Source organism: Streptomyces sp. N35, assembly GCF_016464295.1.
Lineage (GTDB): Bacteria > Actinomycetota > Actinomycetes > Streptomycetales > Streptomycetaceae > Streptomyces.
This window is the reverse complement of the sequence record NZ_JAEIMH010000007.1, coordinates 32,299-88,971: the sequence shown is the minus strand read 5'-3', so window position 1 is coordinate 88,971 and position 56,673 is coordinate 32,299. Positions and strand designations below refer to the sequence as shown.

Annotated in this window: 51 protein-coding genes and 3 pseudogenes (1 of these 54 only partly in view); 36 read left to right on the top strand and 18 right to left on the bottom strand. The window is 69.6% G+C overall.

What is annotated here, in order from left to right:
• Positions 1-1,405, top strand: the 3' portion of a protein-coding gene (locus JAO81_RS06170; RefSeq protein WP_199546736.1) for an alpha/beta-hydrolase family protein. Its footprint begins 338 nt before the window's first position; the window shows 1,405 of its 1,743 coding nt (coding positions 339-1,743); the start codon falls outside the window, past its left edge; its stop codon occupies positions 1,403-1,405.
• Between the two features lie 32 nt (positions 1,406-1,437).
• On the opposite strand, the gene JAO81_RS06165 is transcribed toward JAO81_RS06170, so the two are convergent.
• Both JAO81_RS06165 and JAO81_RS06160 read right to left on the bottom strand, forming a co-directional pair.
• On the bottom strand, positions 1,438-1,866 hold the full coding sequence (locus tag JAO81_RS06165) for a Rieske (2Fe-2S) protein (protein WP_165336149.1): 429 nt from the start codon (positions 1,864-1,866) through the stop codon (positions 1,438-1,440).
• 153 nt (positions 1,867-2,019) lie between these two features.
• Entirely contained in the window at positions 2,020-2,376 is a 357-nt protein-coding gene (locus tag JAO81_RS06160) for a LytTR family DNA-binding domain-containing protein (RefSeq protein WP_199546735.1), read from the bottom strand.
• A 291-nt stretch (positions 2,377-2,667) separates the two neighbouring features.
• Here JAO81_RS06160 and JAO81_RS06155 point away from each other — a divergent pair, with 291 nt between their 5' ends.
• The 15 genes and pseudogenes from JAO81_RS06155 (at position 2,668) to JAO81_RS43625 (ending at position 22,689) form a co-directional block, all read left to right on the top strand.
• Complete coding sequence (locus JAO81_RS06155) at positions 2,668-5,427, top strand: PAS domain S-box protein (RefSeq protein WP_307813173.1); 2,760 nt, start codon at positions 2,668-2,670, stop codon at positions 5,425-5,427.
• Positions 5,428-5,853: 426 nt separating this feature from the next.
• The gene (locus JAO81_RS06150; RefSeq protein WP_233414968.1) at positions 5,854-6,537 is read left to right on the top strand and encodes a response regulator transcription factor; all 684 of its coding nucleotides are present in this window, start codon (positions 5,854-5,856) and stop codon (positions 6,535-6,537) included.
• 123 nt (positions 6,538-6,660) lie between these two features.
• On the top strand, positions 6,661-8,613 hold the full coding sequence (uvrC, locus tag JAO81_RS06145) for an excinuclease ABC subunit UvrC (protein ID WP_199546733.1): 1,953 nt from the start codon (positions 6,661-6,663) through the stop codon (positions 8,611-8,613).
• A 30-nt stretch (positions 8,614-8,643) separates the two neighbouring features.
• Positions 8,644-9,585 carry an RNase adapter RapZ gene (gene rapZ / locus JAO81_RS06140; RefSeq protein ID WP_199546732.1) on the top strand — a complete coding sequence of 314 codons (942 nt, stop codon included), beginning with the start codon at positions 8,644-8,646 and terminating at the stop codon, positions 9,583-9,585.
• Entirely contained in the window at positions 9,582-10,607 is a 1,026-nt protein-coding gene (gene yvcK / locus JAO81_RS06135; RefSeq protein ID WP_199546731.1) for a uridine diphosphate-N-acetylglucosamine-binding protein YvcK, read from the top strand. Before rapZ ends, yvcK begins: the two co-directional genes overlap by 4 nt.
• Positions 10,598-11,587, top strand: a complete 990-nt coding sequence (whiA, locus tag JAO81_RS06130; protein WP_165333565.1) for a DNA-binding protein WhiA — start codon at positions 10,598-10,600, stop codon at positions 11,585-11,587. The genes yvcK and whiA overlap by 10 nt, the downstream gene beginning before the upstream one ends.
• 134 nt (positions 11,588-11,721) lie before the next feature.
• Positions 11,722-14,667: pseudogene (locus JAO81_RS06125) on the top strand (M14 family zinc carboxypeptidase); the annotation flags it as partial.
• A 234-nt stretch (positions 14,668-14,901) separates the two neighbouring features.
• Positions 14,902-15,912, top strand: coding sequence for a type I glyceraldehyde-3-phosphate dehydrogenase (gene gap, locus JAO81_RS06120; protein ID WP_165333563.1), 1,011 nt, complete (start codon positions 14,902-14,904; stop codon positions 15,910-15,912).
• Between the two features lie 126 nt (positions 15,913-16,038).
• Positions 16,039-17,250: a phosphoglycerate kinase gene (pgk, locus tag JAO81_RS06115; protein WP_199546730.1), complete on the top strand. Its 1,212-nt coding sequence runs from the start codon at positions 16,039-16,041 to the stop codon at positions 17,248-17,250.
• 2 nt (positions 17,251-17,252) lie between these two features.
• Complete coding sequence (gene tpiA / locus JAO81_RS06110) at positions 17,253-18,029, top strand: triose-phosphate isomerase (protein ID WP_199546801.1); 777 nt, start codon at positions 17,253-17,255, stop codon at positions 18,027-18,029.
• A 91-nt stretch (positions 18,030-18,120) separates the two neighbouring features.
• The gene (gene secG / locus JAO81_RS06105) at positions 18,121-18,351 is read left to right on the top strand and encodes a preprotein translocase subunit SecG (protein WP_147990402.1); all 231 of its coding nucleotides are present in this window, start codon (positions 18,121-18,123) and stop codon (positions 18,349-18,351) included.
• 332 nt (positions 18,352-18,683) lie between these two features.
• Positions 18,684-18,971 carry an RNA polymerase-binding protein RbpA gene (locus JAO81_RS06100; protein WP_206343991.1) on the top strand — a complete coding sequence of 96 codons (288 nt, stop codon included), beginning with the start codon at positions 18,684-18,686 and terminating at the stop codon, positions 18,969-18,971.
• A gap of 131 nt (positions 18,972-19,102) precedes the next feature.
• A complete protein-coding gene (locus tag JAO81_RS06095) occupies positions 19,103-20,338 on the top strand; it encodes an MFS transporter (protein ID WP_307813169.1) in 1,236 nt (411 codons plus the stop codon).
• Positions 20,339-20,413: 75 nt separating this feature from the next.
• A complete protein-coding gene (gene pgi / locus JAO81_RS06090) occupies positions 20,414-22,066 on the top strand; it encodes a glucose-6-phosphate isomerase (RefSeq protein ID WP_199546729.1) in 1,653 nt (550 codons plus the stop codon).
• Positions 22,067-22,203: 137 nt separating this feature from the next.
• Positions 22,204-22,689, top strand: a complete 486-nt coding sequence (locus JAO81_RS43625; protein ID WP_307813166.1) for a DUF2087 domain-containing protein — start codon at positions 22,204-22,206, stop codon at positions 22,687-22,689.
• Here JAO81_RS43625 and JAO81_RS06080 read toward each other — a convergent pair.
• Entirely contained in the window at positions 22,677-24,677 is a 2,001-nt protein-coding gene (locus JAO81_RS06080; protein WP_199546728.1) for an FHA domain-containing protein, read from the bottom strand. The two genes, JAO81_RS43625 and JAO81_RS06080, sit on opposite strands and share 13 nt — an antisense overlap.
• Before the next feature lie 215 nt (positions 24,678-24,892).
• Here JAO81_RS06080 and JAO81_RS06075 point away from each other — a divergent pair, with 215 nt between their 5' ends.
• Complete coding sequence (locus tag JAO81_RS06075) at positions 24,893-25,798, top strand: hypothetical protein (protein WP_199546727.1); 906 nt, start codon at positions 24,893-24,895, stop codon at positions 25,796-25,798.
• A gap of 167 nt (positions 25,799-25,965) precedes the next feature.
• Here the strand turns inward: JAO81_RS06075 and JAO81_RS06070 are convergent, their stop codons facing one another.
• From JAO81_RS06070 to tkt, 6 genes are read right to left on the bottom strand one after another with little or no spacing between them, the layout of a single operon-like run.
• Complete coding sequence (locus tag JAO81_RS06070; RefSeq protein ID WP_199546726.1) at positions 25,966-26,319, bottom strand: DUF1801 domain-containing protein; 354 nt, start codon at positions 26,317-26,319, stop codon at positions 25,966-25,968.
• Entirely contained in the window at positions 26,316-27,110 is a 795-nt protein-coding gene (gene pgl / locus JAO81_RS06065) for a 6-phosphogluconolactonase (protein ID WP_199546725.1), read from the bottom strand. Before pgl ends, JAO81_RS06070 begins: the two co-directional genes overlap by 4 nt.
• The gene (opcA, locus tag JAO81_RS06060) at positions 27,107-28,180 is read right to left on the bottom strand and encodes a glucose-6-phosphate dehydrogenase assembly protein OpcA (RefSeq protein ID WP_199546724.1); all 1,074 of its coding nucleotides are present in this window, start codon (positions 28,178-28,180) and stop codon (positions 27,107-27,109) included. The genes pgl and opcA overlap by 4 nt, the downstream gene beginning before the upstream one ends.
• A complete protein-coding gene (gene zwf, locus JAO81_RS06055) occupies positions 28,177-29,706 on the bottom strand; it encodes a glucose-6-phosphate dehydrogenase (RefSeq protein WP_199546723.1) in 1,530 nt (509 codons plus the stop codon). The genes opcA and zwf overlap by 4 nt, the downstream gene beginning before the upstream one ends.
• 4 nt (positions 29,707-29,710) lie before the next feature.
• A complete protein-coding gene (gene tal, locus JAO81_RS06050) occupies positions 29,711-30,829 on the bottom strand; it encodes a transaldolase (RefSeq protein WP_199546722.1) in 1,119 nt (372 codons plus the stop codon).
• A 43-nt stretch (positions 30,830-30,872) separates the two neighbouring features.
• Positions 30,873-32,960 (bottom strand): transketolase, encoded by a 2,088-nt coding sequence (gene tkt, locus JAO81_RS06045; RefSeq protein WP_199546721.1) that lies wholly within the window; start codon positions 32,958-32,960, stop codon positions 30,873-30,875.
• A 340-nt stretch (positions 32,961-33,300) separates the two neighbouring features.
• On the opposite strand from tkt, the gene JAO81_RS06040 reads away from it, so the two are divergent.
• Complete coding sequence (locus tag JAO81_RS06040; RefSeq protein WP_199546798.1) at positions 33,301-34,251, top strand: heme o synthase; 951 nt, start codon at positions 33,301-33,303, stop codon at positions 34,249-34,251.
• Positions 34,252-34,314: 63 nt separating this feature from the next.
• Here the strand turns inward: JAO81_RS06040 and JAO81_RS06035 are convergent, their stop codons facing one another.
• Positions 34,315-34,632: a hypothetical protein gene (locus tag JAO81_RS06035; RefSeq protein WP_199546720.1), complete on the bottom strand. Its 318-nt coding sequence runs from the start codon at positions 34,630-34,632 to the stop codon at positions 34,315-34,317.
• A gap of 17 nt (positions 34,633-34,649) precedes the next feature.
• Entirely contained in the window at positions 34,650-35,705 is a 1,056-nt protein-coding gene (locus JAO81_RS06030) for a D-2-hydroxyacid dehydrogenase (RefSeq protein WP_199546719.1), read from the bottom strand.
• A gap of 112 nt (positions 35,706-35,817) precedes the next feature.
• Between JAO81_RS06030 and JAO81_RS06025 the strand changes: the two genes are divergently transcribed.
• Both JAO81_RS06025 and JAO81_RS06020 read left to right on the top strand, forming a co-directional pair.
• A complete protein-coding gene (locus tag JAO81_RS06025; protein WP_199546718.1) occupies positions 35,818-36,195 on the top strand; it encodes a hypothetical protein in 378 nt (125 codons plus the stop codon).
• A 77-nt stretch (positions 36,196-36,272) separates the two neighbouring features.
• The gene (locus tag JAO81_RS06020) at positions 36,273-37,361 is read left to right on the top strand and encodes an amidohydrolase family protein (RefSeq protein ID WP_199546717.1); all 1,089 of its coding nucleotides are present in this window, start codon (positions 36,273-36,275) and stop codon (positions 37,359-37,361) included.
• Between the two features lie 34 nt (positions 37,362-37,395).
• On the opposite strand, the gene JAO81_RS06015 is transcribed toward JAO81_RS06020, so the two are convergent.
• Positions 37,396-37,884 (bottom strand): hypothetical protein, encoded by a 489-nt coding sequence (locus tag JAO81_RS06015; protein WP_199546716.1) that lies wholly within the window; start codon positions 37,882-37,884, stop codon positions 37,396-37,398.
• Positions 37,885-37,971: 87 nt separating this feature from the next.
• The gene (locus JAO81_RS06010; protein WP_307813163.1) at positions 37,972-38,970 is read right to left on the bottom strand and encodes a COX15/CtaA family protein; all 999 of its coding nucleotides are present in this window, start codon (positions 38,968-38,970) and stop codon (positions 37,972-37,974) included.
• A 172-nt stretch (positions 38,971-39,142) separates the two neighbouring features.
• Here JAO81_RS06010 and JAO81_RS06005 point away from each other — a divergent pair, with 172 nt between their 5' ends.
• The 3 genes from JAO81_RS06005 to JAO81_RS05995 are packed head-to-tail and all read left to right on the top strand — an operon-like array spanning position 39,143 to position 41,435.
• Positions 39,143-39,532, top strand: coding sequence for a GntR family transcriptional regulator (locus JAO81_RS06005; RefSeq protein ID WP_165335124.1), 390 nt, complete (start codon positions 39,143-39,145; stop codon positions 39,530-39,532).
• A complete protein-coding gene (locus tag JAO81_RS06000) occupies positions 39,529-40,419 on the top strand; it encodes an ABC transporter ATP-binding protein (RefSeq protein ID WP_199546715.1) in 891 nt (296 codons plus the stop codon). The genes JAO81_RS06005 and JAO81_RS06000 overlap by 4 nt, the downstream gene beginning before the upstream one ends.
• Positions 40,416-41,435 (top strand): ABC transporter permease subunit, encoded by a 1,020-nt coding sequence (locus JAO81_RS05995; RefSeq protein ID WP_199546714.1) that lies wholly within the window; start codon positions 40,416-40,418, stop codon positions 41,433-41,435. Before JAO81_RS06000 ends, JAO81_RS05995 begins: the two co-directional genes overlap by 4 nt.
• Before the next feature lie 65 nt (positions 41,436-41,500).
• On the opposite strand, the gene JAO81_RS05990 is transcribed toward JAO81_RS05995, so the two are convergent.
• A complete protein-coding gene (locus JAO81_RS05990) occupies positions 41,501-42,268 on the bottom strand; it encodes an ABC transporter permease (protein WP_199546713.1) in 768 nt (255 codons plus the stop codon).
• The gene (locus tag JAO81_RS05985; protein WP_199546712.1) at positions 42,265-43,188 is read right to left on the bottom strand and encodes an ABC transporter ATP-binding protein; all 924 of its coding nucleotides are present in this window, start codon (positions 43,186-43,188) and stop codon (positions 42,265-42,267) included. The genes JAO81_RS05990 and JAO81_RS05985 overlap by 4 nt, the downstream gene beginning before the upstream one ends.
• A gap of 133 nt (positions 43,189-43,321) precedes the next feature.
• On the opposite strand from JAO81_RS05985, the gene JAO81_RS05980 reads away from it, so the two are divergent.
• The 9 genes and pseudogenes from JAO81_RS05980 to JAO81_RS05940 form a co-directional block, all read left to right on the top strand.
• The gene (locus tag JAO81_RS05980; RefSeq protein ID WP_307813162.1) at positions 43,322-44,083 is read left to right on the top strand and encodes a formate/nitrite transporter family protein; all 762 of its coding nucleotides are present in this window, start codon (positions 43,322-43,324) and stop codon (positions 44,081-44,083) included.
• Between the two features lie 144 nt (positions 44,084-44,227).
• A complete protein-coding gene (locus tag JAO81_RS05975) occupies positions 44,228-44,992 on the top strand; it encodes a metalloregulator ArsR/SmtB family transcription factor (protein WP_165335118.1) in 765 nt (254 codons plus the stop codon).
• On the top strand, positions 44,989-46,413 hold the full coding sequence (gene sufB / locus JAO81_RS05970; protein ID WP_199546710.1) for a Fe-S cluster assembly protein SufB: 1,425 nt from the start codon (positions 44,989-44,991) through the stop codon (positions 46,411-46,413). The genes JAO81_RS05975 and sufB overlap by 4 nt, the downstream gene beginning before the upstream one ends.
• Before the next feature lie 86 nt (positions 46,414-46,499).
• On the top strand, positions 46,500-47,678 hold the full coding sequence (gene sufD / locus JAO81_RS05965; protein ID WP_199546709.1) for a Fe-S cluster assembly protein SufD: 1,179 nt from the start codon (positions 46,500-46,502) through the stop codon (positions 47,676-47,678).
• Positions 47,678-47,998, top strand: a complete 321-nt coding sequence (locus tag JAO81_RS05960) for a non-heme iron oxygenase ferredoxin subunit (protein ID WP_199546708.1) — start codon at positions 47,678-47,680, stop codon at positions 47,996-47,998. The genes sufD and JAO81_RS05960 overlap by 1 nt, the downstream gene beginning before the upstream one ends.
• A 6-nt stretch (positions 47,999-48,004) precedes the next feature.
• A complete protein-coding gene (sufC, locus tag JAO81_RS05955) occupies positions 48,005-48,769 on the top strand; it encodes a Fe-S cluster assembly ATPase SufC (protein ID WP_199546707.1) in 765 nt (254 codons plus the stop codon).
• Entirely contained in the window at positions 48,766-50,022 is a 1,257-nt protein-coding gene (locus tag JAO81_RS05950; RefSeq protein WP_199546706.1) for a cysteine desulfurase, read from the top strand. Before sufC ends, JAO81_RS05950 begins: the two co-directional genes overlap by 4 nt.
• A 13-nt stretch (positions 50,023-50,035) precedes the next feature.
• The gene (gene sufU / locus JAO81_RS05945; RefSeq protein WP_199546705.1) at positions 50,036-50,506 is read left to right on the top strand and encodes a Fe-S cluster assembly sulfur transfer protein SufU; all 471 of its coding nucleotides are present in this window, start codon (positions 50,036-50,038) and stop codon (positions 50,504-50,506) included.
• Positions 50,503-50,838: pseudogene (locus JAO81_RS05940) on the top strand (metal-sulfur cluster assembly factor); the annotation flags it as partial. The gene sufU and the pseudogene JAO81_RS05940, both read left to right, overlap by 4 nt.
• A gap of 146 nt (positions 50,839-50,984) precedes the next feature.
• On the opposite strand, the gene JAO81_RS05935 reads toward JAO81_RS05940, so the two are convergent.
• Together JAO81_RS05935 and JAO81_RS05930 are read right to left on the bottom strand one after the other, a co-directional pair.
• Positions 50,985-52,109 (bottom strand): collagen-like protein, encoded by a 1,125-nt coding sequence (locus tag JAO81_RS05935; RefSeq protein WP_199546704.1) that lies wholly within the window; start codon positions 52,107-52,109, stop codon positions 50,985-50,987.
• Between the two features lie 35 nt (positions 52,110-52,144).
• Entirely contained in the window at positions 52,145-53,107 is a 963-nt protein-coding gene (locus tag JAO81_RS05930) for a hypothetical protein (protein WP_199546703.1), read from the bottom strand.
• Between the two features lie 154 nt (positions 53,108-53,261).
• Between JAO81_RS05930 and JAO81_RS05925 the strand changes: the two genes are divergently transcribed.
• Both JAO81_RS05925 and JAO81_RS05920 read left to right on the top strand, forming a co-directional pair.
• Positions 53,262-53,582, top strand: coding sequence for a multidrug efflux SMR transporter (locus JAO81_RS05925; RefSeq protein ID WP_199546702.1), 321 nt, complete (start codon positions 53,262-53,264; stop codon positions 53,580-53,582).
• A gap of 76 nt (positions 53,583-53,658) precedes the next feature.
• Positions 53,659-54,195 (top strand): TetR/AcrR family transcriptional regulator, encoded by a 537-nt coding sequence (locus JAO81_RS05920; protein WP_199546701.1) that lies wholly within the window; start codon positions 53,659-53,661, stop codon positions 54,193-54,195.
• A gap of 24 nt (positions 54,196-54,219) precedes the next feature.
• Here the strand turns inward: JAO81_RS05920 and JAO81_RS05915 are convergent, their stop codons facing one another.
• Entirely contained in the window at positions 54,220-55,170 is a 951-nt protein-coding gene (locus tag JAO81_RS05915; RefSeq protein ID WP_199546700.1) for a winged helix-turn-helix transcriptional regulator, read from the bottom strand.
• A gap of 134 nt (positions 55,171-55,304) precedes the next feature.
• On the opposite strand from JAO81_RS05915, the gene JAO81_RS05910 reads away from it, so the two are divergent.
• Positions 55,305-56,540 carry an MFS transporter gene (locus JAO81_RS05910; protein ID WP_374194262.1) on the top strand — a complete coding sequence of 412 codons (1,236 nt, stop codon included), beginning with the start codon at positions 55,305-55,307 and terminating at the stop codon, positions 56,538-56,540.
• A pseudogene (locus JAO81_RS42250) lies at positions 56,537-56,673 on the top strand (RNA polymerase subunit sigma-70); the annotation flags it as partial. The gene JAO81_RS05910 and the pseudogene JAO81_RS42250, both read left to right, overlap by 4 nt.

Genomic DNA, 56,673 nt, shown 5'->3' with positions numbered 1-56,673 from the left:
ATTGCTGATCTCCGAAAGCGCCCAGATGCAGCGGCAGTTGAGGCAGCTGCAGGGCCTGCCGCCGTCGCTCACCTGGCATACCCCGATGATCGGCCTGATCGCGGTCGTCCTCTGGCTGCTCCTCCTCCTGCTCGCGCGCACCGTGCGGCTCGGCTCCAGCAAGTTCATCCACTGGCTCGGCCGAGCGCTGCCCCGGCCGGTCGCCATCGGTACCGGGCTGCTCGTGAGCGGTGTCGTGGTGTCCACGGCCCTGCAGGACGTCGTGTTCGAGCGAGGCGTCATCGACGTAGCCGACCGCATCGCCAAGGCCACCAACAACGGGACCAAGGAAGGGATCCACCAGCCCACGTCGCGCTTCGTCTCCGGTGGGCCCGGTTCGGCCATGGAATGGGACGACCTCGGGTTCCAAGGGCGGAACTTCACCGGCTCGGTGCTCAGCGGCCGGCAGATCTCACAGTTCACCAAGGAGCCGGCGCAGGAGCCGGTGCGGGTCTACATCAGTTCCTCGGCGCCCGAAGCGTTCGACGACGAAGAGCCCTTCCGGGCGCAGGCCGAGCTCGCCGTCCGTGAGCTCAGGCGCACCGGGGGCTTCGAGCGGGAGATCCTGACGATCGCGGGCACCACCGGCTCCGGGTGGATCGACGCCAACACCGTCGAGAGCCTGGAGTACATGTACGGCGGGAACACCGCGACCGTCGCCGTGCAGTACTCGTACCTGCCGAGCTGGGTGTCGTTCCTCGTCGACAAGGAGAAGGCGGGCAAGGCCACCCGTGCCCTGGTCGACGCGGTCCGCACCGAGCTGGACAAGCTGCCCCCCGAGCGCCGCCCCAAGCTCGCCGTGACCGGCGAGAGCCTTGGCGCGTACGCCATCGAGGACTCGTACGCAACGGTCGACAAGCTCCTCGGCGAGACCGACGGCGCCTTGCTGCTCGGGGTCCCCAACTTCTCGCCGATCGCCCACGAGCTGCGGGAACGCAGGGACGAGGGCAGCCCCGTATGGCGTCCGGAGTTCGAGGACGGTCGCAATGTGCGCTTCGCCCAGTTCCCGGTCGAGGATCTGAAGCGGCCAGGGGCGCAGTGGGGGAACCCGCGCGCCGTCGTTCTGCAGAACGCGTCCGACGCGATCGTCTGGTGGTCACCGGACCTGCTGCTCGAACGCCCGCAGTGGCTGGACCAGCCGCTGGGCCCGGACATCACGCCGGAGATCAACTGGTTCCCGTTCGTGAACTTCTGGCAGACCACGGTCGACATGGCCGTCTCGTACGGAGTGCAGGCGCCGCACGGCCACCGCTACGGCACCGGATCCGTCGACGGCTGGGCCTCCGTTCTGCCGCCCGAGGGCTGGACCCCGAAGGACACCGACCGGCTGCGCGCCCACCTGGACGCCCGCCCGACACCGTACTGACGTTGCCGACGGCGCCGACGCCGCAGGGAGGGTTACGCCTTCGGGCCGGCGATCAGCTTGCCGTTCTCGACCCGGACCGGGACCTTCGGCAGCGGCACGGAGGCCGGGCCCTCGATCGCGGCACCGTTGACGACGTTGAAGCGGCTGCCGTGGCAGGGGCAGTTGGCCTCGTCGCCCTCGATCTTGTCGAGGACGCAGCCGGCGTGGGTGCACTGGGCGCTCAGCGCGGAGTACTTCCCGTCCTGGGAGCAGGCCACGAGCAGCCGCTGCTCACGGAAGAGCTTCGCGCTGCCCGCCGGTACGGCGGAGGCGTCACCCAGGTCGACCGGAGCGGTCGGCGTGGGATTCTCGGCGTGGCCGAGGTCCGACTCCGTGGAGCAGGCCGCGGCGCCGAGCCCGGCCGTTCCTGCGAGGGCGGCGCCCTTGAGGACGGTACGACGGGCGGCGGCCTTGCCGGGCATGGAGTCTCCACAGCTCAGGGGGTACGGCTGACCTGGTCGACGATACCGCCACAGATCACCCGGCCCCGCGCCGCCCACCGCCTGCCTGCCCACCACCCGCCCGGGGCCGCACCGCCACGGCCGCCCACGGACGCGTCGTCTGCCGTGCGGCCCTCAAGCGCCCGCGCTCACCAGCGCCCCGACGGCCTCCGCCGAAAGCCGCGACTTCGACAGGAATCCGAGTACGGGACTCTCCGCGACGAGCTCCTCGAAGTCCTCCTGGTCATGGGTCGAGATCATGATCAGATGGGGCACGATCCCGGAGAGCCGCTCGGCCACCTCGAACCCGCTCTCACCGGCGAGATCGATATCGAGCAGCGCGACGTCGGGCCGCAACTCCCTGGCGTATACGAGCGCATCGTTGCTCGATCCGGCGAGTGCGACCACGCTCGCCCCGCCCCGCTCGAGCAGCACCTTCGCGGCCTCGAGGAAGCGGGCGTTGTCGTCCACGAGGAGACAGCGCATCGCCATACGTCCAGCCTGCCAATGCCGTGGCCCGGACGCTTTCCTGCTAGCCGGAAACCTTGTCGGCGCCGCGCCAACTACCTTGATCGTACGCAGGGTTGGTGTCGGTCCCCGGCGCTAGCATGAGACCTGCCGGAAGCGCCCGCCATCGGCCGGCGGCGCGCGGAAGGCCGAGTGGCCCGGGGGTGCGCCATGGGAGTGCGCAAGCGGTGGGTGCGGACGGGAAGACCCCGGAAGCCCGCGCCGAGCGGCGGCACAGGGGCGACACGGCCCACCTCGCTCCTGGCCCGCCTCCGCGTGGGGACCAAGCTGCTCCTCCTCGCTCTCCTCCCCGTGGGCGTCCTGCTCACCCTCACCGTCGTCTCCGCCGCCGGTCAGTGGCGGGAGGCCGCCCAGCTGCGGGACTTCGACCGGTCGACCCGGGTGTCGTTCGCCGCGGGAGCGCTCGCCGACGCCCTCGCCCAGGAGCGCCTGGCCACCATGCTCGACGCGCTCCGCCCAGGTCCGCAGGTCGAAGCGCGGCTCGCCGACGCCCGCCGTACCGCTTCCGCCGCACTCGCGGAGGCCGGACGCAGAGCGGACGAGGAAGGCCGCTTCGAGGAGCGGGTGGCGGCGATCGAGACGGGCCTGGCCGAGGTGCGCCGAGGCCACGACACCAGGGCCGTCACCGTCGACCATGTGGCGGGCGGCTTCGGCGCCGTGATCCTCGATGTGGTGGAGCTGGTGGCGGCCGTCGAGTCCCATGAGCCGAGCGCGTTCTCCCGTTCGGTGGCCGATGCCCATCTGTCGATGATCCAGGCCACCGAGGCCGCCGGCGCCGAGCGCTCCGAGCTGGTCATCCTGTTCGCCGCGCCGCCGGGCACCCCTTCGCCCACGGCGAGCCGCTGGCCGGCCCTGGAGGAAGCACGCCTCGACACCTTCCGGCGGACGGCCTCCGGGCTCCTCAAGTCCCGTCTGGAAGAGGTCCTTTCGCGCCCCGAGTCGGCTTTCGTACGGGAAGTGCGCGATCAGCTCGCCGCAGGAGGTTCCTGGCGGTACCCCACCGTGGATCGCTGGGTCGAAGCCTCCTCGACCAGGATGGACGCCTTGCGTTCGGTCACCCGCGCCGCGGAGGAGGAGCTGCGGGCCTCCGCCGCCGACGGGGTGAGCGCCGCCGAGATCAGGGCATGGCGCGACCTCGCCCTGTTCCTCCTCCTGCTCGCCGTGGTCACGGCCTTCGCCCTGGCGCTGCGCCGCTCGATCGGCCGCCCGCTCGCCGAAGTGGCCGACGGAGCCCAGGCGTTGGCGGCGGGCGACTTCTCGTACGGCATCCGCCACCACGGCCACGACGAGATCGGCACCGTCGCGGAGAGCTTCCGCGAGCTGCGCGGCACCGTCGAGCGGCTGACCGCCGAGGTGCGGGCCATGACGCAGGCCGTCGACGGCGACCGGCTCGACCACCGCGCCGAACCGGCCCAGTTCGAAGGGGCGTGGGCGCAGCTCCTCGAGGGTCTGAACGGCACGATGGCCTCCATCGCCCAACTGCACGGCCGCCGCAAGGAGGCCGAGCGCGAGGTGGAGAACCTGTTCACGCTCTCCGCTGACCTGCTGTGCATCGCCGACCTCAAAGGCTACTTCCGCCGGATCAACCCCGCGTTCGAGGAGGTGCTCGGCCATCCTCCCGAGGTGCTGCTCGGCCGGCCGTTCATGGAGCTCGTGCACGAGGAGGACCGTGCGCGCACGCGCGCGGCGCTGGCCCGGCTGGGGGACGGAGAGGAGGTCTTCCGGTTCGAGAACCGCTATCTGCGCGCCGACGGCACCTTCTGCTGGCTGCAGTGGAACGCGCGGTCCATCCCCGAGAAGGGCCTGATCCACGCCGCGGCCCGCGATGTCACCGAGCGGCGCCGGGTGCAGAGCGAGCAGAACGCGCTGCGCCGTGTCGCCACCCTGGTCGCCCAAGGGGTACCGCCGGAGCGGCTGTTCGGCGAGGTCGCGCGGGAGGTCGGCCGGCTTCTGGAGACGCCGTCCGCCGCGGTCGTACGGTACGGAGCCGACGGCCGGGTCACCACCGTCGGCGACGCGGGCGCCGCCCCCCGCGCCCCGCACGAGGAGCCCGCCGTGACACAGGTGGCCGACACGGGCAAGCCGGTCCGCACGGGCGACGCGGCCGGTGTGCCGATCGTGGTGGACGGCCGCCTGTGGGGCGCCGTCATCGCGGCCGCCCCCGGCGGACAGGAGCTGCCGCCGGGCTCCGAGAAACGCCTTGCCGCGTTCACCGAGCTGATCGTCAGCGCCATCGCCAACGCCGACAGCCGTGCCCAGCTCGCCGCATCGCGCGCCCGTGTGGTCGCCGCGTCCGACGCCTCACGGCGGCGTATCGAACGCGATCTGCACGACGGCGTACAGCAGCGCCTCGTCTCGCTCCAGCTGGAACTGCGCACCGCGGAGGCCCTGGCGCCCGCAGGATCCGACGAACTCCTGGACCGCCTGGCCCACATGGGCCGGGGACTGCAGGACGCCTTCGACGAGCTGCAGCGCCTCTCGCGCGGTATCCACCCGGCCATCCTGTCCAAGGGAGGCCTCGGTCCGGCCCTGCGCGCACTGGCCCGCCGTTCGTCCGTGCCCGTCGAACTCGATCTGCGGGTCCCGCGTGCCCGGCTGCCCGAGCCGGTGGAGGTCGCCGCGTACTACGTGGTCTCCGAGGCCCTCGCCAACACCGCCAAACACGCCGACGCCAACGTCGTGACCGTCCAGGTGACCCGCGAGGGCGGGGCCGTGGAGCTGGTCATCGCCGACGACGGGGTGGGCGGCGCCGAACCGGCCCGCGGCTCCGGACTCATCGGCCTCGCGGACCGCGTGGAGGCGATCGGCGGCACGCTGCATGTCAACAGCCGTCTGGGGAACGGGACATCCCTGCTCGTACGGCTGCCGGCGCCCGCGGACGAGCCTGGATGCCGACCGCCGGGCGAAGGGCGCGAGGACGCGGGGTGCCGACCGCCCGGCGAAGGGCGCGGGGACGCGGGGTGCCGACCGCCCGGCGAACGCGAAGGGGAGCCAAGTGGGGGGCCTTGGACTTGAATACCGCGTTCGCCGTGGGGCGGTCAGCCGGACGGACCGGGACTCCGTCCAGTAGGGGAGCGCGCCGCCGCGCGCTGGATCCGCTTGGCGCGGACCACGTCGGGGTCTCTCGGATCGAGACGGTCGCCATGCGCGGTGTGGCAGTCACGGGTCGACCACCGCCGACAGCGCTCGACCCGTGACTGCCGCATGGCTTCCGCCCTCTCGACCCGTACGTACCGGGTTTCTCCCGAGGCCTTCAGCATCGCCCCGCAGGGGTCCGCTGTCGTCATGGCCAGCCCCCAACTCCCCTTCGGGGACGCCCCCATGGACCCTTACCGCCAGCACCTCCCGGCTCTTCCCGCTAGCAGGAAGAGCCCTGGTCGGGCAGCATGTGCACGGACGGCCCGGCACGGTCTCGTACGCCGCCGACGGAGGGGACTGGGCATGGGAATGTCACAGGGGTTGCAGCAGGGAATGCCGAAGGGACGTGTCGTCCTCGCCGACGACGACGTCCTGCTGCGCGAGGGGCTCGCGAGCCTGTGCGAACGCGTCGGATACGCCGTGGTCGGCCAGGCAGGAGAAGCCGAGACGCTCCTGGCCCTGGTCGCCGAGCACCGTCCCGAGCTCGCGGTCGTCGACATCCGGATGCCGCCGGAGCACTCCACTGAAGGCCTCAGAGCGGCCGCGACCATCCGCGAGAAGTTCCCCGCCACCGGCATCCTCGTCCTCTCGGCGTACGTGGAGGTCGAGGACGCACTCGCCCTGCTCGCCGGCGGCCATCGCATCGGCTATCTCCTCAAGAGCCGGATCACGGATGTGGACGAGTTCCTGGAGACCCTCGACCGGATCTCCAAGGGCGGCTCGGTCGTCGACCCGTCGCTCGTGCAGGAGCTGGTCGCCGCCCAGCGCCGCGACGATCCGCTGTCCCTGCTGAGCGGCCGCGAGCGCGAGGTGCTCGAGCTGATGGCCGAGGGCCGCTCCAACGCCGGTATCGGACGGCGCCTTTGGGTCACCGAGGGCACTGTCGAGAAGCACGTCCGCTCGATCATGAGCAAGCTGCGCCTGCCCGAGGACACCGACGACCACCGCCGCGTCCTCGCGGTCCTCACGTTCCTGGAGTCCCGCTAGGTCCGCACGGGCACCGGAGTGGAGTCCCGCTAGGTCCGCACGGCCCCGGAGTGCCGGCGGCGGCTGCTTCGGGACGACCGCCTCGGGCTCTGGCTGTCGGTGGCCGCCAGTAGGGTGGATGCCATGGCCGACCCCTCCAGCTACCGCCCCAAGCCGGGACAGATCCCCGACTCGCCAGGGGTCTACAAGTTCCGCGACGAGCACCGCCGAGTGATCTACGTCGGCAAGGCCAAATCCCTGCGCCAGCGGCTCGCCAACTACTTCCAGGACCTCGCGAGCCTGCACCCGCGCACCCGCTCGATGGTCACCACGGCCGCTTCCGTCGAGTGGACCGTCGTCGCCACCGAGGTCGAGGCGCTGCAGCTGGAGTACAGCTGGATCAAGGAGTTCGACCCCCGGTTCAACGTCAAGTACCGCGACGACAAGAGCTATCCCTATCTCGCGGTCACGCTCAACGAGGAGTACCCGCGGGTCCAGGTGATGCGCGGCGCCAAGAAAAAGGGCGTGCGCTACTTCGGTCCGTACGGGCATGCCTGGGCGATCCGCGAGACCGTCGACCTGATGCTGCGCGTCTTCCCGGTGCGCACCTGTTCGGCCGGAGTCTTCAAGAACGCCGCCCGCACCGGCCGCCCCTGCCTCCTCGGCTACATCGGCAAGTGCTCGGCCCCCTGCGTCGGCCGCGTCGACGCCGAGGACCACCGCGAACTGGCCGAGGACTTCTGCGACTTCATGGCGGGCCGCACGGGCGCGTACATCCGCAGGCTCGAGAAGGACATGCAGGACGCGGCCGAGGAGATGGAGTACGAGCGGGCCGCCCGGCTGCGCGACGACATCGAGGCACTCAAGCGCGCCATGGAGAAGAGCGCCGTCGTCCTCGCCGACGCCACCGACGCCGACCTGATCGCCCTCGCGGAGGACGAGCTCGAAGCCGCCGTGCAGATCTTCCATGTACGGGGCGGACGCGTCCGCGGACAGCGCGGCTGGGTCACCGACAAGGTCGAGGCCGTCACCAGCGCCGGCCTCGTCGAGCACGCACTGCAGCAGTTGTACGGGGAGGAGAGCGGCGACGCCGTTCCCAAGGAGGTCCTCGTGCCGGCCCTGCCCGAGGACGAGGCGGCCGTCACGCAGTGGCTCACCCAGCGCCGCGGCGCGAACGTGAGCCTGCGCATCCCGCAGCGCGGCGACAAGCGGGCCCTCATGGAGACCGTGCAGCGCAATGCCCAGCAGTCCCTCGTCCTGCACAAGACCAAGCGGGCCGCCGACCTGACCACCCGCTCCCGTGCCCTGGAGGAGATCGCCGGCGCGCTCGACCTCGACAGCGCTCCGCTGCGTATCGAGTGCTTCGACATCTCCCATCTGCAGGGCGATGACGTGGTCGCCTCGATGGTGGTCTTCGAGGACGGGCTCGCCCGCAAGAGCGAGTACCGGCGCTTCCAGATCAAGGGCTTCGAGGGACAGGACGATGTCCGCTCGATGCACGAGGTGATCCACCGTCGCTTCCGGCGCTATCTGGCCGAGAAGGAGAAGACGGGGGAGTGGGCCGAGGACGGAGAGGTCTCGGCCGAGGACGACGGGCGCCCCAAGAAATTCGCGTACCCCCCGCAGCTCGTCGTCGTCGACGGTGGTCAGCCGCAGGTCGCGGCCGCCAAGAAGGCCATGGACGAACTGGGCATCGACGATGTCGCCGTCTGCGGTCTCGCCAAGCGCCTGGAAGAGGTCTGGCTGCCGGACGACGACGATCCGGTGGTGCTGCCGCGCTCCAGCGAGGGGCTCTATCTTCTTCAGCGGGTGCGCGACGAGGCGCACCGCTTCGCGATCCAGTACCAGCGCAGCAAGCGCAACAAACGGATCAGGTCCAGCCCGCTCGATGACGTGCCGGGTCTGGGAGAGGCGCGTAAGCAAGCGCTTATCAAACACTTCGGTTCGGTGAAAAAGCTGCGATCCGCCACAATTGACCAGATCTGTGAAGTGCCCGGCATAGGGCGCAAGACCGCCGAGACCATTCTCGCGGCCTTCGCCAAGGCGGAACCTGCCGCGCCCGCGGTGAACACCGCGACCGGAGAGATCATGGAATAGACCAGCTCACGACCGACGGGGGCAGTACCGATGACCGAGCACGACGATGGAGCACAGGTGAGTACGGGCAACACGGGCACCACGATCGAAGCCGGAGAGGCCGCCGAGGCGGCTATCCCCGAGCTGGTCATCATCTCGGGCATGTCGGGCGCCGGCCGCTCCACGGCGGCCAAGTGTCTGGAGGACCTCGGCTGGTTCGTGGTCGACAACCTGCCGCCCGCCCTGATCCCCACCATGGTGGAGCTGGGCGCCCGCTCGCAGGGCAATGTCGCGCGGATCGCCGTCGTCGTCGATGTGCGCGGCCGCCGCTTCTTCGACAATCTGCGCCAGTCCCTCGCGGACCTGGAGGCCAAGAGCGTCACGCGCCGCATCGTCTTCCTCGAGTCCTCGGACGAGGCCCTGGTGCGCCGCTTCGAGTCCGTGCGCCGCCCGCACCCGCTGCAGGGCGACGGCCGGATCGTCGACGGCATCGCCGCCGAGCGCGAGCTCCTGCGCGAGCTGCGCGGCGACGCCGACCTGGTGATCGACACCTCCAGCCTCAATGTGCACGAGCTGCGCGCCAAGATGGACGCCCAGTTCGCGGGCGACGACGAGCCTGAACTGCGCGCCACGGTGATGTCGTTCGGCTACAAGTACGGCCTGCCCGTCGACGCCGACCTCGTCGTCGACTGCCGCTTCCTGCCCAACCCGCACTGGGTGCCCGAGCTGCGCCCGTTCACCGGGCTCAACGAGGAGGTGTCCGGGTTCGTCTTCAACCAGCCCGGCGCCAAGGAGTTCCTCGACCGGTACGCCGAGCTGCTCCAGCTGATCGCCACCGGCTACCGCCGCGAGGGCAAGCGCTATGTGACCATCGCGGTCGGCTGCACCGGCGGCAAGCACCGCTCCGTCGCGATGTCCGAGAAGCTGGCCGCGCGCCTGGCCGCCGAAGGCGTGGAGACGGTGGTCGTCCACCGGGACATGGGGCGTGAGTGAAGCCTCCCTCGCCACAGCACCGCCTGGGGCGTCTGAACCGCCTGGGCCGCAAGCGGGGCGCACAGCCCAAGGTCGTCGCGCTCGGCGGCGGCATGGGCCTGTCCGCCTCGCTCGCCGCCCTGCGGCGGATCACCGGTGACCTCACCGCGGTGGTCACCGTCGCCGACGACGGCGGTTCCAGCGGCCGGCTCCGCGACGAGCTCGGTGTGCTGCCGCCCGGCGATCTGCGCAAGGCCCTCGCCGCGCTCTGCGGAGACGACGACTGGGGCCAGACCTGGTCCCGGGTCATCCAGCACCGTTTCGAATCCCAGGGCGAACTGCACGACCACGCCGTCGGCAATCTCCTCATCGTCGCCCTGTGGGAACAGCTCGGCGACCATGTCCAGGCCCTCGACCTGGTCGGCAAACTGCTCGGCGCCCATGGCCGTGTGCTGCCGATGTCCGCCGTACCGCTGGAGCTCCAGGCCCTCGTCAAGGGGCACGACCCCGAGCATCCCGCCAACGTCGACCTGGTCCGCGGCCAGGCGACCGTGGCGCTCACACCGGGCGAGGTGCAGTCCGTGCACCTGGTCCCGCACGACCCGCCGGCCGTGCCCGAGGCGGTCGCCGCGGTGCTCGACGCGGACTGGGTGGTGCTCGGTCCGGGCTCGTGGTTCTCGTCCGTGATCCCGCATCTTCTGGTGCCCGAACTGCTCGACGCGCTCGTCGAGACGAAGGCCCGGAAGGTCCTTTCGCTCAACCTCGCACCGCAACCCGGTGAAACCGATGGCTTCTCACCGCAGCGTCATTTGGAGGTTTTGGCCCGACACGCCCCTAAACTCGCCCTGGACGTGGTGCTGGCCGATTTGGCCGCCGTGCCCGACCCGGACTCTCTGGCCCACGCTGCAAAGGGCCTCGGAGCCGAGGTCGAGCTGGCGCCGGTCGCGTCGCAGGAGAGTTCCGCCAAGCATGATCCGGTGCTCCTCGCAGCCGCGTACGACCGTATTTTTCGGATGCATGGAAGGATCGGCCCATGGCGATGACGGCAGCGGTGAAGGATGAGATTTCCCGGCTTCCCGTCACCCGGACCTGCTGCAGGAAGGCAGAGGTCTCGGCGATTCTTCGGTTCGCGGGCGGGCTGCACCTGGTCAGCGGCCGCATTGTGATCGAGGCGGAGCTGGACACGGCGATGGCCGCACGCCGGCTCAAGAAGGACATTCTCGAGATCTTCGGGCACAGCTCGGAGCTGATGGTGATGGCCGCGGGTGGTCTGCGGCGCGGTTCCCGTTATGTCGTACGGGTCGTCGCGGGCGGCGACCAGCTGGCCCGCCAGACCGGGCTCGTCGACGGTCGCGGCCGACCGATCCGCGGCCTCCCGCCGCAGGTGGTCTCCGGTGCGACCTGTGACGCCGAAGCCGCCTGGCGGGGCGCGTTCCTCGCGCACGGCTCGCTCACCGAGCCGGGCCGTTCCTCGTCCCTCGAAGTGACCTGCCCCGGACCGGAGGCGGCCCTCGCCCTGGTGGGCGCCGCGCGTCGGCTGTCCATCGCGGCGAAGGCCCGTGAGGTACGCGGCGTGGACCGCGTCGTCGTCCGTGACGGTGACGCGATCGGCGCTCTGCTGACCCGCCTCGGCGCGCACGAGTCGGTGCTCGCCTGGGAGGAGCGGCGCATGCGCCGCGAGGTGCGCGCGACGGCCAACCGCCTGGCCAACTTCGACGACGCCAACCTGCGCCGCTCGGCCCGTGCCGCGGTGGCGGCGGGGGCGCGGGTGCAGCGGGCCCTGGAGATCCTCCAGGACGAGGTGCCCGAGCACCTCGCGGCGGCCGGCCGCCTGCGGATGGAGCACAAGCAGGCCTCCCTCGAAGAACTGGGCGCCCTGGCCGACCCGCCGCTGACGAAGGACGCGGTCGCGGGCCGTATCCGCCGTCTCCTGGCGATGGCCGACAAGCGGGCCCAGGACCTGGGCATCCCCGGTACGGAGTCCAACCTGACCGAGGAGATGGCGGACAACATGGCGGTCTGAGCCCGTACGCGTCGAAGGGGTGTGAGGGCATCGGCCCTCACACCCCTTTTGTGCTGCCGTATTGACATGATCATGGTGTGTCATGAGCCTGGCGGTCTGCGCACAAATGTGCCGGACAACCGCAAGGGGGGCTCATGAGACGAAGAGCGAACGCGGTGCTCGCCGCAGCCGCACTCCTGGCAGGCGGATTACTCGCCGCACCGCTGGCCCAGGCGCAAGGCCCGGGCGCCGACGACCCCGCCGCCGCGGACGCCATCAAGGTGTTCCGCGCCGAAGTCACCAAGGAGCAGGTGCCGTTGCTCCTCAAGGCCGGCCAGGACGGACATGAACTGGCCGAGCAGGCACCGCAGAAGGGCACCGCGAGCGTCGAGCTGTATCTGACCGACCAGCAGGCCGGTCGGCTCCGCGAGCAGGGCATCGAGATGAAGGAGCACAAGGTCTCGGCCCAGGCCCTGAAGAAGCTCGCGGCCGCCGGAGACGGCGTCTTCCGTCCGTACGGCGGCGCGGGCGGCCTGAAGGAAGAGATCGTCAAGACCGGTCAGGCGCACAACAGCCTGACGAAGGTCGTCTCGATCGGAAAGACCGTCAAGGGCCAGGACATCCTCGCGCTCAAGATCAGCAAGGGTGCCGACAAGTACCGCGACGGCTCCAAGCCCTCGACGCTGTACCTGTCCAACCAGCACGCACGCGAGTGGATCACCCCCGAGATGACCCGCCGCCTGATGCACCACTACCTCGACAACTACGGCAAGGACCCGAGGATCACCAAGATCGTCGACAGCACCGAGCTGTGGTTCGTCCTCTCCGCCAACCCGGACGGCTACGACTACACGCACGCGGCCGACGGCGACCGCCAGTGGCGCAAGAACATGCGGGACAACGACAAGGACGGCGCGCACACCGCGGCCGACGGCGTCGACCTCAACCGCAACTTCGCCTACAAGTGGGGCTACGACAACGAGGGTTCGTCCCCCGACCTGTCCAGCGAGACCTACCGCGGCGCCGGTCCGAACTCGGAGCCCGAGACGGTGGCGATCGACCGCTTCCAAAAGCGCATCGGCTTCGAGTACGGCATCAACTACCACTCCGCCGCCGAGCTGATCCTGTACGGAGTCGGCTGGCAGGTCGCCACGCCGACCCCGGACGACGTGCTCTACAAGGCACTTGCCGGCACGCCCGAGAACTCCGCGGTGCCCGGCTACCGTCCGCAGGTCTCCTCCGAGCTGTACACCACCAACGGCGAGGCCGACGGTCACGCGGGCAACGTCAACGGCATCGCGATGTTCACGCCGGAGATGTCCACCTGCCAGACCATCTCCAACCTGGACCCGAACGACCCCTGGAACCCCGGGGACTGCGAGTCCGTCTTCACCTTCCCGGACGACGAGAAGCTGATCCAGGACGAGTTCGCCAAGAACATTCCGTTCGCGGTCGCGGTCGCCGAGAGCGCGATGCACCCCGACCAGCCCTCCTCGCCGGTCGGTATCGAGGCACCGGACTTCACGGTCGACAAGTTCGCCGGCTCGTACGCACGGGGCGCGGACCAGGAAGTCACCGTCACCGCCCGCAAGTCGGTACGCGACAAGGAGCTCAACTACCGCATCAACGGCGGCCGTACACACGACGAGGATCTGGAGGCCTGGCGCGGCGGTGAGCGCTTCGGCGGCGCCGACAACCTCTACTTCGACGAGTACAGAGCGGAGATCGAGGACGCCGATCCGGGCGACAAGGTCGAGGTCTGGTACACGGGCCGCACCAAGAAGGGCGCGCGGGTCTCCAGCGAGCACTTCACGTACACCGTCGTCGAACGCCCCCGTGCCTCCACCCTCGTCGTGGCCGAGGAAGGCGCCGCGCAGAAGCACGCACAGAAGTACGTGGACGCGCTCAAGGCCAACGGCCGCAGCGCGGTCGTCTGGGACGTGGCCGCCCAGGGCGCACCCCACCCGCTGGCCGTCCTCGCGCACTTCGACACGGTCGTGCACTACACCGGCGACCCGGCTCCGGGCGGTCCCACCACCCTGGCCATCCGCGCGTATCTCAACGAAGGCGGCAAGGTGATCGTCGCCGGCGAGCGCGCGGGCGGAACCGTGCGTATCGGCCGGGCGAACTCCAACGACTTCGGGCAGTACTACCTCGGGGCGTACGAGCGCCTCTCGACGCCCGCCGTCACCACCTTCGACGGCGCCGGCGCCCTGAACGGCGTCGACACCCCGCTCGCGGGCGCCGAGGGCAACCCGCTCGACAGCGCCGGCCGCTACACCGTCACCTCGGACACCCTGCCCGCGGACGAGTTCCCGCTGTTCAGGAGCGCCCAGGCCGGTGCGTATCCCGGAGTGGCCAACCCGTACGCGCCGTACGAGGGCCAGGGCATGGCCTCCTCGGTGCACGCGGACAACGACTGGCAGCGGCTGACCCGGACCATCGATCTGACCGGGGTCACCGCGGCCCAGGCACCCGAGCTGCGGCTGGTCATGAACTGGAACGTCGAGCCCGGCTACGACCACGCCCTGCTCGAAGCCCGTACCGCGGGCGGCGACGACTGGACCACGCTGCCCGACAAGAACGGGAACACCTCGCAGACCGTGCCCGAGGAGTGCGGGGCCGGATTCTTCATGCGGGGCCACCCGTTCCTGGAGCGCTACCTGACCCGCACCGGCACCACCTGTACCGCGGGCGGCAGCAGTGGGGCGTGGAACAGCTTCTCCGGCGCCTCGGACGGCTGGAAGCCGGTCGCGTTCGACCTCAGCGCGTACGCGGGCAAGAAGGTCGAGGTGTCACTGAGCAACGTCACCGACCCGTCCTTCGGGCTGCGCGGCGTCTTCGCCGACAACGCCCAGGTGGCCGTCGGCGGCACCGTCACCGAGACCGAGGGCTTCGAGTCGGGGCTCGGTGTATGGGCCGTGTCGGCATCACCGGCCGGAAGTCCCAACATCACCGGCGACTGGTCCCGGACCGGCGAACTCTACAAGCCCTATGCGGCGGTCACCACGCGTGACAGCGTGCTCGTCGGCTTCGGTCTGGAACACATCCCAGGTCAGGCGACACGCAATCAGCTCATGGGCAAGGCCCCTGCCGCACTGCGGCGTGGACAGTGTGTTGACCCCGCCTCCGAAACCGCGCCGCGGCTCCCGTGCGTAGCCGGGGCCAAGGTCCCGACGGCCCGTTTCCGGCGAACCGGTGCGGGCCGTCCTTACTCGTACGGACCCGTTCGATGTCACCCGAAGGGCTCCGGAGAGGTAGGGTCGAAGGCGGTCGGGGACATCCCATACAGCTCGCCGGCGGACAGTCCGGCGCACCAACGAGGAGATCGGTTCGTGACGATCCGCGTAGGCATCAATGGCTTTGGTCGTATCGGCCGCAACTACTTCCGGGCCCTGAAGGCTCAGGGTGCGGACATCGAGGTCGTTGCCGTCAACGACCTGGGTGACACCAAGACCACCGCGCATCTGCTGAAGTACGACACGATCCTCGGCCGCTTCCCGGGCGAGGTGTCGCACACCGAGGACACCATCACCGTCGATGGTCACACCATCAAGGTGCTCTCCGAGCGCAACCCGGCCGACATCCCGTGGGGTGACCTGGGCGTCGACATCGTCATCGAGTCGACCGGCATCTTCACGAAGAAGGCCGACGCCGAGAAGCACATCGCCGGCGGCGCCAAGAAGGTCCTCATCTCGGCTCCGGCCAAGGACGAGGACATCACCATCGTGATGGGCGTCAACGAGGACAAGTACGAGGCGGCCAACCACCACGTCATCTCCAACGCGTCCTGCACCACCAACTGTGTGGCGCCGATGGCGAAGGTTCTCGACGAGAACTTCGGCATCGTCAAGGGCCTGATGACGACGGTCCACGCGTACACCAACGACCAGCGGATCCTCGACTTCCCGCACTCGGACCTGCGCCGCGCCCGCACGGCCGCGCAGAACATCATCCCGACCACCACCGGTGCGGCGAAGGCCACTTCGCTCGTGCTCCCGCAGCTGAAGGGCAAGCTGGACGGCATCGCGATGCGCGTCCCGGTTCCCACCGGCTCGGCCACCGACCTGGTCGTGGAGCTGCAGCGCGAGGTCACCAAGGACGAGGTCAACTCCGCGTTCAAGAAGGCCTCGGAGGACGGTCCGCTCAAGGGCCGGCTGTACTACACCGAGGACCCGATCGTGTCCTCCGACATCGTGAGCGACCCGGCCTCCTGCACCTTCGACTCGCTGATGACGATGGTTCAGGACGGCAAGACCGTGAAGATCCTCGGCTGGTACGACAACGAGTGGGGCTACTCCAACCGCCTCGTCGACCTGACGGAGTTCGTCGGCGGCCAGCTCTGAGCTGACGCTCAAGTCAGGCACCTCGATGTGAGCAATGGGGCTCGGACGGCGCGCAGTTGAGGCGTCGTCCGGGCCCCGTTCGCTTGTAGCTTTTCTTCGTTGTTTCTCCCTAGGAGTCCTTGAGTCATGAAGACGATCGACGAGCTTCTCGCCGAAGGGGTCGCCGGCAAGCGGGTCTTCGTCCGCGCCGACCTCAACGTGCCGCTGGACGGCACCACCATCACCGACGACGGCCGCATCCGCGCCGTCACGCCCACCGTCAAGGCGCTCGCCGGGGCCGGCGCCCGCGTGGTCGTCGCCTCGCACCTGGGCCGCCCCAAGGGCGCCCCGGACCCGGCCTTCTCGCTCGCCCCCGCCGCCGCGCGCCTGGGTGAACTCCTCGGCGCCGACGTGGCGTTCGCGGCCGACACGGTCGGCGAGTCCGCATCGTCGACCGTCGCCGGCCTCGCCGACGGCCAGGTCGCCGTCATCGAGAACCTGCGCTTCAACGCCGGCGAGACCTCCAAGGACGACGCCGAGCGCGGCGCCTTCGCCGACCAGCTCGCGGCCCTCGCGGACGTGTACGTAGGCGACGGCTTCGGCGCGGTGCACCGCAAGCACGCCTCCGTCTTCGACCTGCCGGCCCGTCTTCCGCACGCCGCCGGCTATCTGATCGCCACCGAGGTCGGCGTCCTCAAGAAGCTCACCGACGACGTCAAGCGCCCCTACGTGGTCGTGCTCGGCGGCGCCAAGGTCTCCGACAAGCTCGCCGTCATCGACAACCTCATCGAGAAGGCCGACCGGATCCTCATCGGCGGCGGCATGGCGTACACCTTCCTCGCGGCCCAGGGCTACGAGGTCGGCCTGTCCCTGCTGCAGAAGGACCAGATCCCGGCCGTCCAGGACTACCTGAAGCGGGCCGAGGCCAAGGGCGTCGAGTTCGTGCTGCCCGTCGACGTGCGGGTCTCCGCGGACTTCCCCGACCTCAAGAACCAGGTCGACGTCCACCCCGACACCGTGGCCGCCACCGCCATCCCGGCGGACAAGGAGGGCCTGGACATCGGCCCGAAGACCGAGGAACTGTACGCTGCCAAGCTGCAGGACGCCGCCACCGTGTTCTGGAACGGCCCGATGGGCGTCTTCGAGCACAAGGACTTCGCGAACGGCACCCGCGCGGTCGCGCAGGCTCTCGTGGACTCCTCCGCCTTCTCCGTGGTCGGCGGCGGCGACTCGGCCGCCGCGTTCCGCATCCTCGGCTTCAGTGAGGACAAGGTCGGTCACATCTCGACCGGCGGCGGCGCCTCGCTTGAGTACCTCGAGGGCAAGTCCCTCCCCGGCCTCGTAGCACTGGAGAAGTGAAGATCATGACGCGCATGCCCCTGATGGCAGGCAACTGGAAGATGAACCTCAACCACCTCGAGGCCATCGCCCACACCCAGAAGCTCGCCTTCGCGCTCGCCGACAAGGACTACGAGGCCGTAGAGGTCGCGGTCCTGCCGCCCTTCACCGACCTGCGCGGTGTGCAGACCCTGGTCGACGGCGACAAGCTCAAGATCAAGTACGGCGCCCAGGACATCTCGGCGTTCGACTCCGGTGCCTACACCGGTGAGATCTCGGGCCCGATGCTCTCCAAGCTGAAGTGCACCTACGTGGCCATCGGCCACTCGGAGCGCCGCCAGTACCACAACGAGACCGACCAGATCTGCAACGCCAAGGTCAAGGCCGCCTACAAGCACGGCATCACGCCGATCCTGTGCGTCGGCGAGGGCCTCGACATCCGCAAGGCCGGCCAGCAGGTCCAGTACACGCTGAACCAGCTCGACGGCGCGCTCAAGGACATCCCGGCCGAGCAGGCCGAGTCCATCGTGATCGCGTACGAGCCGGTCTGGGCCATCGGGACCGGCGAGGTCGCCACTCCCGAGGACGCCCAGGAGGTCTGCGGTGCGATCCGCGGGCGGCTGGCCGAGCTGTACTCGCAGGAGCTGGCCGACAAGGTCCGTATCCAGTACGGCGGCTCCGTAAAGTCCGGCAACGTCGCCGCGATCATGGCGCAGCCCGATGTGGACGGCGCCCTGGTGGGCGGTGCCGCGCTCGACGCCGACGAGTTCGTCAAGATCGTCCGGTTCCGCGACCAGTAGGGTCCGGTACCCTGACGGGGGTCGGCTTCCTCTCCGAGGGGCGGCCCCCGTCTTTCTGTCCGAATCCGAGGAAGTTGGTCCAGCCGTGGTTATGGGCTTCTCGATCGCCCTGATCGTCTTCAGCCTGCTGCTGATGCTCCTTGTCCTGATGCACAAGGGAAAGGGCGGCGGCCTCTCCGACATGTTCGGTGGCGGTATGCAGTCCTCCGTCGGCGGCTCCTCCGTCGCAGAGCGCAACCTCGACCGCATCACCATCGTGGTCGGTCTGCTGTGGTTCGCCTGCATCGTGGTGCTCGGCCTGCTGATGAAGCTGGACAGCTGAGCCTTTTCCGCGCTTCTGCGTAGTTTCGCTTTTCGGGCGGCCGCCTCGTTTTCGGGGCGGTCGCCCGTTTTGCTGCCCGCGTTATTACGGCGGGACTTCGTTCCCCCGTCCCCGCCGGGACTTACGCTGTGCTTAATATGGGGCGTACGTCTCGGGGTGGGGGTGTAACTCCAATCACTGGACGCGCGTTGGGCCTTCCGTAGACTGGCTCAGGCTGGTGGCACCCGCGGCGCAGCCGCCGGTGGGCAACGCTGTGCAGCACCGTTACGCAGGGAGTTACGACCGTGGCAAGTGGCAACGCGATCCGTGGAAGTCGGGTCGGAGCGGGGCCGATGGGCGAGGCCGAGCGGGGCGAGTCTGCGCCGCGTCTGCGCATCGCCTTCTGGTGCTCCAACGGGCATGAGACGCGGCCCAGTTTCGCCAGCGACGCGCAGGTACCGGACACCTGGGACTGCCCGCGCTGCGGCTTCCCGGCAGGTCAGGACCGGGACAATCCGCCGGCCCCGCCGCGCACCGAGCCGTACAAGACGCATCTCGCCTATGTGCGCGAGCGGCGCAGCGACGCGGACGGCGAGGCGATCCTGGCCGAGGCGCTCGCGAAACTCCGGGGCGAGATTTAGTAGTTGAGGTCCGATCGGATCCCTATCGGGGAGTCCGGACGGACCTCTTGTGTACGGGTTTGCCCGGGCATCACGGCCGATTGTCAGTGCCGCCCTCTACGGTTTCGATCACTGGAACCGAAGGGGGAGTTGTGGCTGCAACCGAGGCTGTGGGCGTACAAGTGCCCATGTGGCGGGGCGGGTTCGGGCGCCTGTGGACGGCCGCTGTGCTGTCCAAGTTCGGCGACTCGTTGCGTACGGCCGCGCTGCCGCTGCTCGCCGCCTCGCTCACCGACGATCCCCTGCTGATCACCTTGGTGAGCGCGTGCGGGTATCTGCCCTGGCTGCTGTTCGGTCTGCTCGGCGGCGCCGTGGCGGACCGGGTGGACCAACGGCGCGCGATGTGGGCCGTCGATGTCGTACGAGGGGTCCTCATGGCCGCCTTCGCGGTGGCCGTGGCCCTCGGGCATGCCTCGATCGGGCTGCTCATAGCCCTCGCCTTCCTGCTCACCACCTTCCAGACGCTCTTCGACAACGCCGCCACGGCCCTGCTGCCGTCCCTCGTGCCCGAGGGCGCCCTGGGCAGTGCCAATGCGCGGCTGATGACCGGACAGCAGATCGCCGGCGGCTTTGTGGCCGCCCCGCTGGTGCCCGTGCTGCTCGCGGGCGGGATCGCGCTGCCGTACGGGGTGGACGCGGCCACCTACGTCGTCGGTGCGTTCCTGATCGCCTCGCTGCGGATACCGGCCCCTGAGCGGGCGCCCCGGCCCGCGGGCGCGACACTGCGGGGAGACATCGCCGAAGGCGTCCGGGTGCTGTGGCGTGACCGGCCGCTGCGGGCGCTGTGCTGGGCGACCACACTCAGCAACATCGGCATGGGCGCGCTGATCGCCACCCTCGTCCTGCACGTGAAGTGGTGGCTGGACGCCGGGAACGGTGGCTATGCCGCGGCCCTCACCGCCTTCTCGGCGGGCAGCGTGGCCGGCGGTTTCGTGGCCGGCCGGCTCGCGGCGAAGCTCGGGCGGCTACGGAGCGTGCTCGTCGCCGGGGTCGTGCAGCTGGCCTGTCTCCTTGCGATGGGCCTGGTCAGAGCCCTGTGGGCGGCGCTGGTGTGCCTGGCGCTCTTCGGCGTGATGAGCATCGTGTGGAACGTCAGCCAGCGCACGCTGATGCAGGAGCGCAGCCCGCGAGAGATGCTGGGCAGGATCAGTGCCGCCTATCGCACCCTCGCGGTGGCCGGAGCCCCGCTGGGCGCCCTGCTCGGCGGTGTGGTGGCCACGGCCTGGGGCCTGAACGCTCCGGCGCTGCTCGCGGCCGGAGTGTTCGTCGCGGCCGTGGCGGTCCTGCTCCCGGTGCGCCGGGTCGACGGGCCTCGGGGCGACATCTGATCAATTAGGTTGGTGGGGCAGGGGCGCAGCACTCACGCCGAGTGCTCAGGACGACAAGAAGGCTGGAAGTCCGAGATGAACGCAAGTGACCGTACGCGGCTGAACCAGATGCCCGAATGGGCGGCGCTGGCCAAGCACCGGGAGCAGCTGGACGAGACGCATCTGCGCGATCTCTTCGCGAGCGACCCAGGGCGCGGCACCGGCTACACCCTGCGGGTCGGCGATCTGCACCTGGACTACTCCAAGCAGCTCGTCACCGACGAGACCCTGGCTCTCCTGCGTGAGCTGGCCGTGGCGACCGATGTGTTCGGGCTGCGTGACGCCATGTTCCGCGGCGACAAGATCAATACGACCGAGGACCGGGCCGTCCTGCACACGGCGCTTCGCGCGCCGCGCGAGGCCGTGATCGAGGTCGACGGGCAGAACGTGGTGCCCGAGGTGCACGCCGTGCTCGACAAGATGAGCGCGTTCTCCGAGAAGGTCCGCTCCGGCGAGTGGACCGGCCACACCGGCAAGCCCATCAAGAACATCGTCAACATCGGCATCGGCGGCTCCGACCTCGGTCCCGCGATGGCGTACGAGGTGCTGCGCTCCTTCACCCAGCGCGACCTGACCGTCCGCTTCGTGTCCAACGTGGACGGCGCCGATCTGCACGAGGCCGTACGGGACCTGGACCCGGCCGAGACGCTGTTCATCATCGCCTCGAAGACCTTCACCACCATCGAGACGATCACCAACGCGACCTCGGCACGCGACTGGCTGCTCACCGAACTGCGGGCCGGTCAGGACGCCGTGGCCAAGCATTTCGTGGCGCTGTCGACGAACGCCGAGAAGGTCGCGGAGTTCGGCATCGACACGGCCAACATGTTCGAGTTCTGGGACTGGGTCGGCGGCCGCTACTCGTACGACTCGGCGATCGGTCTCTCCCTGATGATCGCCATCGGCCCGGACAACTTCCGGGAGATGCTCGACGGCTTCCACCTCGTCGACGAGCACTTCCGCACGGCGCCCGCCGAGGCCAACGCACCGCTTCTTCTGGGCCTGTTGGGTGTCTGGTACGGGGCGTTCTTCGACGCGCAGTCGCACGCGGTGCTGCCGTACTCGCACTACCTGTCCAAGTTCACGGCGTACCTCCAGCAGCTGGACATGGAGTCCAACGGCAAGTCCGTGGACCGCGACGGCAACCCCGTCGACTGGCAGACCGGCCCTGTGGTCTGGGGCACGCCCGGCACCAACGGGCAGCACGCCTACTATCAGCTGATCCACCAGGGCACGAAGGTCATCCCGGCCGACTTCATCGGCTTCGCCAAGCCGGTCGACGACCTGCTGCCCGGCCTCGTCGCCCAGCACGACCTCCTGATGGCGAACTTCTTCGCCCAGACTCAGGCGCTCGCCTTCGGCAAGACGCCCGAAGAAGTGCGCGGGGAGGGCGTGCCGGAGGAGCTGGTCACGCACAAGACGTTCAAGGGCAACCACCCCACGACCACGATCCTGGCCTCGGAGCTCACGCCCTCCGTGCTCGGCCAGCTGATCGCGCTCTACGAGCACAAGGTGTTCGTGCAGGGTGCGGTCTGGAACATCGACTCCTTCGACCAGTGGGGCGTCGAGCTCGGCAAGGTCCTCGCGAAGCGGGTCGAGCCGGCCCTGACCGAGGGCGCCGACGTGCCCGGTCTTGACGCCTCGTCCAAGGCGCTGGTCGCCAAGTACCGGGAGCTGCGCGGACGTTGACCGTCAGGGTGCCGCGCGCCCGATATTCGGGTGCGCGGCACCTGGCCCCGGGGTGACACTGCTGCGGTTGTGCCCGGCGGATCCGTCCGCCGGCGCCCGACGGCCCCGGTTACGTCACCCTCAGGAAGGCCCGTCCCATGAGCCGCCAACTGCTCGCCGCTCTCGCCGATCCCGAACGTCTCAAGCTGTACGCCAGCATCGTCCGCTTCGGTGATGCCACCGAGGCGGCCTCGGGCAAGGCCGGGCAGAAGCATCTGGCCCGGCTGATCAAGGCGGGTCTCGTCGAACCGCTGCCCGACGGGTCGTTCAAGGCCGACGCGTCGGTGTTCCAGGAGGCCCTCGCGGCCGAGACGCAGGGCGAAGAGCAGGGCGTCCCCAAGGAATTGCGGGCGTTCTTCGCCGAGGGGCGGCTGCGTTCGATGCCCATGCGGCCCGCCGTACGCCATGAGCTGCTCGCGTACCTCGTCCGCACGCTCTTCGAGGAGAACCACCCCTACACCGAGCCCGAGGTGAACCAGCGCTTCACCACCGTGCACGACGACAGCGCGATGCTGCGTCGCTACTGCGTGGAGGGCGGGCTGCTGCGGCGCACGAAGGACGGCACGAGCTATCAGGCGGCCTGACCTTCGAGCTCGGCCGGCCGGGCTTGCGACTGGTGCCCGGGCTCAGGCTGTTCTTCGTCGGGTGGTGGGGCCACCGTGCTGGGCTGCGGGGCCACCGCATCGGGCTGTGGGTTCACCGCATCAGGCTGTGGGTTCACCGCCGGATAGAAGATGTCGATGTCGACCTCCTCACCGCCCACGATCTGGGTGTCCCAGGGCCCGCTCCTGCGCAGCGTGTGGAGTGTCTCGCTGCGCAGGAGCTCGATGTGGCTGCGCAGCGTCTCATCGTCGGGCATGCCGTCGATACGGGGAGCCAACCGGCCGCGGATACGGCGCAGTTCGTCCATCAGGCCATCGAGGTCGGCCTCGCGGTCCAGGGTGATCAGGTCGGCCTCCGCGACACTCCGGCCGATCTTCTCCTTGATCGCCACGGTCTCACCGTCCGCCTCCGTGGCGACCATCGAGTTCCACGCACGGCTCTTGTGCCGGTACTGGAGCATCGACATCGCGGCCTCGTGGCGTACGAAATCGGCATCGCGGAACGGCCGGCCGCGCCACAGCCCGCTCAGCGACCGGGCAAGCGAGATCGCCGAACCCAGACCGCTGTTGAGGCCGCGCCCCGGCCAGAAGTGGATCGCGTTGGCCGCGTCACCGAGCAGGAATCCGTACGTGCCGGGGGCGGTGGCCGTGGGTGCGTGGAGCCGGGCCGTGAAGCGCGGGCGCTGCACCATGTCGAGGCGGAAGGCCGTGACGGCGGCCAGGTCGTCCTCGTCCACACCGAAGAGGACCAGGCCCTCCTTCACCCGCTTCCACAGCGCCGAGCCCTTGATCAGTGCCGGCAGGAACAGCGTGCTGTGGGTGGCGCAGGAGAAGTCGCCGTCCGCGCCGCGGTTCATGACACACGGCCGGGACGCGATGCACTCCTCGAACACCTGCCGCACGGGGTCGATGCCGATGACCTCGCGCGCCTCGTCCGCGGTCAGGCGCATGTTCAAAAAGCCCTCGCCGTGCAGGGAGTTCAGCAGGAAGCGATTCTGCGCCACTGTGAGCAGGACCGACATCGGGTCGGACAGACGGGACTTCACCTTCAGACCGAGCACGACATCCTGCAGATGCTCGCCGTCGAGCGAGTAGATGGACGCATCGGCCTGCCCGAACTTCTCCGCGAAGTGCGCCCGGGTCCTGGAGCGCCCGCCCTCGCAGATCGCGAGCACATGGCCGGCGGCGGTCACCTCCTGGTGCTTGACGGCGTCGAACCACTGAGGCACGAGCCGGATCCGCCGCGGCTTCTCGTTCGCCATCGCGAGGAGCGTGTCCTCGACGTACGCGATCCGGATGTTGCGAGGATTGTGCCCCTGGACCGAATCGGGACCGGCGGGCCACATCTCGCTGAAGGTGCCCTCGCGGAACAGCCGTTCCCGTACCTCCTGAGGCAGAGCGAGATACTGCCGGCTCTGCACGGTGACGACCTGCTGACGCCGAACGTTGCCCTGGTCCTCGTCCTTCCATACGACACGGCCGTCACGCGCGGTGGTCCAGCGGCCGTCGTAGACGGTGAGCGAGACCCGCTCGCCCATCAGCGATTCGAGCAGCAGCGCAAGACCGAGCCCGACCGGGCCGCCGCCGGAGACGGTCACGTTCAGGACCGGGCCGCGCTCCTCGGCGGGCGGCGGCTTCAGTGCTTCGAGCACCGACAGGTCGATGATGGTCTCCAGCGGGTCGGCGGCCTCGAAGCCGAAGGTCTCCTCGCCGATCGTGAACACATCGCCGGGGCGCAGCACATGAGAGGTCACGTGCTCGCCGTTGACCAGCGTCCCGTTCACGCTGCCCCGGTCGTACAGCACGAACCCGTGGTTCTCGCGGCGCACTTCGGCGTGGAACCGCGAGGCGCTCACGCTCTCGATCACCACGCTGTTCCCGCTCCTGCGCCCGAATGTCAGCGCCGCACTCCCGATCCCGAAACGCTCGCCCGCGAGCGACCCCGACCTGCCGACGATCTCCGGAGGCATACCCCACACTCCCCTTCGCCCCTGTGTCCCCTGTGTTCCTGCGACGGAGCGCCTCGGCGCCCGTATCCGTGAGGCAGTACGGATGGACGGGGGACGGTGTTCAACAGTGTCTAAATCCGGCTCAATTCCAGTGCGCGGAAGCGGACTTGCCCGTCCCGCATGTGGCGCTAAGATCGCGGGTCGGCAGACGGGCGGGACTCGGGGGAGTGGGCGCAATGGTGAGACGGCGGTACGGATATCGGCGCAGTGCGGCGGAGACATCGCGCTGGTGGCCCAGAGGTGCGGCCTATGCGGTCTTCCACCCGTCCTGGATCCCGGAGCCGCTCGATCCGGTCGTCGACAATCTGAAGCGGTTCAGGATCATCGCCGGAATGATCGCGACGGTCGGGGTCTACACGTTCCTCGCGGGCGGCTTCGACTTCGCGCAGGTCATGGAGAACCTGGTCGTCGCCGGTATCGTCCTGCTGCTCATCACTCCGCTCACGGTCGGCGTGATGCTCCTGGTCTGGCGCCGCAGCGGTCCGCTGAGGGCCTTGAAAACCCCACTGTTCGGCTCGCTGCGGCTGTTGCTCTTCTTCGTGATCGCCCTGGTCGGCATCGTCGGCACGCTGTCGCTGGCCGCCGCGAACGGCAACGGCGGCCTGTTGTTCTCGTTCTTCATGGCGTTCGGCGGCATCTGGGGGCTCGTCTTCATCGCCCAGGCGGCGATCCAGGTCAACGGCAACTTCTTCGGCACGGCGGCCATCCACCGCTGCCTGCCGCCCCTGCTCGCGACGGTCACCAGCTGGCTGATGGCCCTGCCCGACCTGATCACCGGAGACCTGCACGGGCTCGGCCTCGCGGCAGGGTTCCTGTTCATCCTGGGCGCACCGCTCGCGGTGACGGGCATCGCCCTCTTCGAGATGAGCCGCCTGCGCCGCCATCACGGCATCCGTCTCACGGCCCACCCGCATGTCCGCGCCACGCCCACGGTCCCGCCGCCGCGGCCGCCGCATGCGCCGCCGCCGGGGCAGGGCTTTCCGTACGGGCCGCCACAGGGGAATCCTTACGGCTCACCGCAGGGGAATCCGTACGGTCCACCCCAGGGGCAGCCGTACGGGCCTCCGCAGGGGCACCCGTAGGGAGTCGGGAGGTCCAACTCGGTTAACCCGTACGCCAGTTGAGCGGCGGCGTTGCATCCGGAGCGGGCCTGCCTACGCCCGCCGGGCCACCGCCTCCACGGGCCTATGTCCGCCGAGCCACCGAATCGCCGGGGCCTACGGCCGCCGGGCTACCGCCTCGCGGGGGCCTACGCCCGCCGGGCCACCGCCTCGCCCATCACCGCGCGCAGCGCCGGGCGGTCGGCATCGGCGGGGGAGTGCAGCTTCACGTGGCGGTGCACCTTGCCCTTTCCCTGGAGGAGACCCTCCGGGTCGGGCAGTGCCGCACCGTTCGCCAGGCCCAGAGTGACCCAGGACGTATGCGGCGAGACGACGAAGACCAGGCCCTTGTAGCCGGCGCCCGAACCGAAGCCGATGTCGCCCCCGTCGACGGTGACCACCGCGTCGGGGTACAGCTCCAGGATCAGGCCGACCGCCCGCCAGGCCGTTTCCGCTACTGCGGGGGACTGGCGGGCGAGCAGGGCCTGGACCTCGGGGGTCATGCCAGCGCCGGCGGATACAGCTCGCGCGGCAACTGGGAAGCGGCGGCCGAGTCCAGCAGCCACAGCGTGCGGGCGCGGCCGTACGCACCCGCCGCCGGGGCCTGGATCTCACCCGCGCCGGACAGCGCGATCGCCGCGGCCTTCGCCTTGTCCTCGCCCGCCGCGAGCAGCCACACCTCACGCGCCGCGCGGATCGCGGGGAGCGTGAGCGAGATGCGGGTGGGCGGCGGCTTGGGCGCGCCGTGGACGCCGATCACCATGCGCTCCGTCTCGCGGACACCGGGGTGCTCGGGGAACAGCGACGCGACATGGGTGTCCGGGCCGACGCCGAGCAACAGCACGTCGAAGGAGGGGACTTCGGCGTGGTTCTCGGGGCGTGCGGCTGCCGCGAGCTCCCGCGCGTAGGCCTCCGCCGCCGCGTCCGCACCCTCTGAGGAGGCCCCGTACGCACCGTCCGAAGCCGGCATCGCGTGCACACGAGCCGGGTCGAGCGGCACCGCGTCGAGCAGGGCCTCGCGGGCCTGTGTGACATTGCGGTCCGGGTCGCCCTCCGGCAGGAACCTTTCGTCGCCCCACCACAGATCGAGCCGCGACCAGTCGATCGCGTCCCGGGCCGGAGAGGCGGCCAGGGCGGCGAGCAGACCGTTGCCGTTACGGCCGCCCGTGAGGACCACCGACGCCGAGCCGCGCGCGGCCTGGGCGTCCACGATCTTCGTGAGCAGCCGGGCCGCGGCGGCCTGCGCCATCAGGTCCTTGTCGCGGTGGACGACCAGCTGGGGCGAGGAGCTCACTTGCTCGCCGCCTTCTTGGCCGGACGGGCGGCGGGCTTCTTCTTCGCGGCAGCGGAGGCGGACTCCCCACCGGCCCCGGATTCCCCGCCGGACTCGGACGCCGTTTCCGTCGACTCCACCGGCGGCACCGTCTGCATGGAGCTCGGCTCACCCAGCCGGTCCACGCCGAACTTCAGCGCGGACGCATAGGTGTCGTCCGGGTCGAGCCGACGCAGCTCCTCGGCGATCAGCTCGGCCGTCTCGCGGCGCTTGAGCGCCACGGCACGGTCGGGCTGGCCCTGCATGGAGAGCGTCGCGAGCGAGCCGTCGGCGCGGTCGAGGACGATCGGGCCGCAGTCGGTGTTCATCCGTACCGCGGTCAGACCCGGCCCCGCCGAGAGGGTGCGGTGCACCGGGACGCCCAGCCGGTCCGCCAGCCACATCGCGAGCAGCTCGCAGCTGGGGTTGAACTCCTCGCCCTCCACCTCGACCTCGGTCACCTTGCAGGTCACCTGGTCGAGCGCGGCGGCCAGCATCGAGCGCCAGGGCGTGATGCGGGTCCAGGACAGGTCCGTGTCGCCGGGGGTGTACGTGTCGGCGCGCGCGGTCAGTTCGTGGATGGGCTGCTCGGCCGCGTACGTGTCGGTGACACGGCGCTGGGCCAGCGCACCGAGCGGGTCGGTGGCGGGCGACAGCGGGGCGTTCACCGGCCACCAGACGACGACGGGCGCGTCCGGCAGCAGCAGCGGGAGCACCACGGACTGGGCGTGGTTGATGATCTCGCCGTGCAGGCGGAGCACCACGGTCTCGCCCGTGCCCGCGTCCGCGCCGACCCTGACCTCGGCGTCGAGCCGGGACTGGGTGCGGTCGCGGGGCGAACGGGAGGCGCGCTTGATGACCACGAGCGTGCGCGAGGGGTGCTCGCGCGACGCGTCGCTGGCGGCCTTGAGCGCGTCGTAGGCGTTCTCCTCGTCGGTGACGATGACGAGGGTGAGCACCATGCCGACGGCAGGGGTGCCGATGGCCCGGCGCCCCTTGACGAGCGCCTTGTTGATCTTGCTGGAGGTCGTGTCCGTGAGGTCGATCTTCATGGCCGACGCCAGCTCCGTCCGTCTCGTTCGAGCATTTCGTCCGCCTCGGCGGGACCCCAGGTGCCCGCCGGATACTCGGCGGCCTTGCCGTTGCTGTCCCAGTACTGCTCGATCGGATCGAGGATCTTCCAGGACAGCTCGACCTCCTCCGTACGCGGGAAGAGGTTGGAGTCGCCGAGCAGGACATCGAGGATCAGGCGCTCGTACGCCTCGGGGCTCGACTCGGTGAAGGACTCGCCGTACGCGAAGTCCATGGACACGTCCCGGACCTCCATCGACGTGCCCGGCACCTTGGAGCCGAAGCGCACCGTCACGCCCTCGTCCGGCTGGACCCGGATGACCAGGGCGTTGCGGCCCAGCTCCTCGGTCGCCGTGTGGTCGAACGGGGAGTGCGGAGCGCGCTGGAAGACCACCGCGATCTCGGTGACCCGACGCCCGAGCCGCTTGCCGGTGCGCAGATAGAACGGCACACCCGCCCAGCGGCGGTTGTCGATCTGCAGCTTCACCGCGGCGTAGGTGTCGGTCTTGGAGGACGCGTTGATGCCGTCCTCCTGCAGATAACCGATGACCTTCTCGCCACCCTGCCAGCCGGCCGTGTACTGACCGCGCACCGTGCCGGTGGACAGGTCGTCGGGCAGCTTGACCGCGCCGAGCACCTTGGTCTTCTCGGCCGCGAGCGCGTCCGCGTCGAAGGAGGAGGGCTCCTCCATCGCGGTCAGTGCGAGCAGCTGGAGCAGGTGGTTCTGGATCACGTCACGCGCGGCGCCGATGCCGTCGTAGTAGCCGGCACGGCCGCCGATGCCGATGTCCTCGGCCATCGTGATCTGCACATGGTCGACGTACGACCGGTTCCAGAGCGGCTCGAAGAGCGTGTTGGCGAAGCGGAGCGCCAGGATGTTCTGGACGGTCTCCTTGCCGAGGTAGTGGTCGATCCGGAACACCTGGTCCGGCTTGAACACCTCGTGCACGATCGAGTTCAGCTCCTGCGCGGAGACGAGATCGTGCCCGAAGGGCTTCTCGATCACCGCGCGCCGCCAGGCGTCGCCCGCCTGGTCGGCGAGACCGTGCTTCTTGAGCTGCTTGACGACCTTCGGGAAGAACTTGGGCGGTACGGAGAGGTAGAACGCGAAGTTCCCGCCCGTGCCCTGCTTCTTGTCCAGGTCCTCGATGGTGGCCTTGAGCGTTTCGAAGGCGTCGTCGTCGTCGAAGTCGCCCTGCACGAACCGCATGCCCTGGATCAGCTGCTGCCAGACCTCCTCGCGGAAGGGCGTCCTGGCGTGCTCCTTGACGGCGTCGTGCACCTCCTGCGCGAAGTCCTCGTCCTGCCACTCACGGCGCGCGAAGCCGACGAGCGAGAAGCCCGGCGGCAGCAGGCCGCGGTTGGCCAGGTCGTACACAGCGGGCATCAGCTTTTTGCGTGACAAACCCCCCGTGACGCCGAAGACCACCCGCCCCGACGGCCGCGCGCACCGCGGGCCCCGTGGGTCGGCAGCGTCACGGAGCGGGTTGGCTCCGATTGCGGTCAAGGTGTCAGCCCTCCGAGGGAGCGAGCTTCTTGAGCTCCGCCTCAGTCGACTTGAGCAGGTCGTTCCAGGACGCCTCGAACTTCTCGACGCCCTCGTCCTCGAGGAGCTGCACGACGTCGTCGTACGCGATCCCGAGCTTCTCGACGGCGTCGAGCTCGGCACGGGCCTGCTCGTACGTACCGGCGATGGTGTTGCCGACGATCTCGCCGTGGTCGGCGGTCGCCTCCAGGGTGGCCTCCGGCATGGTGTTCACCGTGCCGGGCGCGACCAGGTCGTCCACGTACAGGGTGTCCTTGTACGCCGGGTCCTTGACGCCGGTCGAGGCCCACAGCGGACGCTGCTTGTTGGCGCCGGCCTTGTCGAGGGAGCCCCAGCGGTCGGAGCCGAAGACCTCTTCGTACGCCTCGTACGCGAGACGGGCGTTGGCGAGAGCGGCCTTGCCCTTGAGGGCCTTGGCCTCGTCCGTGCCGATGCCGTCAAGGCGCTTGTCGATCTCGGTGTCCACACGGGACACGAAGAACGAGGCCACCGAGTGGATCTTGGAGAGGTCCAGGCCCTTGGCCTTCGCCTTCTCCAGGCCCGCGAGGTAGGCGTCCATGACCTCGCGGTAGCGCTCGAGCGAGAAGATCAGCGTGACATTGACGCTGATGCCCCGGCCGATGGTCTCGGTGATGGCCGGCAGCCCCGCCTTGGTGGCCGGGATCTTGATCAGTGTGTTCGGCCGGTCGACCAGCCACGCCAGCTGCTTGGCCTCGGCGACCGTGGCCTTGGTGTTGTGCGCCAGGCGCGGGTCGACCTCGATGGAGACCCGGCCGTCCTGACCGTCGGTCGCGTCGAAGACCGGGCGCAGGATGTCGGCGGCGTCCCGTACATCCGCGGTGGTGATCATGCGGATGGCTTCCTCGACGGTCACCTTGCGGGCGGCGAGGTCGGCGACCTGCTCCTCGTAACCGTCTCCGGAAGAGATCGCCTTCTGGAAGATCGACGGGTTGGTCGTGACGCCCACGACGTGGCTCTGGTCGATGAGTTCGGCCAGGTTGCCGGACGTGATGCGCTTGCGCGACAGGTCGTCCAGCCAGATCGCGACGCCTTCTTCAGAGAGGCGCTTGAGTGCGTCTGTCATGGAAATTGCATCTCCTACGTGTCGTATGAAGCGTCTATGGGCGTCAGCGCTGAACGGCTGCCAGAGATTCCTTGGCGGCGGCGGTGACCGCGTCGGCGGTCAGGCCGAACTCCTGGAAGAGCACCTTGCCGTCGGCCGAGGCACCGAAGTGCTCGAGCGAGACGATGCGGCCGGCATCCCCGACGAAGCGGTGCCAGGTCAGACCGATACCGGCCTCGACCGCGACCCGCGCCTTGACGGACGGCGGCAGGACGCTGTCCCGGTACCCCTGGTCCTGGGCCTCGAACCACTCGACGCACGGCATCGACACGACGCGGGTGGCGACGCCCTCGGCTTCGAGGGCCTCCCGCGCGCCGACGGCCAGCTGGACCTCGGAACCGGTGGCGATGAGGACCACGTCCGGAGTCTCCTTGGAGGCCTCGAACAGGACGTAACCGCCCTTGACGGCATCCTCGTTGCGCTCGTACGTCGGGACACCCTGACGGGTCAGCGCGAGGCCGTGCGGGGCGCTCTTGCCGTAGTCCTTCTTGCCGCGGCGCAGGATCTCGCGCCAGGCGATCGCGGTCTCGTTGGCGTCGGCCGGGCGGACCACGTTCAGGCCCGGGATCGCGCGCAGCGCGGCCAGGTGCTCGACCGGCTGGTGCGTCGGGCCGTCCTCGCCGAGACCGATGGAGTCATGCGTCCACACGTACGTGACCGGCAGGTGCATCAGCGCGGACAGGCGCACCGCGTTGCGCATGTAGTCCGAGAACACCAGGAAGGTGCCGCCGAAGATGCGGGTGTGGCCGTGCAGCGCGATGCCGTTCATGGCCGCGGCCATGGCGTGCTCGCGGATGCCGAAGTGGATCGTGCGGCCGTACGGGTCGGCCTCCGGCAGCGGGTTGCCCTCGGGAAGGAAGGAACTCGTCTTGTCGATCGTGGTGTTGTTGGAGCCCGCGAGGTCGGCCGAACCGCCCCACAGCTCCGGGATCACCGCGCCGAGCGCCTGCAGGATCTTGCCGGACGCGGCACGCGTCGCGACCCCCTTGCCGGTCTCGAACTCGGGGAGCTTCTCCTCCCAGCCGGCCGGCAGCTCGCCCGCGTTGATCCGGTCGAACTCGGCGGCGCGCTCCGGGTTGGCGGTGCGCCAGGCGGCGAGGGACTTGTCCCACTCGCCCCGGGCCTCGGCGCCGCGCGCCAGAGCGCCGCGGGTGTGCGCGATGACCTCGTCGGATACCTCGAAGCTCTGCTCCGGGTCGAAGCCGAGCACGCGCTTGGTGGCCGCCACCTCGTCGTCGCCGAGCGCCGAGCCGTGCGCGGCCTCGGTGTTCTGGGCGTTCGGGGCGGGCCAGGCGATGATCGAGCGCATCGCGATGAAGGACGGCTTGTCCGTGACGGCCTTCGCGGCCGCGATCGCGTTGTACAGCGCCTCGGGGTCCAGGTCACCGTCGGGCTTCGGGTCGACGCGCTGGACGTGCCAGCCGTACGCCTCGTAGCGCTTGCAGGTGTCCTCGGAGACCGCGGTCTCGGTGTCGCCCTCGATCGAGATGTGGTTGTCGTCCCACAGCAGGACCAGGTTGCCGAGCTTCTGGTGACCCGCGAGCGAGGAGGCCTCGGCGGAGATGCCCTCCTGGAGGCAGCCGTCACCGGCGATCGCGTAGATGTAGTGGTCGAACGGGCTCTCGCCCGCCGGGGCCTCGGGGTCGAACAGACCGCGCTCGTAGCGGGAGGCCATCGCCATGCCCACGGCGTTGGCGACACCCTGGCCGAGCGGACCCGTGGTGGTCTCGACGCCGGCGGTGTGGCCGTACTCCGGGTGGCCGGGGGTCTTGGAGCCCCAGGTGCGGAAGGCCTTGAGGTCATCGAGCTCGAGACCGAAGCCGGCCAGGTAGAGCTGGATGTACAGCGTCAGAGACGAGTGACCGGCGGAGAGCACGAAACGGTCGCGCCCCACCCACTCCGGGTCGGCCGGGTCATGCCGCATCACCTTCTGGAACAGGGTGTACGCGGCGGGGGACAGGCTCATGGCCGTACCAGGATGGCCGTTGCCGACCTTCTGTACGGCATCCGCGGCCAGGATGCGTCCCGTATCTACGGCGCGCTGGTCGAGGTCGGTCCACTCGAGGTCTGTGGTGGTCGGCTTGGTGCTCACCCTGGGTCAGGGCTCCTCTCCACATGCTCCACATGTCGAAACCGGCGGGCGTGCGCCGGTCGGGTCACGAGCCCGATGGCCTGCGCCACCTGGCTCGTGCTGCCGAGCCTACCGCCGTTGGGCCGTGCATTTTTTCGACTCATTCCAGGGTGCCGGGCGCCGGGCGGATTCGCCTCCGGAAGACGGCCGGACCGCCGAACGGGCCGGTCTGCCAACACGACCCACCCCCGCGGTGAGCGAGGTATGGCCAACCTCTACAGTGGCCTGGTACGCGCGAGCCTTTACCGGGTGTTCACATCGACGGACGTCCGACGTGGCTCGCTGGGAGTCTCTGTCAGGGGTGTGCGTGACGGCCGTTGAATCCCGTCCTGCGGGTGTGCTGAGCACGACGAGCACGAGCCGTCGGCCACTGAAGGCCCGGGTCATGGCGTTCGTCGCTTTGACGAAGCCGCGGATCATCGAGCTGCTGCTCATCACGACGGTGCCGGTGATGTTCCTCGCCGAGCAGGGTGTGCCGGATCTGTGGCTGGTCCTCGTGACCTGCCTCGGCGGCTATCTGTCGGCGGGCGGGGCCAACGCCCTGAACATGTGGTACGACCGCGACATCGACGCGCTCATGGAGCGCACGTCGCAGCGGCCCCTGGTCACCGGGATGGTGAGCCCGCGCGAGTGCCTCGCCTTCGGCATCGCCCTCGCGATCGGCTCCACGCTGCTCTTCGGCTTCGCGGTCAACTGGCTGTCTGCCTGGCTGGCGCTCGGCGCACTGCTCTTCTACTCGGTCGTCTACACGATGATCCTGAAGCGGCGGACCTCGCAGAACATCGTGTGGGGCGGGATCGCGGGCTGTATGCCGGTCCTCATCGGCTGGTCCTCGGTCACCAACTCGATGTCGTACGCGCCGGTCATCCTCTTCCTGGTGATGTTCTTCTGGACGCCGCCGCACTACTGGCCGCTGTCGATGAAGGTCAAGGACGACTACGCGCGCGCCGGTGTGCCCATGCTTCCGGTCGTCGCCTCCAACAAGGTGGTCGCCCGGCAGATCGTGCTCTACAGCTGGGTGATGGTCGGCGCTTCGCTGCTGCTCACCCCGCTCGGCTACACCGGGTGGTTCTACACGGCGGTGGCGCTGCTCGCGGGCGGGTTCTGGCTCTGGGAGGCGCACAGTCTCCAGAACCGGGCGAATGCCGAGGCCACGGGGGCGAAGCTCAAGGAGATGCGGCTGTTCCACTGGTCGATCACCTATGTGTCGCTGCTGTTCGTGGCGGTCGCGGTGGATCCCTTCCTGCGCTGAGTTTTCTGCTGAGTTTTCTGCCGAAGGGGGCACGGGGCTCAGGCCCCGTGCCCCCTTCGGCGTTCAGTCCTTCAGTTCGACGATGATCTCGCGGTACGGCCGCTCGCCCACGTTGACCGCCGTCTCGATGCCGCCCCGGTCCACCGGGATCACCGCGCCCGGGACCACGTCCGCCGCCAGGTACTCCTTGAACGGGCCGGCCGAGTCCGGCTCGGGTTCGATGGCGATCCGGTCGCCGGAGATCTGGATCAGGAGATGGTCGAGGTCGTGGCGGTGGACCGCGCTGCGCTCGCCGGGGGCCAGGCGCAGCTCCCAGACCCGTACGCGGTCGTTCTCGAAGAGCAGCTTCGTGGCGATGTCGCCGAGGACGCGCTCGCTCATCTCCAGGTCTCCCGTCGTCAGTAGCCGAGGTTCTTGTCGACCTCGTTGAGGAGCGGACGCCCGCTCAGGTAGCGGCTCAGGTTCTCGCGGAACAGCGCGAACACACCCGTGAAGTGCTCGCCGGCGGCCGTCGCCACATGCGGCGACAGGGCCAGCCGTGGTGCGTCGTACAGCGGGCTGCCTGAAGGCAGTGGTTCCTCGCGGGTCACGTCGAGGGCCGCGCCGGCCAGGTGACCCGAGTCCAGGGCCTCGATCAGGGCGGCCTCGTCGACGAGCGAGCCGCGCCCCACATTGCAGAAGAACGAGCCCGGCCGCATGGCCGCGAAGGCCCGCGCGTCCATCAGGTCCGCGGTGTCCCGGGTCTCGGGGGCGGCGGCGATCACCGCGTCGCAGCGGGGCAGGAACGCGAGGAGCCGCGAAGGCGCGTACACCTCGTCGACGCAGGCCGGGCGGGGTGCCGCGCTGTCCCTGCGGACGGCAAGGACCCGCATCCCGAGCGCATGCGCACCGGCGGCGATACGGGTGCCGATCCGGCCGAGCCCGATCACGCCGAGGGTGCGGCCGCCGAGCTGGGTGCCGAAGGGGCGCCGGGGGCCGCGTATCCGCTGGACCTCGTCGATCTCCCGTAGCCGCTTGGCGTGCTCGAGCAGGCGGGCCAGGGCGAACTCGGCGACGGACGCGGCGTTCACCCCGGCCGCCGTGGTCACCCTGATCTCGCCCAGGTCGGCCGACAGGAGCTGGCCGACCCCCGCGCCGATGCCCTGGACCCAGCGGAGGCCGGGGGCGAGCGAGGTGATGCCGAAGGGGAGGTCTGTGGTGAGGATCACCTCGGCGCGGGCGAACAACTCGCGCTGGGGACGGGTCAGTTCCGGTGCCAGGTCGCGCAAGTGGCCATGCGGCGGTGGTGCGCTGCGGGCCGTGCGCAGGGAGTCGGGCTCGACGTAACGGCAGTCGACCAGCTCGATACGCGGGTCAAGGGCCGCGGTCGCGGCGAGGTCGGCGGCAAGGGCGCCCTCGGGCCGTACATCCCAATGAGGCGGATAGCCGATGCCCACCACGACGGAGTCGCCCATGGGCAGAGGTGGTACCACGGGCGGCTCGCAAGGGGAATGGGCACGGCCGCGTGGCCGAGGACACTGCGGGCGGGCGTCGCGCGTTGATCTACCCGTCGGTAGCATCTGGGCCATGGCAGAGACGAAGACGGAGACGGCGGCCCAGGACGCGACGGCCCAGGACGCGACGGCCCGGGACACCAGGGACGAGCGGACGGCGGCCAAGCTGGCCAAGCGGATCGGCGCGTTCGCCAAGGAGCACGGCGGGGCCGAGGCGCAGCTCGCCTATGTGGGGGAGCGCGGCACGCGGATCGTGCTCGTCGGACAGGACGGCGGCTGGGGCGACCTGTTCGCGACCAGCCACGCGGTGGCCGAGGCCGCGGTCGCGAAGGCCGGGGTCACCGTGCACGAGGACTTCGACGGCGAGTTCGCGGCGAAGGTGAAGACCGGCCCCTACGAGTGGACGCGGATGGCCGGCATGCAGCTCGGCGGTCCGAAGAACAAGGCCTAGCCCCTGTCTAGCAACACCTGGAGCGGGCTTCGGCGTTAGGACCGTAAGGAACGACGGTCCAGCACAGGGAGCCCCGGATGATCGACACCCCGTCCCTGGTGGACCAGTACTGCCACGGCGTACTGCGCACCGAGCTCGGCCTCGGCACGTTCGAGTCCCATCTCGGGCGCGGAGAGGGCCCGCCCGCCCCGGGCACCACCTTCTTCGACACCCAGACGGGCTTCGCCGTACGCCGCTGGTGTCCGCCCCTGCTCGGCCTCGAACCGCACTGCCCGGCGCCGCACTATCTGGCGCGGCGCCGTGAACTGGGTGTGGTCGAGGCGGGGCGGCGGTTGCTCGGGGGCAGCGGGATCACCACGTATCTCGTCGATACCGGGCTGCCCGAGGACCTGACGGGACCCGCCGAACTGGGGGCGGCGGGCGGGGCGTCGGCGCACGAGATCGTCCGTCTGGAACTCCTGGCCGAGCAGGTGGCGGACACGTCAGGGACCGTGGAATCCTTCCTCGCCAATCTCGCCGAGTCCGTGCACGGTGCGGCGTCCACCGCGGTCGCGTTCACCTCGGTCGCCGGCGAACGCCACGGGCTCGCTCTCGCCCCCGAACCGCCGGACGCGGGCGAAGTGCGCGGGGCCGCGGGACGGTGGATCGCGGCGCGCCAGGTGGGCGGTGAACTGACCGATCCCGTACTCCTGCGCCATCTGCTGTGGATCGCCGTCGCCAGCGGGCTGCCGCTGCAACTGCACTCGGGGGCGAGCAACCCCCAGCACTACCTCACCCGTTTCGCACGGGCCACGGCCGGGCTCGGCACGGACCTGATCCTGATGCACGGCTACCCGTACCACCGCCACGCCGCCCATCTCGCCGGCGTCTTCCCGCATGTCTATACGGACCTGGGCCCCGCGCTCGTCCGCACCGGCGCCCGCGCGACCGCCCTGCTCGCCGAGATCCTCGAGCTCGTCCCGTTCGGCAAGCTCCTCTTCTCCAGCGGCGCCCGCGGGCTGCCCGAACTGCACGTGGTCGCCGCCCGGTTGTTCCGCGAGGCGCTCGGCCGGGTGCTCGGCGGCTGGGTGTCCGAGGGCGCCTGGTCCCGTGCGGACGCGGACCGGGTCGCGGGGATGATCGCGGCGGGGAACGCCCGGCGGGTGTACGGGCTTGCCGCGCCCTGACCGTGCGCACTGTGCCCTGCGCCGGGTGCCGCGGTCAGTCGCCGGAGTAGCCGAAGATCCCCACATGGCTCGGCTCCCGGTCGCCGGCTTCCGCGTACAGGAGCACGAACAGGCCGGTCCAGCGCATGTGCGGCTCGTCGAGCAGGGTGTTCGCGGTGCGGGGCCAGGTCTGCGAGAGCGACTCGTGCGCCTGGACGAGCAGGGCCTCGAACTGCGCGGGTGTCGGCCGCTCCGTGCCGAAGTGGTGCCTGACGCGGTCGGGGCCGACCGGGCGCAGGGTCGCGTAGTCGTCGGAGTTCGTCGGTGCCGGCGCACTGCTCATGTACACGACGCGCTGGATGTCGAGGATGGAGTGCGTCCCCTCCTCGCCCATGAACTCCTCGTCGTCCCACAGGTCGTCGAGTGACTCGTACGCTTCGTCGTCGCCGTAGTCCTCGGCGAAGACCCGGGCGTGCAGCGCCGCCAAGGACGCTTCGACCGACCCCTCGTACGGAGTGACGTACTGCCAACCGCTGGCCCCCATGGCCCCCACCTTCGTCCGTACCCGGCAAGATCGGGTTCACCTTAGGAGGGGGCGCTGACATCGGGTGCCCGCGGGAGGGCGAAGGGACTAGCGCGCGCTCGTCAGTTGGGCCTCGCCCTGGGCGGGGACCGAGAGCTCGAGCTCGGGGCGCTCGCGCAGGGCGAGCACGACGCGGACGATCGCGATCCACACCAGACACGAGCCGAGCATGTGGGCGCCGACCAGGACCTCGGGCAGATCCGTGAAGTACTGGACGTAACCGATCACGCCCTGCGCGAGCAGGATCAGGAACAGGTCGCGGGTGCGGCGCAGCGGTCCGGGCGGGGCGTCGACGGCCTTGAGGACGAACCACAGGGCGAAGGTCAGGGAGACCACGACCCAGGCCAGCACCGCGTGCAGCTTGGAGACGTCCTCCCAGTTCAGCGGGATGCGGTGCACCTCGCTCGAGTCTCCCGCGTGCGGGCCCGCGCCGGTGACCACGGTGCCGACGGCGACGAGCAGTCCGGCCGCGACCGTCAGGAACCACACCAGCTGGCGCACGGACTTGCCGACCAGCGGACGCGGAGCGCCGTCGCCTTCGCGGGCGCGCTGCCACATCACGGTCGCGACCGTGATCAGCGTGGTCGAGAGCAGGAAGTGGGAGGCCACGGTGTACGGGTTGAGGCCGACGAGGACCACGATGCCGCCGAGCACCGCATTCGCCATGACCAGCCAGAACTGCAGCCAGCCGAGCCGGGTGACGCCCCGGCGGTGGGGCTTCGTCGAGCGTGCCGCGATGATCGCCCAGCCGACGGCCGCGCACAGGACGTACGCCAGCATGCGGTTGCCGAACTCGATCACGCCGTGGAAGCCCATCTCGGCGGTCGCGGTGAGCGAGTCGTCGGTGCACTTGGGCCAGGTCGGGCAGCCGAGGCCCGAACCGGACAGGCGGACGGCGCCGCCCGTCACGACGATCACGACGTTCATCACGAGCGACGCGAGGATCGCGCGCTGGAGGATCCGCGGTGACGGGGTCCAGCGCTCGGCGATGTAGGCGAGCGGGTTGCGCACGGCTTGAGCGACATCGGCTCGGGTCACGTTTGGCACGCGCCCATCGTAGGGGGGTGGCTTGTGCAAGTTTTCACGAGGGTCGATATGTGGCGCCCGGTTGGTGACAGTTGAGTCCTTTTTGTCTACGGCGGGACGTGACGCAGGTCTTGACGGTTGCTGAGCCTAGGAGCCTAAAGTGCTAGGCAACTAGATAAATGGAGGCGCCGTCGTGATCGAGTTCCATCTGAACGGCCGCTCGGGTCTCTCCCCGTATCAGCAGCTCGTCCAGCAGGTGCGGCATGCGCTGAGGCTCGGACTGCTCAAGGAGGGGGACCGGCTGCCGACCGTCAAGGACGTGGCGAGCCAGCTGGCGATCAATCCCAACACCGTCCTCAAGGCGTACCGCGAGCTGGAGCACAAGGGACTCGTGGCCGCGCGCCCCGGCGTCGGGACGTTCGTGACCCGCACCCTCGCCGACAAGTCGCTGTCCGCGCACGGCCCGCTGCGCAAGGAGCTCGAGCGCTGGCTCACCAAGGCACGGCTGGCCGGACTCGACGAGGAGAGCATCGAGGCCCTGTTCCTGAGCACCTTTCGCGGTGCCGGAGAGGAAGTAGCGTGAGCACCGTCATACGGGCCCGCGGCCTGGGCAAGAAGTACCGGCAGCGCTGGGCGCTGCAGGACTGCGATCTGGAGTTGCCGGCGGGCCGGGTGATCGGTCTGGTCGGTCCCAACGGGGCGGGCAAATCGACCCTGTTGAACCTGGCGGCCGGGCTGCTCGCGCCGAGCAGCGGCAGCATCGAGGTGTGCGGCGGTCCGCCCGCCGGCGATGTGACCCAGCTCGCCCGGGTGGGTTTCGTCGCCCAGGACACCCCGACGTACGGGCGTCTCAGCGTCGCCGACCACCTCACCCTCGGCCGACGGCTCAACCCGGGGTGGGACGACGCGGTCGCGCGGGAGCGCATCGACCGCCTGGGACTCGATCCGAAGCAGCGCGCCGGCACCCTGTCCGGCGGTCAGCGTGCCCAGCTCGCGCTCACCATGGCGCTGGCCAAGCGGCCCGAACTGCTCATCCTGGACGAGCCGGTCGCCTCCCTCGACCCCCTCGCGCGGCGGGAGTTCATGCAGCTGCTCATGGAAGCGGTCGCCGAGCAGGAGCTGAGCGTCGTGCTCTCCTCGCATCTCGTCTCCGACGTGGAGCGTGCCTGCGACTACCTGGTGGTGCTCGTCGACTCCCGGGTGCAGGTCGCCGGTGATCTGGACGAGCTGCTCGCCACCCATCACCGGCTGGTCGGGGCGCGGCGCGATCCGGCGACGCTGCCGGGAAGCCAGCAGGTGATCTCCGCCAGCCACACCGACCGGCAGACCACGCTTCTCGTACGGACTCAGGAGCCGATCCACGATCCGAGCTGGAGCGTGGACGGGATCAATCTGGAGGACCTGGTCCTCGCCTACATGGACAAGTCCGCCCCCGTCGTCCGGCGGCCGCGGCTGGAGGTGCAGCGATGATCTGGCTGACATTGCGGCAGTTCCGGGGCTCCGCCCTGATGATGGCCGGAGTACTCACGGCGTTCGCGGCGGCGCTCGCGTTCACCGGGCCCGGCCTGGCCGACGACTACGCGCAGGGGATCGCGGCCTGCACCGGGCAGGAGGCGGGGTGCACGCGCTTCCTCGACCGGTTCCTCGACAGCCACCAGTCCGCCTTTCTCGGGGTCAGCGGATTGCTGCTCCTGCTGCCCGGTCTGATCGGCCTGTTCTGGGGCGCGCCGCTCGTCGCACGGGAGTTGGAGACCGGCACGATCCGGATGGCTCTGACCCAGAGCGTGCGCCGCACCCGCTGGTTCGCCGTCAAGATCGCGCTGGTGGGTCTGGCCACCATGGTCGCGGCGGGGATCGGCACGCTGGCCGTCACATGGTGGGCGAGCCCGCTCGACAAGAGTGCCGTCAGCAGCTATCCGCGCCTCGAGGCCATCGTGTTCGCCACCCGGGGCATCGTCCCGGTCGGCTACGCGGCCTTCGCGTTCGCCCTCGGGGTGACCGTCGGGATGCTGGTCCGCCGTGCGCTGCCCGCCATGGCGATCACGCTGGCCGCCTTCGCGCTGGTGCAGATCGCGATGCCGGTGTTCGTACGGCCGAACCTGGCCGAGCCGGTCAAGGCGACCGCGGCGTTCTCCACGGCCAATATCGACGGCGTCGGCGAAGGCGGACTGCTGCATGTGCAGGCGAGCGTGGCGGACGCCGGCGCATGGATCCTGTCCAGCCGTACCGTCGACAAGGACGGCCGCACCGTGGCCGTGATCGATCTGCCGGACGCGGACATGGCGAAGTGCGACGCCCCGCGGCAGCCCGCGAAGGCCATGCAGTGCGTCACCGATACGGCGAACCGGCTGGGATACCGGCAGGAGGCGACGTACCACCCGTCCAGCCGCTACTGGCCGTTCCAGTGGGCCGAGACGGGGATCTATCTGGCACTCGCGCTCGGGCTCACCGGGTTCAGCTTCTGGTGGGCCAAGCGGCGCCTGTAGGGGCGCCTGGCCAACCAGCGCCTGGCCAACCAGCGCCTGACCCCCAGCGCCTGGCCACCAGCGGCTCACTCCCAGCGGAAGAACCGCGCCGCCGCACCCAGTCCGAGCACCGACCACACGGCGAGGATCCCGAGGTTGCCCCACGGGATCCCCGCGCCGTGCTGCAGCACATCGCGCAGACCGTCGGAGAGCGCCGAGATGGGCAGCAGCCCGAGCACGGACTGGGCGGCGTCCGGGAACTTGTCCAGCGGGACGATCACCCCGCCGCCGACCAGGAGCAGCAGGAAGACCAGGTTGGCGGCGGCGAGGGTGGCCTCGGCCTTCAACGTCCCCGCCATGAGCAGGCCGAGACCCGAGAAGGCCGCGGTGCCGAGGATCAGCAGGAGGAGGACGGACAGGGGGTTGCCCTGCGGGGACCAGCCGAGGCCGAAGGCGATCGCGGTGAGCAGCGCGATCTGCAGGACCTCGACGGCCAGGACGGAGAGGGTCTTCGCGGTCATCAGGGCCCAGCGCGGCAGCGGCGAGGTGCCGAGCCGCTTGAGCACTCCGTACCGCCGCTCGAAGCCGGTCGAGATGGCCTGACCGGTGAACGCGGTGGACATCACGGCGAGGGCGAGGATGCCGGGGGCGAGGAAGTCGACCGCCTTGCCCGAGCCCGTGTCCGTGATGTCGACCGTCGAGAAGAGCACCAGGAGCAGGGACGGGATCACCACGGTGAGCAGCAGCTGCTCGCCGTTGCGCAGGAGCATCTTCGTCTCGAAGGCCGCCTGTGCCGTGATCATCCGGGACATCGGTGCGGCACCCGGCTTGGGCGCATACGTACCCGCGCTCATCCGCGCAGCTCCTTACCGGTCAGCTCCAGGAAGACGTCTTCGAGGGTGTGCCGTTCGACCGCGATCCGGTCCGGCATCACCCCGTGCTGGGCGCACCAGGACGTCACGGTCGCCAGCAGCTGCGGGTCGACGGTGCCGGTGACGCGGTACGAACCCGGGGTGAGCTCGGCGGCGAGCGTGTCCATCGGCAGGGCCTTCAGGAGCGAGGCGACGTCGAGACCCGGGCGTCCGGAGAAGCGCAGGGTGTTCTCGGCGCCGCCCTTGCAGAGCTGTTCGGGGCTGCCCTGGGCGATGACCTTGCCCGCGTCGATGATGGCGACGTCGTCGGCGAGCTGTTCGGCCTCGTCCATGTGGTGCGTGGTGAGGATGACGCTGACGCCGTCGGCGCGCAGCTCCCGTACGAGCTCCCAAGTGGCCCTGCGCGCCTGCGGGCGGGGGCCCGCGGCCGGCTCGCGGGGGAAGCCCAGTCCGGGCCGCCCCACCAGGGCGAGCGCGAGCGCGAGGCGCTGCTGCTGGCCGCCGGAGAGCCGGCGGTAGGTCGTACGGCCGCAACTGCCCAGGCCCAGACGCTCGATCAGGGCGTCCACGTCGAGCGGGTGGGCGTGCAGCTTGGCGATGTGGCGGAGCATCTCGTCGGCGCGGGCGCCGGAGTAGACGCCGCCGGACTGGAGCATCACGCCGATCCGGGGGCGCAGCTCGGCGGCCTGTCGCACCGGGTCGAGGCCGAGGACGCGGACGGTGCCGGCGTCCGGCTTCCGGTAGCCCTCACAGGTCTCGACGGTGGTCGTCTTGCCGGCGCCGTTGGGACCGAGGACGGCGGTGACACCCGCCGAAGCCTCCAGGGCCAGGCCGTCGACGGCGGTCTTGCTGCCGTAGCGCTTCACCAGTTCGGTGAGCGTGACGACGGGCTCGCTTCGCATGAGGACAGAGTCTAGGGACGGGTCGCAGGTCCCTGTCCGCCGGGTCCGCAGGTCCGGTCATTGGTGACCTTTTCTGACCGAAGCAGGACCCTGGCGGTCCTAACGTCGATATGTGACCAGCATTGCGAAAAACGTGGCAGAGACGTCCGAGCAGGCCGCCCACAAGGCGCACGACCTGCGGCGGACCCCTCCCCGTTACTTCGTCTCCGCGGTCCTTGCGGGCGCGTACATAGGCATCGGCGAGGTGCTCCTCCTCGTCGCGATCTCGCCCTTCGTCTCGGCCGGTTCCGCGGCCACGAAGCTGCTCGAAGGCCTGGTCTTCCCGATTGCGCTGACCATCGTGATGTTCGCGGGCGCCCAGCTGTTCACGAGCAACGTCATGGTGATGCTGATCGGTGCGCTCACCGGCCGCACGGGCGCCAAGGACCTGGTGGGCAGCTGGGCCACTTCCCTGTTCGGCAACTTCGTCGGCGCTTTCCTCTTCGGCGCGATGGTCCACGCCTCCGGGGTGGTCTCCACCGCTCCCGCCCGCGCGATGCTCGCCGAGATGATCCACGGCAAGGAAGCGCTCGACGGCGGTCAGCTGTTCTGGCGCGCGGTGCTCTGCAACTTCCTCGTCTGCCTCGCGATCTGGATGTTCTACCGGGCCAAGGGCGACGGCGCGAAGATCTTCGTGCTCTGGATCCCGGTCCTGGTGTTCGTCGCCGTGGGCTTCGAGCACTGCGTGGCCAACATGGCGCTCTTCGCGCTCTCGATCCTCGACGGCGGCGCCGGCATCGGCGATCTGCTGCGCAATCTCGTGTTCACCGTGCCGGGCAATATCGTCGGCGGCGGACTGCTCGTGGCCGGCTCGTACTGGTTCATGGGAAGGCCCGAACGCGAAGAGGATCTCTGAGCCGATACGACAGGCCGAGTGACCTCGGGGTTCACCTCTCGTCACCCTGCGTATCCACTTAGGTATCCCTAAGTGATGCACCGCACCCCGCCCCTGCCACCAGGCCGGTTGTCGGGGCCGGAGGAATTACGCAACAAGGGCGTTGTGAAAAACGTGGGCGAGGCTTCGGAGGCTCCTGCGGGGGCCCCGCAGGAGGAGCTCGGGACCGGTGAGCGCTCCACGCGCAACCGCGTCGCGCGCTCCATCCTGGACCACGGCCCGTCCACCGTGGCCGACCTCGCCGCCCGTCTGGGTCTCACGCAGGCCGCCGTCCGCCGTCACCTCGACGCCCTGGTCGCCGACGATGTCGTGGAACCCCGTGAGAAGCGGGTCTACGGCGCTCGGACGCGCGGCAGGCCCGCCAAGGTGTTCGCCCTGACGGACTGCGGCCGGGACGCCTTCGACCAGTCCTACGACAAGCTCGCCGCCGAAGCCCTGCGCTGGATCTCGCAGTCCGCAGGCGGCGGGGAGCTCGGGGACGCGGCCGTCGCCGCCTTCGCCCGGGCCCGTCTTGCCGCCCAGGCCGAGGGGTACCGCGAGGCCCTGGAGAACGTACCGCCGCAAGCCCGCACAGAGGCCCTGGCCAGGGCCCTGAGCGCGGACGGGTACGCTGCCACTGCGCGTAGCGCACCGGTCGGCGAGCAGCTGTGTCAGCACCACTGCCCGGTCGCTCATGTCGCCGAGCAGTTTCCGCAGCTGTGCGAGGCGGAGACGGAGTTCTTCAGCCGTCTGCTCGGCACTCATGTGCAGCGACTGGCCACCATCGCCCACGGGGACGGCGTCTGTACGACGTTCATTCCTCGTAAAGACACCGAAACCACGCAAGACCAGACCACCACAGCAAGCACGGCCGGGAGGAACCCCGCATGACTCTCCCCATCGAGGAGACTGCCCACCCCGAACTCGAGGGACTGGGTAAGTACGAGTACGGCTGGGCCGACTCCGACGCGGCCGGCCAGGCTGCCAAGCGCGGTCTCAACGAGGATGTCGTCCTCGACATCTCGTCCAAGAAGAACGAGCCGGAGTGGATGACCAAGCTCCGTCTCAAGGGTCTTCGCCTGTTCGGCAAGAAGCCCATGCCGACCTGGGGCTCCGACCTCTCCGGCATCGACTTCGACAACATCAAGTACTTCGTGCGCTCCACCGAGAAGCAGGCCGCTTCCTGGGAAGAGCTGCCCGAGGACATCAAGAACACGTACGACAAGCTCGGCATCCCGGAGGCGGAGAAGCAGCGCCTCGTCGCGGGTGTCGCGGCCCAGTACGAGTCCGAGGTCGTCTACCACCAGATCCGTGAGGACCTGGAGGAGCAGGGCGTCATCTTCGTCGACACCGACACCGCGCTGAAGGAGCACGAGGAGCTCTTCAAGGAGTACTTCGGCACCGTCATCCCGGTCGGCGACAACAAGTTCGCGTCGCTGAACACGGCCGTGTGGTCCGGCGGATCGTTCATCTACGTCCCCAAGGGCGTACATGTCGAGATCCCGCTGCAGGCCTACTTCCGTATCAACACGGAGAACATGGGCCAGTTCGAGCGGACGCTGATCATCGTCGACGAGGACGCCTACGTCCACTACGTCGAGGGCTGCACCGCGCCGATCTACTCCTCGGACTCGCTGCACTCCGCGGTCGTCGAGATCATCGTGAAGAAGGGCGGCCGCTGCCGCTACACGACGATCCAGAACTGGTCGAACAACGTCTACAACCTGGTCACCAAGCGCGCCGTGGCGTACGAGGGCGCGACCATGGAGTGGATCGACGGCAACATCGGTTCCAAGGTCACCATGAAGTACCCGGCCGTCTACCTGATGGGCGAGCACGCCAAGGGCGAGACGCTGTCCATCGCCTTCGCGGGCGAGGGCCAGCACCAGGACGCCGGTTCCAAGATGGTGCACATGGCGCCGAACACCTCGTCCAACATCGTGTCGAAGTCGGTGGCCCGTGGTGGCGGCCGTACCTCGTACCGCGGTCTGGTCGAGATCGGCGAGGGCGCTCCGGGCTCCAAGTCCAACGTGCTCTGTGACGCGCTGCTCGTGGACCAGATCTCCCGCTCGGACACGTACCCCTACGTGGACGTCCGCGAGGACGACGTGTCCATGGGTCACGAGGCGACCGTCTCCAAGGTCTCCGAGGACCAGCTCTTCTACCTGATGAGCCGCGGCATGACCGAGTTCGAGGCCATGGCCATGATCGTGCGCGGCTTCGTCGAGCCGATCGCCAAGGAGCTGCCCATGGAGTACGCCCTGGAGCTCAACCGGCTGATCGAGCTGCAGATGGAGGGTGCGGTCGGTTAAGGCCCCCCGGGCCGGCGGCCCTCCGGGGCCGCCAACCACCGTCTCCATCACGCCACTTACGTAAGAAAGAGAGCACTACGACAGCCATGGCTGAGGCTCAGAACATCCCGGTCGGATCCACGACCGCCGGTGCCGTCGCGGTGGCGGCGGAGTCCACCGTCGCCACCCGCATGAGCGCGCCCCCGTCCTTCGACGTCGCGGACTTCCCGGTCCCGTACGGCCGTGAGGAGGAGTGGCGGTTCACGCCGCTGGAGCGCCTCAAGGGTCTGCACGACGGCACCGCGAAGGCGGACGGCGCCATCAAGGCGCAGGTCGACGCGCCCGAGGGTGTCACCGTCGAGTCGGTGACCCGTGACGACGAGCGGGTCGGCAAGGCGGGTACGCCGGTCGACCGGATCGCCGCGCAGGCGTACTCCTCCTTCGAGAAGGCCACCGTCATCACGGTGCCCAAGGAGGCCGTGCTCACCGAGCCCGTGCGCGTATCGCTGCACGGCGAGGGCGGCACCACCTTCGGGCACACCGTGTTCGACATCGGTGCCTTCGCCGAGGCTGTCATCGTGGTCGACCACACCGGTGACGGTGTGCGGGCCGCCAACGTGGACTTCCTGATCGGCGACGGCGCGAAGGTCACCTTCGTCTCCGTGCAGGACTGGGACGACACCGCGGTGCACTGCTCGCAGCACAACGCGAAGCTCGGCCGCGACGCCACCTTCAAGTCGGTCGTCGTGACCTTCGGCGGCGATCTGGTCCGGCTGCACCCGCGCGTCGAGTACACCGGCCCCGGCGGCGACGCCGAGCTGCTCGGCCTGTACTTCACGGACGCGGGACAGCACCAGGAGCACCGCCTCCTGGTCGACCACAACGTGCCGAACTGCAAGTCCAACGTCGTCTACAAGGGCGCGCTGCAGGGCGAGCAGGCGCACGCCGTGTGGATCGGCGACGTCCTCATCGAGGCCGCGGCCGAGGGCACGGACACGTACGAGATGAACCGCAACCTGGTTCTGACCGACGGCGCCCGGGTCGACTCCGTGCCGAACCTCGAGATCGAGACCGGCGAGATCGTCGGCGCAGGGCACGCGAGTGCGACCGGCCGCTTCGACGACGAGCAGCTCTTCTACCTGATGGCCCGCGGCATCCCGCAGGTCGAGGCCCGCCGCCTCGTCGTGCGCGGCTTCTTCGCCGAGCTGGTCCAGCAGATCGGTGTCAAGGACATCGAGGAGCGCCTCATCGCGAAGATCGAGGAAGAGCTCGAGGCGTCCGTCTGATGTCCGCCTTCGTCAAAGCCTGCGCGCTGAGCGAGCTGGAGGAGGACACCCCGAAGCGGGTGGAACTCGACGGCACGCCGGTCTCGCTCGTCAAGACAGAGGGCGAGGTGTTCGCGATCCACGACATCTGCTCGCACGCGAACGTCTCGCTGTCCGAGGGCGAGGTGGAGGACTGCCAGATCGAGTGCTGGCTGCACGGCTCCGCGTTCGACCTCCGTACCGGCAAGCCGTCCGGCCTTCCCGCGACGCGCCCCGTCCCCGTATACCCCGTACAGATCGAAGGGGACGATGTGCTCGTCTCCGTCACCCAGGAGTCCTGAGGCACCATGGCAACGCTTGAAATCCGCGACCTGCACGTCACCGTCGAGGTCGAGAACGGCACCAAGGAAATTCTCAAGGGTGTCGACCTGACCGTGAAGCAGGGCGAGACGCACGCCATCATGGGCCCCAACGGCTCTGGCAAGTCGACGCTCGCCTACTCGATCGCCGGTCACCCGAAGTACACGATCACCCAGGGCACCGTCACCCTGGACGGCGAGGACGTCCTCGCCATGGAGGTCGACGAGCGTGCCCGCGCCGGCATGTTCCTCGCCATGCAGTACCCGGTCGAGGTCCCCGGTGTCTCGGTCTCCAACTTCCTGCGTACGTCGGCGACGGCGATCCGCGGCGAGGCCCCCAAGCTGCGCACCTGGGTGAAGGAGGTCAAGTCCGCGATGGAGCAGCTCCAGATGGACCCGGCCTTCGCCGAGCGCAACGTGAACGAGGGCTTCTCCGGCGGTGAGAAGAAGCGCCACGAGATCCTGCAGATGGAGCTTCTCAAGCCGAAGATCGCGATCCTCGACGAGACCGACTCCGGCCTCGACGTCGACGCCCTGCGCACCGTCTCCGACGGCGTCAACCGCGTCCGTGAGACGGGCGAGGTCGGCACCCTGCTGATCACGCACTACACGCGCATCCTGCGCTACATCAAGCCCGACTTCGTGCACGTCTTCGCGGGCGGCAAGATCGTCGAGTCCGGCGGCCCCGAGCTGGCCGACACCCTCGAGGCCGAGGGCTACGAGAAGTACACGAAGGGCGGCGCCACCGTATGACACAGCTGCCGGGCCTCCTCGACACAGAGGCGATCCGCAAGGACTTCCCCGCCCTGGACCGTGTGATCCACGACGGCAAGAAGCTTGTGTACCTGGACAACGCGGCGACTTCGCAGAAGCCGCGCCAGGTGCTCGACGCGCTCACCGAGTACTACGAGCGGCACAACGCCAATGTCCATCGCGGCGTGCACGTCCTCGCCGAGGAGGCCACGGCGCTGTACGAGGGTGCGCGGGACAAGGTCGCGGAGTTCATCAACGCGCCCTCCCGCGACGAGGTGATCTTCACCAAGAACGCCTCGGAATCCCTCAACCTCGTGGCGAACATGCTCGGTTGGGCCGACGAGCCCTACAAGGTCGACCACGAGACCGAGATCGTCATCACGGAGATGGAGCACCACTCCAACATCGTTCCGTGGCAGCTGCTCTCGCAGCGCACCGGCGCGAAGCTGAAGTGGTTCGGTCTCACGGACGACGGCCGCCTCGACCTGAGCAACATCAACGAGGTCATCACGGAGAAGACGAAGATCGTCTCCTTCGTGCTCGTCTCCAACATCCTGGGCACGCACAACCCGGTCGAGGCCATCGTGCGCCGCGCCCAGGAGGTCGGCGCCCTCGTCCTCATCGACGCCTCGCAGGCCGCCCCGCACATGCCGCTCGACGTGCAGGCGCTGCAGGCCGACTTCGTGGCCTTCACCGGCCACAAGATGTGCGGCCCGACCGGCATCGGTGTGCTGTGGGGACGCCAGGAGCTGCTCGAGGACCTGCCGCCGTTCCTCGGCGGCGGCGAGATGATCGAGACCGTGTCGATGAGCTCGTCGACGTACGCGCCCGCGCCGCACAAGTTCGAGGCCGGTACGCCGCCGATCGCCCAGGCCGTCGGCCTCGGTGCGGCCGTGGACTACCTGAACGCGATCGGCATGGAGAACATCTACCGCCACGAGCAGGCGATCACCGAGTACGCGGTCAAGCGCCTCCTCGAAGTGCCGGACCTCAAGATCATCGGTCCGGTCACCGCGGAGGACCGCGGCGCCGCGATCTCCTTCACGCTCGGCGACATCCACCCGCACGACGTGGGCCAGGTCCTCGACGAGCAGGGCATCGCGGTCCGGGTCGGCCACCACTGCGCGCGGCCGGTCTGCCTGCGGTACGGAATTCCTGCGACCACGCGAGCGTCGTTCTATCTGTACTCCACTCCCGCCGAGGTCGACGCCTTGGTCGAGGGCCTGGAGCACGTACGGAACTTCTTCGGCTGAGGAGCCCCGAATCGTGAAGCTTGACTCGATGTACCAGGAAGTCATCCTGGACCACTACAAGCACCCGCACGGGCGCGGTCTTCGGGATGGCGACGCCGAGGTGCACCACGTCAACCCGACCTGCGGTGACGAGATCACGCTCCGTGTGAAGTACGACGGCACGCGGATCGCCGATGTCTCGTACGAGGGCCAGGGCTGCTCCATCAGCCAGGCCTCCGCCTCCGTCCTCAACGACCTCCTGGTCGGCAAGGACCTCGCCGAGGCGCAGCAGATCCAGGGCACCTTCCTGGAGCTGATGCAGTCCAAGGGCAAGCTTGAGCCCGATGACGCGATGGAGGAGATCCTGGAGGACGCGGTCGCGTTCGCCGGTGTCTCCAAGTACCCGGCGCGCGTGAAGTGCGCGCTCCTGAGCTGGATGGCGTGGAAGGACGCGACCGCCCAGGCTCTGGGGGAGTCCGAGCCCGCCGAGAGGAAGTCCGCATGAGCGACGAGAGCACTGCCACCCTGAAGCCCGCCTCCGAAGAAGAGGTGCGCGAGGCGCTGTACGACGTCGTCGACCCCGAGCTGGGCATCGACGTGGTCAACCTCGGCCTCATCTACGGCATCCACATCGACGACGCCAACATCGCCACCCTCGACATGACGCTGACGTCCGCGGCCTGTCCGCTGACCGATGTCATCGAGGACCAGGCCAAGTCGGCCACCGACGGCATCGTCAACGAGCTCCGGATCAACTGGGTCTGGATGCCGCCGTGGGGCCCGGACAAGATCACGGACGAAGGCCGCGAGCAGCTTCGGGCGCTCGGGTTCAACGTCGGTGTTCGTTCGTACGGGCAGGGCGTCCCAGTTGTTTCGTCCGGGAAAGGGCACCCGCCCCGTTGGGTGCGGATCCCCTTTCGTATGCGCCCCTGCTGCTGGGCGTTTCGTATGCCTCGTTACTGCTGGGCGTTTCGTATGCGCCGTTACTGCTGTGCGGCCGCCCGGGCCAGGCCCTCGGCGAGGCCCTCTCGACGGATGCGCTGGTCGATGTAGAGGAGCCCGCCGACCAGCTGTGTGAAGGCCGTGGCGAGCAGCTGGACCACCATGCCGACCACGGCGCCGAGAATCAGATAGGTCCACAGACCGCCCAAGGAGTCGCCGTACACGTCGGTGAGCAACGTGCCGAAATCGGCGGGCGGTTCGTCGTACGGGCCGTAGGTGTCGTACGAGGGCTGCGGGCCCGCGAACATCAGCGGGATCTGCACGATCCACCCTGCGAACATCACCATGATCCAGGTGAGCAGCAGGATGCCGAACGTGCGCCACCACGCGCCGCGGACCAGCCGGTACGAGCGCTTCAAGGCGGTGATCGGACCGGCCGATTCAAGAACCGCGGCGGCAGGAGCGAAGGAGAACGACACAAGGAGCCACGTCACCAGCGGCATGATCAGCAGCCCGAGGAGGAACACGGACCCGATCGAGAGGAAGCTGCTGTCGGTCGCCACGACCGCGACGACCAGGCTGATCCAGAACAGGAAGAACAGGACGACCGGGATCGCGATCAGCAGATACGTGAGCACGCTGACACCGAGCACCGCCGGTGTACGGGACCAGGCGCGGCGCCAGACCGCACCGAAGGTGGTGCGCCGGCCGAGCGCGGCGTGTTCGAGGACGACCGGGCTGACGGCGGTGAGGAAGGAGTTCACCAGCAAGGTGAGTACAAGGAGCACCGCGTACGCCACCACGATGGCGGTCACGATCGGGCTGAGCAGGGACCACGTCGGCCGGTCGGCGTCCATCACCGCCTGCCAGTTGTCCTCGACGACGACCCAGACCAGCGCGAACGAGCCGGCGATGGCGGCGACGAGCAGGACGAGGCCCGCGCCCATCACGCCGAACAGCTGCTTCGCGTACCGCCCGATCGTCGAGAACGCACCGTTGTAGATCTTCCCGATATCCAGGGGTGCCAGCGGGATGACTCCCGGCTGCGGCGGAGGCGGCTGCCAGCCACCCCAGCCGTAGGGACCGTGCGGTCCCTGCGGTCCGTGCGGACCGTATGGCCCCTGCGGACCGTATGGCCCCTGCGGTCCCCACCCCTGGTGCGCCATCGCTGCCTTCCGTTCCCTTGTTCGGACGGCATACGTTAGCCCAGGTCGGACAGGGGTCGGCGGGGGGAGTACGCCGCTTCCGCAAGGGCCGGTGCGAGGCCTTCGCGGCGGATGCGCAGGTCGGTGTAGAGCAGGGCGACCGTCAGCTGTGACACCAGCGTCGACAGCAGGACACCGGCCACGGTCGGGAGCAGCAGCAGGCCGCCGAGCAGGAACTCGACCGTGTCTCCGTACGCCGGCAGAGCCGCGCCGAGCGCGTCGAACGGCAGGACCAGCGCCGTCGCGGCCACCGTGCCGAGCACGCTCATCAGGAGCTGGATCCCGAATATCCGCCACCAGGAACCCCGTACGAGACGGAAGGAGCGGCGCAGAGCGGTCAGCGGACCCGCGCCTTCCAGGACGACGACGGCGGGCGCGAGGCTGCAGCGGATCCAGAACCAGACGAGGAACGGCAGCGCTGCCAGGAGCAGCAGCATGGTGGCCGGGCCGGACAGCAGCGTGAGCGCCGCGACCGCGAGGACGGGCAGCGCGCAGGCCAGTGTCATCAGGAGCAGCGTCCCGATGAGCGCGGGGACGCGGCGCAGCGCGCGGCGGCCCGTGTCCGCGGTCGGCGCGGGGCGGCCGAGCACCGCCTGCCGCAGTACGGCCGGGCACAGGGCGCTGACGAACGCGTGGGACAGGAGGGTGAGCAGCGCGCCGACGGCCACCGCGATGGCCACGACCGTGAGGAGAGCGCCGCTCAGGCCCCGGTCGAGATCGATGTACGGGTCGTCGGAGCCCAGGTACAGGACGGCGGCGGCCGAGTAGAGATACGTGACCGCGTAGACGAGGCCGAAGGCCGCGGCGCCCAGGCCGATCAGCGGACGCCAGTAGCGGCGCGCGAGGGCGGGCAGCGCCGCGAAGCAGTCGCCGAGCGAGAGCGGGGCCAGCGGGATCACGCCCGGCTGGGGCGGTGGGGGAGCGTACGGGGCGAGCGGGGCCCAGCCGGGGTGCGGCACGTCCTGTTCTCCTGCGGGTCGAAGGGGGTGTGGGGTGGGCAAACCGCATCAGTCTGGCCGCCGCAGGGTGGCCGGCGGCAGGGCCCAACGGCCCGCTCAAGGTCCCGTGCGCGGTTATGTACACCCGTACGCAACGTTGCGTACACTCGTACACATGGGATACGGACTGCTGGCCGCGGCGATCGCGGCGGAGGTGGCCGGCACCACGGCCATGAAGTACAGCGAGGGCTTCACCAAGCTCTGGCCCTCGCTGGCCACGGTCGCCGGCTATCTGCTCGCCTTCTCGCTGCTCGCGCAGACGCTCAAGACGATGCAGGTCGGTACGGCCTATGCGATCTGGGCGGGCATCGGCACCGCGGCCGTCGCCGTGATCGGCATGCTCTTCCTCGGGGAGTCCACGAGTCCGGCCAAGCTCATCGGGATTGTCCTGGTCATCGGCGGTGTGGTGCTGCTCAATCTCGGCGGGGCGCACTGATGGCCCGCGGGACGGGGTGCGCCGATGGCCCACGGGGATGGGGTGCGCTGATGGCTCGCGAGGACGGGGCGCGCTGATGGCCCGCAGATACGACCCGGACCGGCGCCAGCGGATCATCGACGCCGCGATCCGCGTCGTGGGGAAGAAGGGCATCGGCGGGCTCAGCCATCGCTCGGTCGCGGCCGAGGCCGACGTGCCGCTCGGCTCCACCACGTATCACTTCAAGACCCTCGACGATCTGATGGTCGCCGCGCTGCGCCAGACCAACGAGGGCTTCGGCAAGGCGGTGCGCGAACGTGCGTCGCTGCTCGCGCCGGATGCCGATCTGGCCGCGGAGCTGGCCCAGTTGACGGGGGAGTGGCTCGGCGGCGACCGCACCGGCGTCGAGCTCGAATACGAGCTGTATCTCGCCGCGCTGCGCCGCCCCGCGCTGAGGCCCGTCGCGGCCGAGTGGTGCGCCTCGGTCGAGGAGATCCTCGTCCGCCGCGTGGACCGGGTCACGGCGCGGGCGGTCGTCGCGCTGCTCGACGGGATCTGCCTGCAAGTGCTCCTGACGGGCGGGGAGTTCGACGAGGCCTATACGCGGGAGATGCTGCGCCGGATGGTGGCGTGAGAGCCGCGGCCCCGGTCGTGAAGGTCAGTCGTCAAGGCGTACGGGCAGCTGACCCTTCGCCAAGCTCTCGGCCTCGCTCGAGCGGGGGATATCCCTATGCCGCTCCCGTACCGCGTCGAGTGCCGCGGCCACGCTCGCCGCGATGTCCGTGACCGGATAGAAGACCTCGCGGATCACCCGCTCGCGGTCGATCACCAGCGTCAGCCGCTTGAGGCGGCTCACTCCGGCGGCGCGGAAGGTCGGAAGGCGCAGGGCCGCCGCGAGCGCCAGGTCGGCGTCCGAGAGCAGCGGGAAGCGCAGCCGCTCCTTCTCGGCGAACGCGCGCTGTTCGTCGGGGCGTTGGGTCGAGACGCCGTGCACCGAGGCGCCGGCCGCGGTGAACTCGGCGAGCTGGTCGCGGTACGTGCACGATTCGAGAGTGCAGCCGGGGGCGCCCGGGATACCGGACCAGCCCGGCGGATAGGACTCGCTGCGGGCGTACGCGCCGGGGAAGCAGTACAGGACGGTGAAGGGTGTCTGTGAGGACACCGGATCGTGCAACTGCCCGTCGCCGCCGACGAGTTGGACGTCGTCTGGTACGCGGGTGCCGCGCAGCGCGTGGATCCGCGCGGCTTCGCGTGATGTGTCGGTGGCCGTGGCCATCAGTTCCCCTTCTCCGAGCACCCAGGTGTCTCCCCAGTCCTGGAGTGCGATCAGCACCGGCAGCAGGCCGCGGCCGCGGGGCGTGAGGCGGTACTCATGGCGTACCGGGCGCTCCTGGTACGGAACCTTCTCCAGGACGCCCGCGTCGACGAGGAGCTTCAGGCGTTCGGCGAGGACCTTGCGGGACATGCCGAGTTCGCGCTGGAGCTCCTCGAAGCGGTGGGCGCCGCGCGCGGAGTCGCGGACGATCAGGAGCGTCCACCAGTCGCCGACCACATCCAGCGCCTGGGCGATGGCGCACTCGGCGTCGCCGAGGCTCGTCCTGCGTGCCATGGCCATCCTTTCGCGGTGCCCTGTGCGGCGCCTTCGCGGTGTCCCGTGCGGCGTCCTGCGTGCTGCCCGGCTCCCGTTGACCTGCCGCTCATTATGCTGCCATAGTCAGTTCCCAAAAGGAACTGACTCGTGGGGTGGGTGCGTTGCGTATAGGTGGGGTGGTGCCGCGAGCCGTATGGCTGCTAGCGGCGGGGGTGTTCGTCAACGCGGTCGTGAGCTTCACGTTCGTCTATGTCTTCCTGTATCTGACCGGCCCGCGCGGCCTGCCCGTCACCGAGGCGGGCCTGATCAGCGGGCTCGGCGGCCTGGGCGTGGTCGCGGGGAACTTCACCGGCGGCTGGTACGGGGACCGCTTCGGACACCGGCGCGTCCTCCTGGTCGCGGCCGTGTCCGCCGGCCTCCTGCTCGCCGTACTGCCGCTGCTCCCCGTCGCCGCGCTGTATCTCGCCCTGCCGCTCGCCGAGTACGCGACGGGCGTGGTCCGTGCCGCGAACTCCGCGCTCGTCGCGGTCCTCGTCCCGGAAGGCGGGCGCCGGCAGGCCTTCGCCGTGATCCGGGCCGCGTCCAACGGCGGGTTCACCATCGGACCGCCGCTCGGCGCACTGGTCGCCACCTCGATCTCGTACGATTGGCTGTTCGTCGCGGACGGGATCGGCACGCTGGTCTTCGCCTGCTGGACCGCCCGGATGGTGCCGGCGCGCGGAGCCGTCAAGGCCCCCGCGGTCCGCGGCGCCGGCAAGCTGTGGCCCGAACTGCGCGCCAGGCCCGGGGTGTTGGTGCTGCTCGGCGCGATCCTGGTCGTCGACCTCGTCTACCGGCAGCTGTACACGACCTTCCCCGTCCACCTCGCCGAGCACGGCATGGACGCCCGGGTGTACGGCTGGATGATCGCGATCAACGGCGGGCTGATCCTGCTGCTCGAACTCCCCGTCGCGCTCGCCCTGAAGAGCCGCCCGCCCCTGCGCATCGTCGGCTGCGGTCTGGTCCTCGTCGGCGCGGGGTACGCGCTGCTGATCCCGGGGACGGTGCTCGCCTCGGCGATCGCCACGATGACCCTGCTCACCCTCGGTGAGATCCTCTACAAGACCACGGCCACCGCCTATGTCGCGGACCAGGCGCCCGAACATGTGCAGGGTCGTTTCCAGAGCCTGTACGCGGGCGTCTCGGTCAGCGGTACGGTCCTTGCCGCGCCCATCGGCGGCGCGGTGCTCGGTGCCGCGCCCGGACTGCTGTGGCCGCTGTGTGCGGTCCTGGCGGTGGGCGCGGGGTGTGCGGTGCTGTTGGCGGACCGGCCGCGTGAACTGCCTTCGGTGCTGCGGGTAACAGGGGGTGAGCACACCGGAGCAGTTCGGCAGGGGGAGGCCAAGTGAACAGAGCGATCGCGCTCGAGGGCGACGCGGAGGTGATCCACCGCTCGCTGGCGCAGCCGGAGTCGTTCGCCCAGCTCTACGACCGGTACGCGCCCGACATCCATCGCTACGCGGCCCGTCGCCTCCGCGACGG

Excerpts from the sequence above, each read along its gene's own strand:
- JAO81_RS05960 (WP_199546708.1), top strand. The coding sequence starts at position 47,678 with ATGTCCGCCTTCGTCAAAGCCTGCGCGCTGAGCGAGCTGGAGGAGGAC.
- JAO81_RS05920 (WP_199546701.1), top strand. The coding sequence starts at position 53,659 with ATGGCCCGCAGATACGACCCGGACCGGCGCCAGCGGATCATCGACGCC.
- JAO81_RS05990 (WP_199546713.1), bottom strand. The coding sequence starts at position 42,268 with ATGAGCGCGGGTACGTATGCGCCCAAGCCGGGTGCCGCACCGATGTCC.
- JAO81_RS05985 (WP_199546712.1), bottom strand. The coding sequence starts at position 43,188 with ATGCGAAGCGAGCCCGTCGTCACGCTCACCGAACTGGTGAAGCGCTAC.
- opcA (WP_199546724.1), bottom strand. The coding sequence starts at position 28,180 with ATGAAGATCGACCTCACGGACACGACCTCCAGCAAGATCAACAAGGCG.
- JAO81_RS06025 (WP_199546718.1), top strand. The coding sequence starts at position 35,818 with ATGGCAGAGACGAAGACGGAGACGGCGGCCCAGGACGCGACGGCCCAG.
- JAO81_RS05995 (WP_199546714.1), top strand. The coding sequence starts at position 40,416 with ATGATCTGGCTGACATTGCGGCAGTTCCGGGGCTCCGCCCTGATGATG.
- JAO81_RS05915 (WP_199546700.1), bottom strand. The coding sequence starts at position 55,170 with ATGGCACGCAGGACGAGCCTCGGCGACGCCGAGTGCGCCATCGCCCAG.
- pgk (WP_199546730.1), top strand. The coding sequence starts at position 16,039 with ATGAAGACGATCGACGAGCTTCTCGCCGAAGGGGTCGCCGGCAAGCGG.
- JAO81_RS06035 (WP_199546720.1), bottom strand. The coding sequence starts at position 34,632 with ATGAGCGAGCGCGTCCTCGGCGACATCGCCACGAAGCTGCTCTTCGAG.
- JAO81_RS06020 (WP_199546717.1), top strand. The coding sequence starts at position 36,273 with ATGATCGACACCCCGTCCCTGGTGGACCAGTACTGCCACGGCGTACTG.
- JAO81_RS06165 (WP_165336149.1), bottom strand. The coding sequence starts at position 1,866 with ATGCCCGGCAAGGCCGCCGCCCGTCGTACCGTCCTCAAGGGCGCCGCC.
- JAO81_RS06030 (WP_199546719.1), bottom strand. The coding sequence starts at position 35,705 with ATGGGCGACTCCGTCGTGGTGGGCATCGGCTATCCGCCTCATTGGGAT.
- JAO81_RS06070 (WP_199546726.1), bottom strand. The coding sequence starts at position 26,319 with ATGACCCCCGAGGTCCAGGCCCTGCTCGCCCGCCAGTCCCCCGCAGTA.
- JAO81_RS06160 (WP_199546735.1), bottom strand. The coding sequence starts at position 2,376 with ATGGCGATGCGCTGTCTCCTCGTGGACGACAACGCCCGCTTCCTCGAG.
- sufD (WP_199546709.1), top strand. The coding sequence starts at position 46,500 with ATGGCTGAGGCTCAGAACATCCCGGTCGGATCCACGACCGCCGGTGCC.
- JAO81_RS06080 (WP_199546728.1), bottom strand. The coding sequence starts at position 24,677 with ATGCCTCCGGAGATCGTCGGCAGGTCGGGGTCGCTCGCGGGCGAGCGT.
- JAO81_RS06075 (WP_199546727.1), top strand. The coding sequence starts at position 24,893 with ATGGTGAGACGGCGGTACGGATATCGGCGCAGTGCGGCGGAGACATCG.
- JAO81_RS05925 (WP_199546702.1), top strand. The coding sequence starts at position 53,262 with ATGGGATACGGACTGCTGGCCGCGGCGATCGCGGCGGAGGTGGCCGGC.
- pgi (WP_199546729.1), top strand. The coding sequence starts at position 20,414 with ATGAACGCAAGTGACCGTACGCGGCTGAACCAGATGCCCGAATGGGCG.
- JAO81_RS06100 (WP_206343991.1), top strand. The coding sequence starts at position 18,684 with ATGGGCGAGGCCGAGCGGGGCGAGTCTGCGCCGCGTCTGCGCATCGCC.
- secG (WP_147990402.1), top strand. The coding sequence starts at position 18,121 with ATGGGCTTCTCGATCGCCCTGATCGTCTTCAGCCTGCTGCTGATGCTC.
- tal (WP_199546722.1), bottom strand. The coding sequence starts at position 30,829 with ATGACAGACGCACTCAAGCGCCTCTCTGAAGAAGGCGTCGCGATCTGG.
- JAO81_RS06150 (WP_233414968.1), top strand. The coding sequence starts at position 5,854 with ATGGGAATGTCACAGGGGTTGCAGCAGGGAATGCCGAAGGGACGTGTC.
- JAO81_RS06015 (WP_199546716.1), bottom strand. The coding sequence starts at position 37,884 with ATGGGGGCCAGCGGTTGGCAGTACGTCACTCCGTACGAGGGGTCGGTC.
- JAO81_RS05950 (WP_199546706.1), top strand. The coding sequence starts at position 48,766 with ATGACACAGCTGCCGGGCCTCCTCGACACAGAGGCGATCCGCAAGGAC.
- sufB (WP_199546710.1), top strand. The coding sequence starts at position 44,989 with ATGACTCTCCCCATCGAGGAGACTGCCCACCCCGAACTCGAGGGACTG.
- JAO81_RS43625 (WP_307813166.1), top strand. The coding sequence starts at position 22,204 with ATGAGCCGCCAACTGCTCGCCGCTCTCGCCGATCCCGAACGTCTCAAG.
- sufC (WP_199546707.1), top strand. The coding sequence starts at position 48,005 with ATGGCAACGCTTGAAATCCGCGACCTGCACGTCACCGTCGAGGTCGAG.
- JAO81_RS05935 (WP_199546704.1), bottom strand. The coding sequence starts at position 52,109 with ATGGCGCACCAGGGGTGGGGACCGCAGGGGCCATACGGTCCGCAGGGG.
- whiA (WP_165333565.1), top strand. The coding sequence starts at position 10,598 with ATGGCGATGACGGCAGCGGTGAAGGATGAGATTTCCCGGCTTCCCGTC.
- rapZ (WP_199546732.1), top strand. The coding sequence starts at position 8,644 with ATGACCGAGCACGACGATGGAGCACAGGTGAGTACGGGCAACACGGGC.
- uvrC (WP_199546733.1), top strand. The coding sequence starts at position 6,661 with ATGGCCGACCCCTCCAGCTACCGCCCCAAGCCGGGACAGATCCCCGAC.